Here is a 56,022-nt window from a genome sequence, read left to right as displayed (position 1 = left end):
CGACATCTGGACCTTCTCGCGCGATCTTACGTCGCGCGATCCGGACTGGGTTGTCGACGAGACCGACGAGGGTTGAACTCCCGTGGCGGTATGGTGGGCAGGACGGGCCGGCAAGCTGGCCTGGCTTGCCATACTGGCACCCGCTTTTCTTTCCGGCTGCATTCCGCTGATCCCGCAAGGCGCGCCGGTACCCCCGGTGCCGCCGATGGCCCCCAACGCCGCGCTGGTCGGCACGCACCGCGGGCCGGTGACGGCGGGGCTCGGCTTCAGCGATAGCAATGCGCGTGCGGCGCTGGCTGCCTTTGTCACGAGCTGCCCGCGCCTGACGCGGCGCACCGACACCAGCGGCCTGACCCGTCCCGAAGACTGGGCTCCCGCTTGCGCCGCAGCAGCCGGTTGGCCGCTGGAGGACGCCCGGGGCTTCTTCACCCGCTACTTCGAAACCGCGACCGTCGCGCGCGGCGAGGCGCTGGTCACGGGCTACTACGAACCGGAGATTGCCGGGGTGCGCATGCGCCAGCCGGGCTTCGACGTGCCGGTCTATGGCCTGCCGCCCGATCTCGTTCGTGCGCGGCCGGGCGACGCGGCGCCGCTGCCCGATGGAACCCAGCCGCTGGGGCGCTACGACGAGACCGGGCGCTTTGTGCCCTACTACGACCGGACCGCGATCGAGAACGGCGCGCTGGCGGGGCGGGGGCTGGAAATAGGCTGGGTGGCGGACCGGGCGGAGCTGTTCTTCCTGCAGGTGCAGGGATCAGGCCGCCTTCGCGCGCCCGATGGCACGGTGATACGGATCGGCTTCGCGGGGCAGAATGGCTATCCCTATACCGGCATCGGCGGCGTGATGCGCACGCAAGGGCTGATCGGCAGCGGACCGGGTCAGTATCCCGGCTCGATGCAGGGCATCCTGCGCTATATCCGCGAGCATCCGGCCGAGGGCGCCGCGCTGATGCGTCAGAACCAGAGCTATGTGTTCTTCCGCGAGCGGACCGGGCCGGACACCGTCGGTGCGCTCGGTGTGCCGATTGCCCCGCGCACGACTGTGGCGGCAGACCCGGCCTTCGTGCCGCTTGGCGCGCCGGTCTGGCTGCAGGGCGACAGCGGCAGCGGTGGTCAGAATATTGGGGGCCTCTGGGTGGCGCAGGATACCGGCGGTGCGATCAAGGGGCCCAATCGCTTCGACAGCTTCTGGGGTGCCGGCGCCGAGGCGCGCACCATCGCGGGCGGGATGCGCGCGCAGGGGCAAGCGCTGATCCTCCTGCCAAAGGGCACGCTGGCCCGGCTGAACGGGCAATGAGAGCGCCTCCGCGCGGGCTGAGCCCGGATGAAGCCGCGCTGTGGCGGCGCGTTGCCGCGACGGTGACGCCGCTGCATCCCAAGCGCCCCGTCCCTGCGCCCGTGGCAACCGTGCCGAGCGAGGCCCCGTCTCCGGTACCGAAGCGGGTGAAAGGCCGCGTCCCGCCACCCAAGCCGGAGCCGGTTCCGGCAGCAACGCCCGTGCGCCCGCTCACCAGCGGCGGGCTCGATTCCAGCTGGGACCGCAAGCTGACGCGGGGCCCGCTCCAGCCCGATGTGACGATCGACCTCCACGGCCTGACGCTGGCCTTGGCGCACGAGCGGCTGAACGGCGGCATCGCGCAGGCGCTGGCGATGGGCGCGCGGGTGATCCTGCTGATCGCGGGAAAGCACCGCCCGGTGCCCGAGAATGACCTGAGGGGCGAAAAGCGCGGGGCGATTCGCGCCAAGCTGCTCGACTGGCTGGCGGCGAGCCCGCATGCCGGGCGGATCGCCTCGGTCCGCCCCGCCCAGCCGCGCCATGGCGGCGACGGCGCGGTCTACATCGTGCTCAGGAAAGCGCGCTGAGCGATCAGAAATAGGCGTGGGGGTTCAGCGGCTTGTCGGCGATAGGCTGCAGGATGTCCCAGTGCTCGACGATCTTCCCGCGCCTCAGGCGATAGATATCGGCCACGGTGCCGCCCTTGCCCTGCGCGCCGGCGCGGCCATGAAGGTGGATCACGGCCATATCGCCATCGACCACGATCCGCTTGATCTCGAAGCGCGAGCCTTCCTGCCGAAACATCGGTTCGAGCGCGGCAATCGCGGCCTCGCGCCCGTCGAGGATATTGGCGTTGTGCTGGATGTAATCGGGCGAGACATAGCGCTCGAACGCGCCGCGCACATCGCGCTGGCCGTAGAACAGCGCCGCAAAGGCGGTGATCACGGCGCGGTTGCGCTCCGTTTGCGAACGCGCGGGCTTCGCAGTGGCGGCGAGCGGCGCGGCCAGCATGCAGGCGATGGCGAGGAGCGCCGCGGCCGTGCGGTATGTCTTCATGCCAGCGCCGCCTCCGCAATGCGCCGGTAGATGCGGACGAGGACCTCGAGGTCCTCCACAGCGACGGCTTCATCGGTCTTGTGCATCGTCGCGTTGGTGAGGCCGAATTCGATCACCGGGCAGAGCGCGCGCAGGAAGCGGGCGTCTGATGTGCCGCCGGTCGTGGAAAGCTCGGGATCGATGCCGGTCTCCGCCTTGACCGCCGCCGCAACCAGCGCTGACTGCACGCCGGGGAGCGTGATGAACGCTTCGCCATGCAGGGAGGCGCGCACTTCGGTGCCGTGCCTTGCGGCGATCTCGGTGACACGGTCAACCAGCGCCTGACCGGTGTGGTGATCGTTGTAGCGGATCGAAAGCCGCGCGCGGGCTTCGGCCGGAATCACGTTGGTGGCGCGGTTGCCGACCTCGAGATCGGTGATTTCGAGGTTCGAGGGCTGGAACCATTCGCTGCCTTCATCGAGCACGATCGCATCAAGTTCCGCCAGCAGCGCGACCAGTCGGGGAATCGGATTGTCGGCGAGGTGCGGATAGGCGACGTGGCCTTGCGCGCCCTTGGCGGTGAGCCAGATATTGACCGAGCCGCGCCGGCCGATCTTGACCATGTCACCCAGCCGGTGAACCGAAGTGGGCTCCCCAACAAGGCAGAAATCAGGGATCGCGCCCACTTCGCGCATGTGGGCGATGAGCGGGACGGTGCCGTACTTGGCGGGGCCTTCCTCGTCGCCGGTGATGATGAAACTGATCGTGCCGACCTCGGCGGGGATCTGTTCCACCGCGCAGACCATCGCGGCAATCGCGCCCTTCATGTCGACAGCGCCGCGCCCATAGAGCACTTTGCCGCCGGGCACATCGCGCAAGTCCGCCGTGAACGGGGCGCTCGACCAGCCCTCGCCCGGGGGCACCACATCGAGGTGGCCGGCAAAGGCGAAGTGGCGCGAACCGGCCCGGCCCTGCCGGATCGCGAAGAGATTTTCGACCGGGCCTTCGGGCGGCTCACCTGCAAGGAAGCGGTGCACCGCAAAGCCCATCGGCGTGAGCATCGCTTCGAGCACATCGAAGACCGCGCCGGTGGCGGGAGTAATGCTGGGCGCCTCGATCAGCGCGGCGGTGCGCGATACGACATCGATAGGAACGGACATGATCCGGCGTTAGACCAGAGCCAGCCGCGAAGAAAGGACCCGTCATGCCCAAACTCGACCTCGACGCGATTCCCCAGACCAACCGGACCGGCTATCCCGCACCGTTCAACGAGCCGGTTCAGGGCCGCTGGTATCGCCGGCTCGGCCCACCGGGCGGGCTGACGCACCTCAGGGTGAGCCATGTCGTGCTGAAACCCGGCGCATGGTCATCGCAGCGCCATTGGCACGATGCAGAGGACGAATTTGTCGTGATCCTCTCGGGCGAGGCGGAGCTCGTCGATGACAGCGGCGTCCGACTGATGCGTGCGGGCGATTGCGCCAGCTTTCCAGCGGGCGAGCAGAACGGGCACTGTCTGCGCAATGTTTCAGCAGCGGACTGCGTGCTGATCGCGGTGGCGGCCGGGGATCACGACGGCAGCGGCGGTTATTCCGATATCGACATGATGTTCAGCGGCGACGGCTACTTCCACAAGGACGGCACGCCTTATGCCAGCGACCGCATCCGCTGAACGCGGCGATGGCCGTCAGACAATTGCCGCCGCATCGAACCGGGGGATGGCCCAGGTCTCCTCCGCCGCAGTGGTGCGCCAGGCTTCAAGCCATTCGTGGTCCCAAACCGCGTCCATGTAGGCTGCGGCAAAGCCTGGCACCGGCACGCCATACTGGCGGAAGCGCACAACCACCGGCGCGAAGAAAATGTCTGCCGCGCCGAAAGTGCCGAAGAGGAACGGGCCGCCCTGCCCGAAACGCGCGCGCGCCTGCGCCCAGAGCGTGAGGATGCGGTCGACATCGGCGCGCACGGCATCGCCCAGCGGTTTGGCAATCGGCGCGATGCGCAAGTTGAACGGCAGCTCGCTGCGCAAGGCGGTAAAGCCCGCATGCATTTCGGCGACCAGCGCGCGGGCCATTGCACGGGCGTCGTCCGCCTTGGGCCAGAACCGATCGCGCCCTACCTTGTCGGCCAGATAGTCGAGGATCGCGAGGCTGTCCCACACCACCACATCGCCGTCCCACAGCACCGGCACCTTGCCTTGTGAGGGCGCCAGTTCGGGAAAGGTGCGCTTCGCCTCGTCCCAGCCTTCGCCATAGAGCGGGACCACCTCTGTCTCGAACGCAAGACCGGACTGGCGGGCCGCAAGCCACCCGCGCAGGGACCAGCTCGAATAGGAACGGTTGCCGATGATCAGCTTCATGGGGTGACGCCTAAGGTCTCGCTGCGGCGCTGTCGAGGCTCGCGAGAAGGTTAGTTTTTTGGCGCGCATGGCGGCGGGGTCGCGCGGATGGCCAGCGCAACCCCGCGACAACGGCTCTCACGCGAAGATGTGCCATGACTTCGATGGCTGACACGGCTGCTCCGCCCGCGCTGGCGGCAGACGAATCCCGGCACGCGGGGTCCGTGCGGCGCCCCCTGCCCGTCGAGCAGTTTCTGCGCCTGCGCAAGCAGCTGCCGCCCATGTACCTGATCCTGACGATGAACGCGGCGGCGCTGGCCTATACGCACCATGCCGTCGCACCGCGCTGGCTTTCGCTGTGGCTGCCCCTTGTTCTGATCATCGCCTCGCTGGTGAGACTGATGCAATGGCTGCGGCCGATCGACGAGAGCGCCGTCACGCTGGAGTTTGCCAAGCGCACGCTGCGGCGAACCGAGATCATGGGCACGCTGCTCTCGGTGCTGTTCGTTTCGTGGGCGCTGGCGCTCGACCAGTACGGCGATGGCGACCAGCACGGCCATGTTACCGTGTTTGTCGCGATCACGGTGATGGGCTGCATCTTCTGCCTCACCTATCTGCCGCGCGCGGCGCACCTGGTGTGTTACATCGTGCTGGGCGTGTTCCTGACCTACTGCCTGGCGCGCGGGACGGTGACGATGGCCTCGATGGCCCTCAACATCCTGATGGTGGGCGTGGTTGTCCTGAAGGTGCTGCGCGATTCGTTCGGATCCTTCACCGCGCTGGAGGATTCGCAGGCGGCGCTGCAGCATCAGCAGACGCAGGCGCAGCGCCTGGCCGAGGAGAACGCGCGGCTCGCGCATTCCGATCCACTGACCGGCCTGCCCAATCGGCGCTATTTCTTCGCGCGGCTCGATGCCCTGCTCGCACGCGGTGACCGGAGGGCACCCTTCACCATCGGCGTGATCGATCTCGACCGCTTCAAGCCGATCAACGACGTCCACGGCCATGCCCAGGGCGACCGCCTGCTGCAGGTGATCGGCGCGCGGCTGCGCGATGCAAGTGGCCCCGATACCGTGATCGCGCGGCTCGGCGGCGACGAGTTCGGGCTCATCATCGAAGGATCGATCGAGGCGGCCGAGGCGACCGGCGTGTGGCTGTGTCAGCGCGTGCAGGAACCAGTACCGCTGGGCGATATCGTCGTCTCGGTCGGCTGCTCGGGCGGCCTGGCCGCCTGGCCCGAGGCGGGTGCCAGCGCGCACGACCTGTTCGACCGGGCGGACTTTGCGCTCTACCACGCCAAGAAGGCGCGGCGCGGCGGCATTGTGCGCTTCTCCTGCGAGCTCGAACGGATCATCCGCTCCGAACAGGCGCTCGAGGCCGCGCTCCAGAGCGCAGACCTCAAGCGCGAACTGGCAATGGTCTACCAGCCGATCGTGCGCACGCGCGCCATGGCGATGGTTGGCGTGGAAGCGCTGGCGCGCTGGGAATCGCCGACGATCGGCGCGGTGCCGGCCGAACTGCTGTTTGCCGCAGCAGAAAGGCTCGGCATGGCGCGCACGGTGACGCTCGCGGCTTTCGAGCGGGTGCTGGACGATTTCGCACGGCTGCCTGCCGAACAGCGCCTGTCTTTCAATCTCGCCCCCACCGACATTGCCGATCCGGGCACGGTTGCCGCGCTGATCGAGCGGATCGCGCACAGCGGGATCGATGCGCAGCGGCTGGTGTTCGAGATCACCGAAACCTCGCTGATCGGCGACTTCGCGGCGGCGCGCGCCGCGCTTGAGCAGCTGCGGGCGTGCGGGGCGAAGATCGCGCTCGATGATTTCGGGACGGGCTATTCGAGCCTGAGCACGCTGCACATGCTGCCGATCGACATCATCAAGATCGACCGCAGCTTTGCCGCAAGGCTCGACGATGGCGAGGGCCGGCGGCTGGTCCGCGCGATCTTCAACCTCACCCGCTCGCTGCGGCTGGAATGCGTGTTCGAAGGGATCGAGACCGAACTGCAGCTGATGGAAGCGACGCTTGCGGGCTTCCACTATGCGCAGGGCTATTTCATCGAGCGACCGGTGGCACTGGATACGCTGCTGGAGCGCCGGGCCGCGCGAGCAGCCTGACCGCGCTCAGATCGCGGCATCCTCGAGGATCGCTGCGCGCAGCTCGGGAATGCCCATCTTGAGCTCGGACGAGGTGACGTGGATCTGCGGGAAAGCAGCGGTGCGCTTGCGCGCAGCGGTCTCGGTCGCGGCGACCGTCGCGGCAAGCTCGCTCGCCTTGATCTTGTCAGCCTTGGTAAGGACGACCCGGTAGCCGACGGCGGCCTCGTCGAGCATCCGCATCATGTCCTCGTCCACCGGCTTGATGCCGTGGCGCGCATCGATGAGGAGCAGGGTGCGCTTGAGCACGACACGGCCGCGCAGGAAATCGCGCACGAGGCGCTTCCACTGCTCGGTGACGCTGGGCGGCGCCTTGGCAAAGCCATAGCCCGGCATGTCGACCAGCCGCATCAGGATCGGCTCACCCACATCGAAGAAGTTGAGCTCCTGCGTGCGGCCCGGAGTGACCGAGGTGCGCGCCAGCGAGTTGCGCCCGGTGAGGGCATTGAGCAGCGAGGACTTGCCGACGTTCGAGCGGCCCGAAAAGGCGATCTCGGGCACCGTGGGATCGGGCAGGAACTTCAATGCAGGCGCGGACTTGAGGAACGTGATGGGCCCGGCAAACAGCCGCCGCGCGCGCTCTTCGAGTTCCGCGCGCGCCGCGGCTTCGGCTTCGCTCAATTCGGTCATCGCGTCTTCGGCTTGCGCGGCGGGGTCTTGGGGGCAGCAGCCTTCTGTTCACGCGCTACCACGCGGTCGATATCGAGCTGGTCCTTGCTGGCCTGCGCCTTGAGCTGCGGATGCTTGCTGTAGAGGTACTTCTGCTGCGCGATGGTGAGCAGGTTCGAGGTGATCCAGTAGATCAGCAGGCCCGCGGCAAAGGGGGCCATCACGAACATCATCATCCACGGCATCAGCGCCATGACCTGCTGCTGCGCCGGATCCATCGCGGCGGGCTGCAGCTTGAACTGTGCCCACATCGTGATGCCGAGCAGGATCGCCAGCACGCCGATCGCGAGGAAGGCGGGCGGGGTGAACGGCAGCAGGCCGAACAGGTTGAGCACGTGCAGCGGATCAGGCGCCGAGAGGTCCTTGATCCAGCCGTAGAAGGGCTGGTGACGCATCTCGATGGTGAGCACGAGCACCTTGTAAAGCGCGAAGAACACCGGGATCTGCAGGAAGATCGGCAGGCAGCCGGCGAGGGGGTTCACCCCTTCCGCCTTGTAGAGCGCCATGATTTCCTGCTGCTGCTTCTGCTTGTCGTCCTTGAAGCGTTCCTGGATGACCTTGAGCTTGGGCTGGATCGCGCGCATCGCCGCCATCGAGGAGAACTGGCGCTGCGCCACCGGGAACATGATGCCGCGCACGATCACCGTGAGCAGGATAATCGCGAGGCCGAAGTTGTGCACCGCGCGGAACAGCGAATCGAGCAGCCAGAAGATCGGCTTCTCGAACCAGCGGAACCAGCCCCAGTCGATCGAGAGCGAGAGGTTGGTCGCGCCCTGCTTCTCGTAGGCTTCGAGGACGTTGTTTTCCTTGGCCCCGGCGAAGAGGCGCACCGTCTGCGTTGCGGTCTGCCCCGGCGCAACGGTCGCAACCGGGTAGATGAGATCGGCACGGAAGATATCGGGCGCCACGCTGCGGAAATCGCCCTTGGGCTGGACCGCGCCGCTCGCCGTGTCGGGGATCAGAGCCGAGAGCCAGTAGATATCGGTGAAGCCGATCCAGTTGGCGCTGCCCGCCGGGCTGACCGCGCCGGTGGTCTTCACGTCGGCATAGTTGGTATCGAAGGTGACAGCACCGTCGAACGCGGCGATCGGGCCCGAATGGACGTTCCACGTATCGAGGCTCGCGGTGCGGTCGGTGCGGTTGACCAGCGCAAAGGGCTTGAGCGCGACGGGCGCGGCGCCGACGTTGGTGACGGCCTGAGTGACCGTGATCATATAGTTTTCATCGATCGCATAGCGGATCGCGAACGTCTGGCCGGTGGGATTGGTCCACTTGAGCGTGACGGGTGTTGCGGGCGTCAGCTTCGCGCCTTCGGCCTGCCACATGGTGTCTGGTCCCGGCGCAGCCACACCATTCTGGCCCAGCCAGCCGACCTGCGCGAAGTGCTGCGCGGGCGTGCCGGCGGGCGAGAACAGACGCACCGGCTGGCTGTTCTTGTCCAGCGTTTCACGGTGGCGTGCGAGCGTGAGATCATCGACGAGGCCGCCGAGGAGGTTGATCGAGCCCTTGAGGCCGGGCGCATCGACCGGGATGCGGTGCCCGGCGGCAAGGACCTGCGCGAGGTCCTTCTTTTCGAGCGCGACATCGGCCGGAGCCTGCAGGCCGCCTTCGCGGGTAGGCTTGAGCGTGGACGCGGGCGCGGGCGCGCCGGGCGCACTGCCGGAGGCGGCAGGTGCACCGGCGGCAGGCTTGGCAGGCGCGGGGTAATAGTACCGCATGCCAAGGTCCCAGCCGACCAGCATGAGGGCCATGAGCACCATCGCCAGGATCACGTTGCGCTGATTTTCCACTCTGCCTCGCGTCGTAAAGTCATGTCTGCCGGAGCGCCCTGCATGGAGCCTTGGCTCTCACGGCACCGGCCCTAGGGAACAGGATCGTAGCCGTGGCCACCCCAGGGATGGCAGCGCAATAGCCGCTTCACCGTCAGCCAGCCACCCTTAATCGCGCCGTGCTTGGCGAGCGCCTCGATCGCATATTGCGAGCACGAGGGGCTGTAGCGGCACGAGGGCGGCAGGATGACCGAAGGGCCGAGCTGCCACAGCCGCACCAGCGCGATGAGCAGGCGGCGGATCATTTGCCGCGTCCTTTCGGTTTGCCCTTGGGACCATGCCGACGGGGCGGATCGCCCTTGCCGGCCGCAGCGCGGGCCAGTGCCGCCTCGAGTTCCTGGCGGAGCAGCGCGAAATCGCGCTCGATCCCGTTTTCGCGGCCGATCAGGACATGGTCGGCACCGGCTATGCCCTGCGAAGGCAGGATTTCCCGGGCCAGTGCGCGCAGGCGGCGCTTCATGCGATTGCGCGCCACCGCGTTGCCGATGCGCTTGGTGACGGTGACGCCGAACCGCTGCAAGCCGTCAGGGCGCGCCAGCGGGTTCACCAAAAGCACGAATCCGGGCCTTGCGACCCGGATTCCGTTGTTCGCGGCGAGGAAATCGGCGCGCTTTGCAATGGTTTCCAGCCGAAGCCCTGCCGCAGGCGCGACCGGGCCGGATGGCGCTTCGGCGATCAGGCCGAAAGCTTCTTGCGGCCGCGGGCGCGGCGGGCGCGGAGCACCTTGCGGCCACCGACAGTGGCCATGCGGGCGCGGAAGCCGTGGCGGCGGGCACGCACGAGATTGCTGGGCTGGAAAGTGCGCTTCATCGGTTTGCTCTTTTCAAATGGCGAATCGGTTGCCCGGCCATCCTTGCGAGGCAAGGGGCGGAATCAGGAGCGCGCCGATACGCCGGGACGCCCCTGCAGTCAAGCATTGCAGCGCCATCGGGCCGGATGGCGCGTGCATCGGCGCCTGATAGCCCAGACGATAGAGGCCCGGCTGTTGCCAGCCAGCCTGATACCCCTGACGAAAAAAGGCCCGGCTGTTGCCAGCCGGGCCGTGAAAGTTTGGGAGAGGATGCCTGAAAGGCCACTTTCATATGCAACTATCACCCCTTCTTCGCAAGTGCGAAATGGGCCGCAATGGTTGCATTTTTTGCAATGGTGATGTCACAATCCCCGCAGTTGCGCCAATTTCCATCGGCATTACAGCACTATGACTCGATGTGATGGGCCGAATGCAAAAAGCAGATAAGCCCCGCCATTGCGCCGCAACATGCCCCAAGGGGAACATCCCGCATCAGTGCGCCAGCAGCAGGGGCACCATCGACGTATCCAGAAGTTCGCGCGAGACGCCGCCAAGCAGCAGCTCGCGCAGCCGGCTCTTGCCGAACACGCCCATCACGATCAGCCCCGCACCGAGCGCATGGGCCTTTTCGGCGATGGTCGCGGCAATCGCGCCGTGCCGGGCCACCTCGTGCACCTCGGCATGGATATCGTGGCGCGAGAGATAGCAGGCGGCATCGCGCGCCGGGAAGCTGTCTTCCTTTTCGCGCACCATCAGGATGTGGACCGCACTCGCGAGGCGCAGCAGCGGCAGAGCGGCGCGCATGGCAGCGGCGGCTTCGTGCCCGCCATCCCACGCCAGCAGCACCGGCTTATCGAACACCACCAGCGGCACGCCGCGCGGCAGGGCCAGCACCGGACAGCGCGAGCCCAAGGCCACTTCCTCCAGCGCGGGATCATCGAGGCTGGCGACGATGCAATCGGTAAAGCGCGCGGCCGCCGCCACGCCTTCGACCCGGCCCTGGTCGGTCAGCACAACATCGAAGGGCACGTCCTCCCTGGCCATCCGGGCATCGAGGTCCTTTGCAAGCTTCTCGTCTGCCGCGCGCACCTCGTTGATGACCTCGGCCGACATCGCCGAGCCGCCGAACGGTTCCCACAGCGCCATCTGGGCAAACGGCGTCGCGATCTGGAACGAGACGTGGCCGCGCATCGCCCGTGCTAGTGCGAGCGCGGTTTCGACCCGTTCGCCGAGCGTATCGGAATTGTCTGCGGGGCAGAGAATCGAGCGCATGGGATTTCTCCTTGGATCTGGCTGACGGACCAGCGATAGACCCGATCCGGACACAAGCCCAATGATCCATGTCAAATCGGCGCGCTTGCGTGGCGCGCGCCGACCGCTATGCCGCCAAGGCACAGGACCAGGGAGCGGACAGGATGACGGAGCGGGCGTTTACGGCAGTGATCTTCGATTTCGGCGGCGTGATCACGTCCTCCCCGTTCGAGTCCTTCAACCGGCTGGAAGCGGCGCGCGGCCTGCCGCAGGACTTTGTCCGCCGGGTCAACGCGCTGAACCCCGACGACAACGCCTGGGCCAGATTCGAACGGGCGGAAATCGGCGCGGCGGAGTTCGATGCGCTGTTTGCCGCCGAAGCCCGCGCGCAAGGACACGACCTTGCCGGCGCCGATGTGCTGGCGGTGCTGGCCGGCACGGTCCGCCCCGCGATGGTGCGCGCGCTGGATCAGCTGAAGGCCGCCGGATACCGCCTCGCCTGTATCACCAACAACGTGCCCACGGGCCACGGTGCGGGTCTCGCGCGGAGCGAGGACCGCAGCGACGCGCTGGAGCAGATCTTCGCGCGGTTCGAGCATGTGATCGAGAGCAGCAAGGCCGGCGTGCGGAAACCCGATCCGCGCATCTATCTCATGATGTGCGAGAAACTGGGGCTGGAACCCGCCGCCTGCATCTACCTCGACGACCTTGGCGTGAACTGCAAACCGGCGGCAAAGCTGGGGATGCATGCCATCAAGGTGACCAGCGGCGAACAGGCGCTCAGCGATCTTTCGGCGGTGCTCGGCCTCTCTCTGGGGTGACAAGCTGTCTCTTCGCGCTAAAGGGACGGGACCAGATACAGGAGCCGGATTCGCGTGGCCAGAAAGCTCTATCCCGATGCCGCCAGCGCCCTTGACGGGCTGCTCAAGGATGGTCTGCTGATCGCCTGCGGGGGCTTCGGCCTTTGCGGTATTCCAGAGCGGTTGATCGATGCCGTGCGCGAGAGCGGGGTAAAGGACCTCACTTTCGCCAGCAACAATGCCGGCATCGACAATGAAGGCATCGGCAAGCTGCTGCGCACACGGCAGGTGAAGAAGATGATCGCGAGCTACGTGGGCGAGAACAAGGAGTTCGAGCGCCAGTACCTTGCCGGCGAGCTCGAGGTGGAATTCTGCCCCCAAGGCACGCTGGCCGAGCGGATGCGCGCGGGCGGCGCAGGCATTCCCGGTTTCTACACCAAGACCGGCGTCGGCACGCTGGTGGCCGAGGGCAAGGAAGTGAAGTCCTTCCGCGGGCAGGACTACATCCTCGAAGAAGGCATCTTCGCCGATCTGGCGCTGGTCAAGGCGTGGAAGGCCGACGAGACGGGCAACGTCGTGTTCCGCAAGACGGCGCGCAATTTCAACGTGCCAGCGGCCACTTGCGGCAAGGTCTGCGTGGTCGAGGTGGAAGAGATCGTCCCCACCGGCAGCCTTGATCCCGATGCGATCCACCTGCCGGGCGTCTACGTCCAGCGGATCATCGTCGGTTCGCCCTACGACAAGAAGATCGAGTTCCGCACGGTTCGCAACACGGATGTCGGCTGATGACCAAGCATGATGGACTGACGGCGGGCTGGACCCGCGACCAGATGGCCGCCCGCGCCGCGCGCGAGCTTCAGGACGGCTTCTATGTGAACCTTGGCATCGGCATCCCGACGCTGGTGGCGAACCACATTCCGGAAGGCATGACCGTGACGCTGCAGAGCGAGAACGGCATGCTCGGCATCGGGCCCTTCCCGCTCGCGGGCGAGGAAGACGCCGACCTCATCAATGCCGGCAAGCAGACGATCAGCGAACTGCCGCAGTCCGCCTATTTCGACAGCGCGCAGAGCTTTGCCATGATCCGCGGCGGGCACATCGATCTCACCGTGCTCGGCGCGATGGAAGTGGCCGAGAACGGCGACATTGCCAACTGGATGGTGCCCGGCAAGATGATCAAGGGCATGGGCGGCGCGATGGACCTCGTCGCCGGCGTCAAGAAGATCATCGTGGTGATGGAGCACTGCGCCAAGGACGGCAGCCCCAAGTTCATCCCCGCCTGCACCTTGCCGCTCACCGGCCGTAACGTGGTCGACATGGTGATTACCGATCTCGCCGTGTTCGCACGGCCGGACCATGCCTCGCCGTTCAGGCTGATCGAGCTCGCCCCAGGCGTGAGCGCCGAAGACCTCCGCGCCAAGACCACGGCCCACTACGTCGAGTAAGGCCGTGGCCTATACGCTCATTACCGCGAACCGGAACTATTCGAGCTGGTCGCTGCGCCCGTGGGTGTTGATGAAGGCGCTTGGCATTCCCTTCATCGACCGGTTTGAGCCCTTCACCAAGCCTTCGAACTACGACGAGTTCCGCAGCTTCTCGCCCACGGGCCAGGTGCCGGTGCTGATCGACGGGGAAACCACCGTGTGGGATTCGCTCGGGATCGTGCTCTATCTCTCCGACCGGCACGAAGGCGTGTGGCCAGAGGGTCCCGCCGCGCGCGCCTTTGCGCAATGCGCTGTCACCGAGATGCACGGCGGCTTTTCGGCGCTGCGGGGTGATTGCACGATGAATGTCGGCGTGCGGGTCCAGCCGCGGCCGATGCGCGAGGCGCTGGTCCGCGATGTGGCGCGCATTCGCGAGATCTTCGAGGAGGGGCTCGCGCGGTTCGGCGGGCCGTGGCTGGCGGGCGATGCCTTCACCGTGCTCGACGCCTTCTACGCACCGGTTGCGTACCGTGTGCGGACGTATGGGCTCGACGTCGGCAAAGGACAGGCCTGGGTGGACCAGGCGATCGCGCATCCCGCGATGCAGGAATGGGAAACGGCAGCGCTGGCGGAAACCTGGCGCGAGGTGAGCCACGAGGAAGAACTGCTCTCCTGCGGCTCCATCATCGCGGACTACCGCAAGGCTTAGGGCTTCTCGTCCGCCTGCTCGCGTGCGTTGAGTTCGGCCCACAGGCCCTCGGTTCCCGCCTCCACCGCCTTGTTCACGTATTGCGAGGCGGCGAGCCAGCCCTTGAAGGGGCGCAGCGTGGCAACGCAGCCGAGCACGAGGATCGGCATCGACGTAAACACGTGGACCCACCACGGCGGATCGAACCTGACCTGCACATAGACCACCAGGAAGACGAGCGGGAACGCGGTGATGCACAGCGCGAAGAAGGCCGGGCCATCATCGGTCTGCGCATAGCTGAAATCGAGGCCGCAATGATCGCAGGTCTTGGCAAGCTTGAGCCAGCCGGCGAACATGTGCCCCTCGCCGCAGCGCGGGCACTTGCCTTGCCAGCCGCAGCGCAGGATCCATGCGAGCTTCGGATTGGAAATCAGCGCCATGGGTAGAGCGTCCTCGCTTGACAGGCACGGCGGTTAGACCTCGGGACCGGGACCGGCAACCTCCCGAATAATGGGGCAGGCCCAAGATTTTCTTCAGTGATCCGCCGCCGCAGCCTGCATCGGCGGGCCGCCCATGGCCGGCTTCCCTGCCTTCACAAAGAACAGCACCGGGATCGAAGCCCAGCACAGCAGGCCCATCATGTAGAAATCGTTGAGGTAGCCGATCATCGCCGCCTGCTTGTTGACCATGCCATCGACCACTCGCATCCCGGCTTCGGAGACGCCGCCATAAGCCGTAATGCGGTCGAGATCGAACGGCACGCTCATCCGCGTAATCTGCGCGCCCATTTCGGCATGGTTCACCTGGATGTTGCGCGCGAGCATGAAGGTGCAGACCGCGATGCCGATCGAAGCGCCGATCGAGCGCATCAGGTTGTTGAGCCCCGCCGCATCGGTGCGCAATTCGGGCGGCAGCGTGGCGAAGGCGATCAGGTTGATCGGCATGATCGTGAAACTGATGCCCACGCCCTGAATGAGGCCGGTGACGAAAATCGGGGTCATCGGCATATCGGGCGACCATCCCGCCATCAGCCACAGCGACCAGCCCGAAAGCCCCATGCCGATGGTGAGCGCGATGCGCGGGTCCATCTTCGTGATCCAGCGACCGAGCAGGGTGATCGTCGCCAGAAGGCCCAGCCCGCGCGGGGCAAGCAGCCAGCCGGCATCCACCGCCGGGTAGCCGTAGATGCCCTGGAGCAACCCCGGCAGAAGCGCGAGCACCGCCATCATCACGCAGCCGATCAGGAACATGAAGATGAGGCTGGCGACGAAATTGGCATCGGCGAACATGCGGCCCGGGAACAGCGGCTTATCGGCAGTGACGAGGTGAACCACCGCCATCCATGCGCTGCAGGCCCAGATCACGGCATAGGTCACCACTTCGGCGCTGCTGAACCAATCCTGCGAAGGACCGCGATCGAGCATGAGCTGGAACGAGGCGAGCGCGAGGGCGACCAGCAGCCAGCCGGTCAGGTCGATCGGGCGGCGGAGCGCGTTCTGGCGCGGCAGCAGCCACCACAGCACGAGGCCCGCGGCGATGCCGATCGGCACGTTGATGAAGAACACCCAGCGCCACGAATAGCTTTCGGTGATGTAGCCGCCAAGCAGCGGCCCGGCGATGGGGCCGAGCATCACGCCTTGCGTGAACAGCGCCATCATCTTGGGGCGCTCCTCCGTGGTGCTCGAATTGAGCATCACGGTCTGCGCAAAGGGAGAGAGGAATGCGCCGCCGATCCCTTGAATCACGCGGAACGCCACCATCTGCCCGAGGTTCTGGGCAAGACCGCAGAGGATGGAGGCGGCGGTGAAAGCCACCACCGAAAGCGTGAACACCACGCGGATGCCGAACCGGTCGACCAGCCAGCCGCCCAGTGGCAACGCCACCGCGGAGGCAAGCACATAGCTTGTCAGCACCCAGCTGATCGTTTCCTGCGTGGCCGAAAGCGAGGCTTCCATGTGCGGCAGCGCGACGTTGGCAATCGTGGTATCGAGGACCTGCATCACCATCGCCGCCATCACTGCGGTGAACAGCAACGGGCGGTGTTTCACCAGCCAGGCAGGCTGCTGCGGATTACTTGCTGCCGACATGGACCGTCACGTTCGCGCTGAGGCCAGCGATCAGCGGGCGGTCTCCGCTGGACGAGTCGATGGCGATGCGCACCGGTACGCGCTGGGTCACCTTCACCCAGTTGCCGGTCGCGTTCTGCGCGGGCAGCACCGAGAATTCGGAGCCGGTACCCGCACCGATGCTATCGACATGGCCCTTGAGCTTGAGACCGGGGTAGGCATCGAGCCGCACCTCTGCGGGCTGGCCGGCGCGCATGCGGGCCAGATCGGTTTCCTTGAAGTTGGCCTCGACCCGCGCCCCGCCTTCGCGCACGATCGAAAGCATCGGCACGCCGGTGAACACCATCTGGCCGATCTGCAGACGGTTCACTTGCGTGACGCGCCCCGAAACCGGCGCGCGGACCACGGTGCGCGCAAGATCGAGCGCAGCCTTCGCGCGGGTGGCCTCGGCTGAGGCGACGCGCGGATTGAGACCAGGCACCTGCGCGCCATTGGCCAGCTGCGCGCGGGCCTTTTCGACTTCGGCGGCAACCGAGGCCAGCCGGTCCCGCGCGGCGGCGACAGCATGCTGCGCCTCGTCCATCCGGGCGCGAGTGTTGAAGCCGCGATCGAGCAGCGCCTTCTCGCGCGCATACTGCGCCTCCGCGAGCGCGAGATCATCGCGCGCACCAGCAATATTGGCAGCATTGGCCCCGACATCCGCAGAAAGCGCGGTGATGTTCGCCTGCGCGCTGGCAATCTGCGCATCGGCCTGGCGGATCGCGACTTCGTAGCTGGTGGGATCGATCCGGAACAGCACGTCACCCGCCTTGACCTGCTGGTTCTCGCGCACGTTCACGGCAACGACGAGGCCGTTCACTTCGCCCGCGATCGAGACAATGTCCTGCTTCACATAGGCGTTGTCGGTCGACACGTCGCCCGGATTGCCGAACCACCAGACGAGCGCCCCTCCGACGACCAGCGCGGGGACCAGCAGCATGGCGACAAGGCGCATCCGCTTGGCCCGCGTGGCCTTGCGGCGCTCGCCATCGGCGCTGTCCGCTGCGCTTGGCTTGAAAGGATCGGCTTCAGCCATGAGCCAGCGCTCCTTCCGCAAGGGCCTTGTCGGCGGGCGGCTCCTCAAGAAGGTTGGCGCGCACGCGTTCGAGCAGCACCAGCAGCAGATCGCGCTCGGCGGGCGTGAAGCCTTGCTGCGCTTCCTCGAACACATCGGTGGCGCAGATGAACAGTTCATCGAGCAGCGGCGTGGCGGCATCGGTGAGGAACAGGCGCCAGGCGCGGCGGTCATTGGGATCGGCGCGGCGCTCGACCATGCCGGACTTCTCCAGCCGGTCGATCATGCGGCCGGCAGTGATCGCTTCGACTTCGAGCCACTGCGCCAATGCGCCCTGATTGATGCCAGGGGTGCGGCGCAGCGCTGCGAGCATGCGCCACTGCGGGCCGGTGACGCCAAAGCGGCGGCTGACCACATCGAAGCGCTTGCGCAGCAGGCGGCTCACATCCGAGGTCAGGAAAGCGATATTGTTCTGCATAGGCACGCACATAATAGCCATGCTTATTATCGTCAAGGCAGGCTAAAAGGGTAGTCCCGTCGACGCTGGTTCCCCTTCGACAAGCTCGCTCCGCCTCGCTAGAAATGACCGCGGGGGAGAGTGGCGGATGGACGCAGGAACGTTTGCGCGGGAGCTTGAGGACAGGCGGGCAAGTCTGTCCTCGCGCGTGGTGAAGCGCGCGCTGCTCGGCTTTTACCGGATGCAGGGCTGGAAGGCCGTGGGCACACCGCCGCCGGGCGAGCGCTATGTGATCATCGCCGCACCGCACACCTCGAACTGGGATTTCGTCTACTTCCTCGGCCTTGTGAACGAGCTGGGGCTCGATGCGCGTTTCATGGCCAAGGACAGCCTGTTCCGCTGGCCGCTGGGCGGCTTCATGCGCGACATGGGCGGCATCTCGATCGACCGTTCGGCGCGGCACAACGTCGTCGATGCGATGATCGCCGAGTTCGGGCGGCGTGACCGCTTTGCGCTGACGATCGCGCCCGAGGGCACGAGAAGCGCGGTGCAGCAATGGCGCACGGGCTTCTATCATATCGCGCTGGGCGCGGGCGTGCCGATGGTCGTCGGGCTGATGGACTATGGCCGCAAGGTCGGCGGGCTTGGCCCCGCGATCATGCCGACCGGCGACTACAAGGCGGACATGCAGCAGGTGGCGGAGATTTACAGGAGCGTGACGCCGAAGCATCCGGAGCGCGGAATCAAGGACTTTGCAGGGATGTTCAATGCTTGAAGGACTTATCGTCAATGCCATCGCGCTCGCCGTGCTGATGGCTCTGCTGGCGCGCACCGCAGCGAAGATCGGCGATGTCAGCTTTATTGACGCGGTGTGGGGCGCGGCGATGGCGGTGCTGGCGGTTTCGGCCTGGGCGCAGGCGCCGGAAAAGGGTCCGCGCGCGAGCCTGATCGCAGCAATGGCGCTGATCTGGGGTGCGCGACTGGGCTGGCACCTCTACACCCGATGGCGCGCGCATGGCGAGGACGTGCGCTATGCCCGGATGCTGGGCAAGGCGCGCAAAGCCGGGACATATGGCCGGGCGGCAGCGCAAGTCTTCGCCGTGCAGGCCGTGCTGCTCTACGTGACGTGCTTGCCCGCGCAGCTCGGCGTACTGGCGGCCGGCAGCGAAGGCATCGGCCCGCTGGCCATGGCGGGCGGCGCATTGTGGCTGATCGGGTTCGGCTTTGAAACGATCGGCGATGCGCAGCTCACGCGCTTCCGCGCCGATCCTGCGAGCAAGGGCAAAGTGCTCGATACCGGGCTGTGGCGCTACACCCGCCATCCCAACTACTTCGGCGATGCCTGCGTGTGGTGGGGGATCTGGCTGGCGGCCAGCGAGGCCGGCTTGCCGGTTGCGCTCGCTTCGCTGGCGGGGCCGGTGTTCCTCACGTTCACACTCACCCGCTGGTCGGGCAAGCCGCTGCTCGAAAAGGGTCTTGTCCTGCGTCGCCCCGAATATGCCGACTATGTGCGGCGCACGTCCGGGTTCATTCCATGGCCGCCGAAACGCTGAAGCACGCGCAGCCGATTACCCCCGACCGGCTGGAGCGCGCGCTGGGCTGGGCCGCGCTGGCCCTGCTCGCTGCCGCGCTGGTTGCCATCGTGCGTGGCCGATCCGGTTGGAGCACAGTGCCGCCGGCGGTCTGGCTGCATCTGCTGACGGTGATCTTCGCGCTGACGCTGACCCCGGTGATCCTGTGGCAGAAGCGGGGTACGCGGCTGCACCGGCGGTTGGGCACGATCTGGGCAGGTGCGATGTTCGTGTCGGCGCTCGACAGCTTCTGGATCCTCGAGACCAATCATGGACATTTCAGCGTGATCCACCTGCTCTCCGCCTTCGTGGCGGTGCAGACCCCGCGCCTTGTACTCACCGCCCGCGCGCATGATCACGCCGCCCATCGCCGCACGGTGCGCGGGCTGGTCATCGGCGGGCTGCTGACGGCAGGCGCGCTGACCTTTCCGTTTCACCGCCTGTTGGGGCGCTGGCTGTTCGGCTGAGCCTCAGCCGGCAGTGACGCGTTCCTCCACCGGTACATCGAGCCGGGGGGCGCTGCGGAAGAGTGCTTCCAGCGCCTCGATATCGGTCGGCCCGGTCACCGCATCGCGGCCCGCCTTGAACACGGTGAAGCCGTCGCCGCCGAGCGCGAGGAAGCCGTTCATGGTCACCCGGTACTGCGCGGCGGGATCGAGTGGCTTGCCGCCCAGCGTGATTGCGGTGATCCGGCTGCCAAGCGGTGCGCGGCGGTCGATGCGGTAGGCAAAGCCCTTCGAGGGGGCGAGCGCCTGATCTGGCCCGATGTCATCGAAGCCCTGTTCGAGCACGGCCTTGATCTGAGCACCCGTGAGCGATTCGGTGATGAGGGCGCTGCCGAAGGGCTGGGCCAGGTAGATATCGCCGAAGGTGACCGTGCCATCGGCGGCAGGGACGATGGCCGCGCGGATACCAAAGGGGTTCATCAGCGCGATCTGCGCGCCTGCGGAGCGGGTGGCGGCGAGCTGCGCATCGGCGATGAGGTTGCCGAGTGGGCCGCCAGCGGCGCCCTCGGCCTTCCCCGCAGAACCCGACAGCTTGCCCACCGGCCGGGTCGCGAAGGCCTTCGAGGCATCGACGTAGCGCTGGATATAGGCGGCGATATCGGCGCGCGGCGCATAGGCGGGGACCAGCGGCGAAAGCGCGACCGGGCCCTTGGCCGAAGTGAACGGCTGCGATTGCACAATAAGGTTGCGCGCGCTGCGGGCGGTGACGCGGTGCTGCCCGGGATCGATAGTGAGCGTGATCTCGGTCAGTTCCTTGCCATAGAGACCCGCGCTGGTGAGCAGAACCCGCCGTGCCGGATCGCTGGTCGGCAGATCGCAGATGTAATCGGCATGCGTGTGGCCCGAGACGACGACATCGACGGCGCCCGAAAGGCGCTGCAGGATCGGCAGGATCTCGCCATCAAAGCCCGCGCAGCCATTGGGATCAGGCGTGCCCGATGCCTTCCCGCCCTGGTGGATCAGCACGACCACGGCATCGGCGCCCTCAGCCTTGAGCTTCGGAACCTCGGCGTTGATGGTGTCCGCCTCGTCGGCGAAGGTGAGATCGGCAATGCCCGAGGGATTGACGAGGGATGGCGTGCCCCTCAGCGTGAGGCCGATCACGCCGACTTTCACCTGCCCCGCGCCGCTGCCGAAGGTGCGGATCGCACTCGCCGGAAAGAGCGGCGTGCCACCCGCGGCGAGCGTGCTGGCAGCAAGATAGCGGAACCGCGCGCCGGCAAAGCGTTCGAGCTGGCACGGTTCGCGCGCGGTGAGCTTTTCGCAGCCGCCCGCCTGCATGCGCAGCAGTTCCTTCGTGCCGCGATCGAACTCGTGGTTGCCTACTGCCGCGTAATCGAGACCGAGGCGGCTCAGCACTTCGACCGAGGGTTCATCGAGAAACAGCGATGAGGCGAGCGGCGAAGCGCTGATCAGATCGCCCGCCGCGACGGTCATCGAGTTGGGATGGCGCGCGCGTAGCGCATCGAGGGCGCTTGCCAGCCACGCCGCGCCGCCGGCGGGGACCTGCGCAGTGCCGCCCTGTCCATCGGGCGTGACGACGCTCTGGCGCGGGGGTTCAAGGTTCCCGTGAAAATCGTTGAAGGCGAGAATGGCGACTTCGACCGGCGCCGCTGGCGGCGGGGCCGAAGCCACACCTGCCGCCCCGCGCGGTGCAGCGCAGGCAGACAGCAGCGTCGCCAGCGCTAGCACTGCAGCAATCGCACTGTGACGGCCGGCGTTGCCCATCATGGTCATATCCTGGTCTTCCTTGCTCGAACCTGCGCCGATCCGTGCTCGATCAATTACCTGAAGCGGAATTGAAACCGGAGCCGGCAATGCCTAAAAAGACCTATAGGCCTCCCCGGCGACAGGATCATAACATGCCACGCGCGCAGTCCGATATCGAAGCCGGTCAGGAGCGCCTCGTCGCATTGGCGTGTGAACTGATCGAAGAACGCGGCGGACAGGCGCTGACGATGCAGGAAGTGGCGGCGCGTGCGGGGATCTCTCCGGCGCAGGTGCTGCGCTATTTCGAGAGCCGGGAGGCGCTGCTCGAAGCGGTGGCCGAGTACTGGTTCCGCCCCAAGGTTGCGATCATGGAGGAAGTGGTCGCCAGCGAGCTGCCGCCCCGCCGCAAGATGTACGAGTTCTTCGCGCGCCGCTTCGTGATGATGCGCGATGCCTACCGTGCCGATCCCGTGGCGCACGAGATGTATGTCGAACTCGGCAACGAATACTTCGAGCAGGTGCGCAGCTACGTCGACCTTGCCGATCACTACCTCAGCATGATCATTGCCGAGGCGATGGGCGAAGGCTTCTTCCCCGGGCTCGAGATCGACATGACGCTGAGCCTGATCAACCAGATGGTCTCGCCCTATTGCAACATCGGCGTGATGGGCATGCTGATGGACAGGCTGAGCGAAGAGAAGCTGGCGCGGATCATCGATGCGATGTTCGACGGGCTCTCGGCGCAGGACCGCGGCGCCATGGGTGTAAGCGGCCTTCGGGCAGCGTAGACCCGATCAACCGGCGCACCAGTCACCGCGCCGGCCTTGCCAGTGTTCGGCAAGGCCTTCGCGTTCGAGCACTTCGCCAAGGCTGCGCCCGCCGCGCAGGACCACGCGCAGCGCGCGGCCATAGCGGTCAGTCTCGCGCCCTTCGACAGCCAATGTGAAGGGACCGGCATTGAGCAGATCGGTCAGCCGCCGGGTCGCGCTTTCGGCCAGCCGCGCCTCGTAGGCGCAGGAGGGATGGCCGAGTTCGGGCGCGTTGATATCGGCGATGCGGATCTTGAGGCCTCGATACCAGAACGTATCGCCATCAACGATGCAGGTGACGCGCTCCCGCCCCTCGCACCGGGTGAATGCGGCGGCTTCCCGATCGCCGGAAGCTGCACCTGCCGCGTTCGACTGCGGGGTTACGAGGGAAAACCCTGCCATCGCGCCGAGCGAGACGAGGAAGCGGACGGAGAGATGCTTGATCATCGCGCCGGGATGGCGGATTTTCATGCTTTGTTCTAATCCACAAAATACTTACAGCACAATAACTTAGGATGATTTCTTAGACGACTTTAATCCGATTTGGTCCGCTTTGCCGTTTCTTAACCACGCCGACCGCACACTGCCGAAAGCGCAATCGATCGGACTCCGACCGTGTACGAACTGCTCTTCCGCAGCCGCTGGTATGCCTTCGCGTGGGCGCTGTTAATGGCCGTGAGCGCGATCGCTTTCACCACCACCGGCGCGGGCGCCTGGTGGAGCCAGACCGGGCCGAATGCGCACGCGAGCGAGGAAGCCCGCGAGACCGAATTCCAGTCTTGGGCTGAAGACGACAAACGCCGGATCGACGAGGGTGGAGGCTTCGATCCATCCAGCCCGGAGCAGGTGCACGATGGCCCATCCCCGCACCGCAACGCCGCAGTGAGCAACACGGCGCCCAACGCGCCCGAGGACGAGGTCGAAGACGAGGCGGACGCTCGGGACGGCCAATAGCCTATCGCGTCGGGACGGGAACCTCGCCGCTGTAGTCGTAGAAGCCGCGGCCCGATTTGCGGCCGAGCCAGCCCGCCTCGACATACTTCTGCAGCAGCGGCGCGGGGCGGTACTTCGGGTCGCCCGTGGAGGCGAGGTAGATCTTCATGATCTCGAGCAGGGTATCGAGCCCGATGAAATCCGCGAGTTCAAGCGGGCCCATCGGATGGTTGAGCCCGAGCTTCACGCCCTTGTCGATATCCTGGATCGAGCCGGTGCCCGAGCCGAGCACGAAGGCCGCTTCGTTGATGAAGGGCACGAAGATGCGGTTGACGATGAAGCCTGGCTCATCCTGCGAAAGCACGATTTCCTTGCCGATGTCGGCGACGAAGCCGCGCACTGCCTCGATCGTGGCGACCGAGGTAGCAAGGCCGGGAATCACCTCGACCAGCTTCATCAGCGGCACCGGATTGAAGAAGTGGATGCCGATGAAGCGCTGCGCATCAGGCGAGGAAACCGCCATGCGGGTGATCGGGATCGACGAGGTGTTCGTCGCCATGATCGCGGTGGGCGCGAGGTGCTTGCCGGCGGCCTCGAAGATCTTGTGCTTGATATCCTCGCGCTCGGTGGCGGCCTCGATCACGAGGTCAGCCTCGCCAAGGCGGGCATAATCACCAACGGGGGTGATGCGGGAGACGGTAGCGACGGCGTCCTCGGCGGGAATCTTGCCGCGTTCGGCCAGCTTCATCAGCCCCTTTTCGATCTTCGCGCGCGCGGCTTCGGCCACGGCCAGCGAGATATCCGAAAGCAGCACCGACTTGCCCGATGCGGCCGCGACCTGCGCGATGCCCGAACCCATCTGTCCGGCCCCGATGACTGCGATTGTCTGCATGACTTGAACCCCGCGTGATTGCACGTTTGCGCGCTGCCTAGTGAGGTTTGGCGCGCGTGGGAAGCCGCAGATTTGGGAGTGGGGTCAGCGCGAGCCGCCGGGAACCCAGAGCGGATCCTTGCCGGCATTTATGGCGCGGGCGAGGACGAAGAAGTAGTCCGACAGTCGGTTGAGATAGGCGAGCGCTGCAGGGTTGACCGGTTCGCTCGCCGCAAGCGCGGTGGCCGCGCGTTCGGCGCGGCGGGTGATGGCGCGGGCGAGGTGGACACGCGCAGCGCCTTCGCTCCCGCCGGGAAGGATGAAGCTGGTCAGCGGCGGGAGCGCGGCGTTGAGCGCATCGATCTCCGCCTCGAGCCGAGCGGGCTGCGCGGGCACGACCCGCAGGACCATTTCGGACGGCGTGAAATCGGCCCCGCCCACATCACCCAGCGGCGTCGCGAGATCGGCGCCGAGATCGAACAAGTCGTTCTGGATCCGGTGCAGCGGGGCGGCGCGATCGGCTTCGAGCGCGAGCGCGGCAAAACCGACCACGCTGTTTAGCTCGTCGACCTCGCCGATCGCTTCCATCCTGAGATCATGCTTGGCGCGGCGCGAGCCATCGACAAGGCCGGTCGTGCCCTGATCGCCGGTGCGCGTGTAGATCTTGTTGAGCTTGACCACGTCTTAAGGTTCAGCGGCCGCCGTGGGTCAGCAGCAGCAGCACCGCGACCACGGCCACGGCGAGGCCCTGATACTTGATGCGGTTGAACATCATCTTGTTCTGCAGCAGCTGCATTTCGGTTGCGCGCGTGCCGTCGCCTTCCAGATCAGCCTTGGTGCTGCTGAGAAAGGCGCCAATGCCGCGGATGAGCGACCAGACCGTCAGTGCCATCAGCACGAGGATCACGGGAACAAGAAGCATCGTCATGGTGTTAGGTCTAGGCCGTCATGGAATGAAATACCACTGTCAAAGCGGCCAGTGTCACTCTGGGCAGAACGCAGCGCCTCGGCCAGTGCGCGGCCGTCCTCGCCGGCGCGGCGGCGATCGGCGAGCGAAGGTGCATTGCGGCGCTTGGCGAGCTTGCGGCCATCCGGACCCACGAGCAGGGGGTGATGATGCCAGCGCGGCTCGGGCAGGCCGAGCAGGACCTGCAACAGGCGGTGGATATGCGTGGCGGCAAACAGATCAGCGCCGCGCGTGACGACAGTGACGCCGTCCTCGGCATCATCGAGCGTGGCGGCGAGATGATAGCTTGCGGGTGCATCGCGGCGCCAGATCACGACATCGCCGAGCATCGCCGGCCGGGCGCTCTGCGGACCGCGGCGTTCATCGAACCAGGTGAGCGGGCCGGCCAGTTCCGAGGCCTGCTCGACATCGAGGCGCCAGACCGGATCGGGGGCGGATAGCGGCGGATTGCGCAGGCAGGTGCCGGGATAGATCGGCCCGTCAGGCCCTTGCAGCGTGGCTGCGGCGGCGACTTCGGCGCGGGTGCAGCGGCAGGGATAGAGCAGCCCCATCGCGCGCAGGTTGTTGGCAGCCTCGCGGTAGCGCTCGATGCGGGTGGATTGTGCCGGCACTTCCTCGAACGCAAGGCCCAGCCATGCGAGGTCGGCGCGGAATTCGTCCGCCAGCTCGGGCTGGCTGCGCGCGCCGTCGATATCCTCGATGCGCAGGAGGAAGCGGCCGCCATCCTGAAGGGCGCGATCATGCGCGACGATTGCGGCGTAAGCGTGCCCCAGATGCAGCGGGCCGTTGGGGCTCGGGGCAAAGCGGGTGACGATTGGGCGGGTGACGATTGGGGGGGTGACGGGCGGCAACTCCATGGACACCGTCCATAGCCATTTGGCCGGAAAACAAAAACGGCTGCCTTAAAGGGTAAGGCAGCCGCTTCGTTTGGGAAGCCCGCGCTGCGGGTTGCCGTTCACCGGGACAGGCTCAGACGAGCGTGGCGCCGAAGAACATGCTGCTGATGCCAGCAGCCAGAACCAGCGAAAGGATCGCCGAAGTGTAGTTACGCATAGTGTCCTCCTGTTTTGGGCTCATTCAGGGGACCTCTCCCGTTCACGTCGCGCCGGCAGGGTGGTGGATTGCGCAGGAGCGTTCGGAACGAGGGCGCAAATAGGCCTTCCCTGCCCTGCTGCAAGTGCGAACAAGGCAACCACGGTTGCATTCCTTGCAATCAGTACTTTATCAAGACTTGTTTGCTGAAAAATCAGGATTTTTTGGCGGTATGCCCTTTGGTGAAGCACGAATGTTTCAAAGAAAAAACATTTTATAAACCAGATGCATGTTGCGCAATCGCCACATTACGCTTTTTTCGCGGCTCGCTGGACAGCGGATACCGAGATCATTATCCGCCTGCCATGAGCATTCAGCCTTCAGAATCGATCCTCATCGTCGACTTCGGCAGTCAGGTCACCCAGTTGATCGCCCGCCGCGTGCGCGAAGCGGGGGTCTACTCCGAAATCGCCCCCTTCACCCAGGCCGAGGCCGCCTTCCACCGGATGAAGCCCAAGGGCATCATCCTGTCGGGTTCCCCGGCAAGCGTGCCCGCCGAAGGCAGCCCCCGCGCGCCGCAGGTGCTGTTCGAGAGCGGCCTGCCGATCCTGGGCATCTGCTATGGCCAGCAGGTGATGAGCCAGCAGCTTGGCGGCGAGGTTCTGCCCGGTGATTCCGGCGAGTTCGGCCGCGCCTTCCTTACCGTGACAGAGCCTTGCGCCCTGTTCGACGGCCTCTGGGCACCGGGCGAGCGGCATCAGGTGTGGATGAGCCATGGCGACAAGGTGACCCAGTTCGCACCGGGCTTCCGCATCGTCGCGGTCTCCGATGGCGCGCCTTTCGCCGTCATCGCGAACGAGGAGAAGAAGTACTACGGGACCCAGTTCCATCCCGAGGTGGTCCACACCCCCGATGGCGGCAAGCTCATCGCCAATTTCGTGCGCCATGTCTGCGGCTGCACCGGCGACTGGACAATGGCGGAGTTCCGCAAGACCAAGATCGCCGAAATCCGTGAACAGGTGGGCGACAGCCGGGTGATCTGCGGGCTTTCGGGCGGTGTCGATTCGGCGGTGGCCGCGGTGCTGATCCACGAGGCGATCGGCGATCAGCTCACCTGCGTCTTCGTCGATCACGGCCTGATGCGCATGGGCGAGGCCGAGCAGGTCGTCAGCCTGTTCCGCGGGCACTACAACATCCCGCTTGTGCACAAGGACGTTTCGGCGCTGTTCCTGGGCGGTCTGGCCGGGGTGACCGACCCGGAGGCCAAGCGCAAGTTCATCGGCAAGACCTTCATCGACGTGTTCGAGGCCGAGGCCAAGCAAGTCGGCGGTGCAGATTTCCTCGCGCAGGGCACGCTTTACCCTGACGTGATCGAAAGCGTCTCGTTCACCGGCGGTCCTTCGGTGACGATCAAGAGCCATCACAACGTCGGCGGCCTGCCCGAGCGGATGAACATGAAGCTCGTCGAGCCGCTGCGGGAGCTGTTCAAGGACGAAGTCCGCGCATTGGGCCGCGAACTGGGGCTGCCCGACGTCTTCGTCGGCCGCCACCCCTTCCCCGGCCCTGGCCTTGCCATCCGCATCCCCGGCGAAGTGACGCGCGAGAAGTGCGACATCCTGCGCAAGGCCGATGCGATCTACCTCGAGGAGATCCGCAATGCCGGGCTCTATGATGCGATCTGGCAGGCCTTCGCGGTGCTGCTGCCGGTGCGCACCGTGGGCGTGATGGGCGATTTCCGCACCTACGACGCCGTCTGCGCGCTGCGTGCCGTCACCTCGACCGACGGCATGACCGCCGATATCTATCCTTTCGACGCCCATTTCCTCAGCCGCGTGGCGACACGCATCGTCAACGAGGTCAAAGGCATCAACCGCGTGGTCTACGACTACACCTCGAAGCCGCCCGGCACGATCGAGTGGGAATAGCCGAAGGTCAGGACCTACTGTTCACACCTGATCGACGCGGTCACGCATCGACCGATCAATCAGATCGCGGACAACCGGATTGGGAAACCGGCGCTGGGTGGTGACCGCAAGGAACGTCTCGACAATCCCGGGCAATGCCTCAGCCTCTGCCAGCGTGCCGTCGGCGAGTTCATCGCGCACCGCAATCGCAGGGAGCACGCCTAGCGCGTGGCCTTCACGCACGATCAGGCGCATCATTGCCATATCGTCCACTTCGGCCGCGATCTGGGGCCGAAGACCCATCCGATCCACCAGTCCATCGAAACCAATGCGCATGCCGCTGCCTGATGCCGGGAGCACAACGGGGTGCGAGCGGAGCAGTTCGCCAACTGCGCGCGTCTCACCCAGCAGGGCCGGGGCTCCGATCAGGCTGACCGGCTGTTCGGACAGGCGGTGCACGATAAACGGGGTGAGCGCATCGCTGGCGGGCGCCTGATCCGTCAGCACGACATCGAGCGCAAGCGACTGCAGGGCGGTGAGAAGTTCCGCCTGGCTGCCCGAACGCAGCACGACTTCGATGTCGGTGCGCGGCAGCAGCGGCTCGACAAAACTGATCTGGAAATTGCGCGACAAAGTGGCAAGCGCGCCGATCCGCACCGCCTGCCGGGCCGCGCCGGTTTCCCTCAGCGTGCCGAGCAGTTCCTCGCCTGTGGCGAAGATCGCCTCCGCATGATCGAGCGTGATGCGGCCGGCCTCGGTCAGGTGCAGCGCGCGGCCGCGCCGCTCGAACAACGCGTGGCCGAGGCGGTCCTCCAGCTTGCGGATCTGCACTGAGAGTGCCGACTGCGAGACGTTGAGCCGCTCGGCGGTGCGCGAGAGGTTGCCGTCCTGCGCGACGGCCCAGAAATAGCGGAGGTGGTTGTAGTTGAGCTCGGCCATATCGTTCACATAAAGCGAACGATAACGGCTAAACAATGAATTTTTTGCTGACCCGCGGTTCCGCTAGAGACACCCAACTTTCCGAGCCCCTCCAGCGGAGCCCCGATCATGCCCCTTTCGCTTCTGGTCCTTGCCCCTCCCGCGCTGCTGCTGATCGCTGCCGCGCTTGGTTTTGCCCAGCCCGGCCGGATCGGCCGCAGCCCGCTGGCGCTGATCGAGAGCCTCGCGCTGCTGGCGGTCGTCCTGGCCGGCGGCGCGATGGCCGCGCTCGCGATGGGCGGGGCAACCACGCTGACGCTCGCCGCCGCAGGCCCGGCGCTGCCGCTGCTGGCGGCCCGGCTCGATCTCATCAGCGCGACGATGCTGCTCCTCGTCAGCTTCGTCGGCTGGATCGTGGTGCGCTATGCCCGCGTCTACCTCGATGGCGAGACGCGCCACGGCGTGTTCATGGCCTGGCTGGCGACGACACTCGCCATGGTCATGCTGCTGGTGACGGCAGGTTCGCTCGTCCAGCTGCTCGGTGCCTGGATCGCCACCAGCCTCGCCCTCCACAAGCTCCTGCTGTTCTATCCCGAGCGGGTCGCTGCGCAGCGCGCCGCGCGCAAGAAGTTCGTGACCGCCCGCGCCGGTGACGCCGCCCTGCTCGGCGCCGTGCTGCTGATGGCCAAGGCCTATGGGACCACCGACCTGCCGGCGATCCTTGCCGCTGCCCATGCCGGCATGGGCGGTTATGCCGCGATGGCCGCCGCCGGTCTGCTCGCGATGGCCGCGCTGCTCAAGTCCGCGCAGTTCCCGCTCCACGGCTGGCTGACCGAAGTGATGGAAGCGCCGACCCCGGTCTCCGCGCTGCTCCATGCCGGCGTGATCAACGCGGGCGGCTTCCTGCTCATCCGCTTTGCCGATGTCATGCTGCTCGCTCCCGGCGTGCTGGCGGTCCTCGTCATGGTCGGCGGCTTCACCGCGCTGTTCGGCGGGCTTGTCATGCTCACCCAGCCGGCGATCAAGACCTCTCTGGCCTGGTCGACCGTCGGTCAGATGGGCTTCATGATCATGCAGTGCGGCCTTGCGCTGTTCCCGCTCGCGCTGCTCCACATCGTGCTGCACTCGGTCTACAAGGCGCATGCCTTCCTCGCCTCGGGCGGTGCGGTCGAGCAGATCGCGGCGGCGCGCCGGCCGGGTCCGGTGGCAATCCCGCGCCCTGCGGCAGTCGGCCGGGCGTTTGTCGCAGCGCTGGCGATCTACACGCTGATGACCTTCGCCTTCGATGCCATCCCGGGCTTCCACCACCGGTCGCCGCAGGCGGTCGCACTCGGTGCCATCCTGATCTTCGGTGTCGCCTACCTCTTCGCCCAGGGCCTGGCGGACAGCGCGCCGCGCGCCCTCACCCGCAAGATGGCAGTCTACGCCGTCGCCGCCTCGATCGGTTACTTCGCGCTGCACGGCCTCGCGCTCTGGCTCACGGCGGGCACGCTGCCCGCCACCCCGGCGCCGGGTCCGCTCGAATGGACGCTGATGGTGCTGGCGGTGCTGAGCTTCGGCCTGGTCGCGGTAGCGCAGTCGATGTTCCCGCTCTGGGCCTACCACCCGGCGGCGGCGGGCCTGCGCGTCCACCTCTCCAACGGCCTCTACGCCAATGCCCTGTTCGACCGGATGCTCGGCGGCTGGGCGCTCAAGAAGCCCGCCTGACACCACGCCCCCTCTTCCCGAAGGATCACTCCCATGCTCATGATCCCCACCGACAACAGCCAGACCCTCGCCCAGCTCAAGGTTGCCGCCGATGGCGCGGCGCGGGCCCTCCCGCCGGTCTGGCCGCTGGCCTCGAGCGTCGCGGTCAACCCCTACCTCGGCCAAACCGGCCTCACGCTTGCCGAGACCGCCGCGCTCATGGCGCGCGTTTCGGGCACGCCCGTCACCATGCCGCGCCAGTTCTACCGCGAAAAGCTGGCGAGCCGGGCGATCACCGAAGCCGACCTTGCCGCCGCGCTCGGCGCTTCGCCCCACCCCCGCAAGCCTGCGACGCTCGCCGCGCTGCAGGCCGCGATTGCCCATGATCCGGCGCCGATGAAGGCGATCCCGACAGTCGCGGACCTTGCCGCCAAGGCATCGGGCATCGACTGGCCCGGCGTGATCGCCGAACGTTTCGGCGCCTGGGCAGGCGGCTACTTCGATCAGGGCCAGGCGCTCTGGGCCGCGCCGCGCGGCAAGGGCGCCTACGCGGTGTGGCAGGCCGTTGCCTCGCACGATCTGACGCCCGAGATCGCCGGCCTCACCGGTTTCGGCAGCTTTGTTGCCGATGCGCCGGAACGCGCGGCCGAGGCGCTGGCCAGCGCAGTCGCCGCCATGCAGCTGCCGTCCGCTGCGCTCGAGACCTACTTCCACAGCCTGCTCGTCACGCTCGGCGGCTGGGCCCATGTTGCGCGGTATGAACTGTGGCAGGCCGAGCTGGCCGGGCGCAGCGACGAGACGATCACCGATTTCCTCACCATCCGCCTGCTGTGGGAGCAGGCCCTGCTCACCCGCTATGGCAGCGAGATCGGGCAGGCGTGGCTTGCGACCATCGCCGCGCACGAGGAGCCGGTCGAGCCCACTGCCGACCAGATCATCGACGCAATCCTGCAGGAAGCCGCCGAGCGCGCCGGGCAGTCCGCGCTGGCCGAAACCCTGAGCGCGCCGCTCAGCGGTTTCGAACGCCAGACCCCGGTTCTGCAAGCTGCCTTCTGCATCGACGTGCGCTCCGAAGTGTTTCGCCGCGCGCTTGAATCGCTTGATCGGCGGATCCAGACGCTGGGCTTTGCGGGCTTCTTCGGCCTCACCGCCTCGCACCAGCGCTATGCCTCGGATGTTCATGAGCACCGCCTGCCGGTCCTGCTCAACGCCGGGCTCACCAGCCGCACCGGCGGTGAAGGCGCGACCGATGCCCGTCACACCGCGCGCGCGGCGCGCGCCTGGGGCCGCTTCAAGCTCGCTGCGGTTTCCTCGTTCGCCTTCGTCGAGGCGGCAGGCCCGATCTATATCGGCAAGCTGGTCAAGGACGCGCTGGGCCTCAAGGCCAACAAGCCCCCGCGCGATCCCAAGCCCTTTGCCGATCCCGCGCCCGATACGGCGACGCGTGTCGGCATGGCGGCCTCGATCCTCGGTGCCATGTCGCTCACCACGAATTTTGCACCGCTGGTGCTGCTCGCTGGCCACGGCGCCAATGTCGTCAACAACCCGCATGCCAGCGGCCTCCACTGCGGCGCCTGCGGCGGCTATTCGGGCGAGGTCAACGCGCGGCTGCTGGCCGGGTTGCTCAATGATCCCGAAGTGCGCACCGGGCTGATCGACAAGGGTATCGTCATTCCGCAGGGAACGCTGTTCATCGCAGCGCTGCATGACACGACGACCGATGCGGTGACGCTCTACACCGAAGACCAGCCCATCGATGCCCACCGTGATGCCATCGCCCAGGCCGAGCAATGGCTGGCCGCCGCCGCCGTGCTCACCCGCAGCGAGCGCGCGCTGCGCCTGCCGCGCGCCGGGGACGACGCCAGCGTGATCAAGCGCAGCCGTGACTGGTCGGAGACGCGGGCGGAATGGGCGCTGGCGGGCTGCAAGGCGTTCATCGCTGCACCGCGCCAGCGCACCGCGGGCCGCAGCCTCGAAGGCCGCGCCTTCCTCCACGACTATATCTGGCGGCGGGACGAGGGCTTTGGCGTGCTCGAGCTGATCATGACCGCGCCGGTCGTCGTCGCGAGCTGGATCAGCCTGCAATACTACGGCTCGAGCGTGGCGCCGCAGCTGTTCGGCGGCGGCAACAAGCTGCTCCATAACGTGGTCGGCGGAATCGGCGTGATCGAGGGCAACGGCGGGCCGCTGCGCGCAGGGCTGCCGTGGCAATCGGTCCATGACGGGCACCAGCTGATGCACGAGCCGCTACGCCTTTCGGTCTGCATCGAGGCCCCGCGCGAGGCGATGACGACGGTGCTCGAAAAGCATGCCGGGGTGCGCGCGCTGTTCGACAACAAGTGGCTGCACCTCTTCGCGATCGACGACGAGGGCAAGCTCGCCTGGCGCTATGCCGGCGATCTGAAGTGGGAGCCCACGCTGGAAGCATTCCCGACTGCGACACAGGCGGAAATGGCGATCTGAGCGATGGCGGGCTTACTCCCGCCATGGAATGGCGCGCTGGCCGTCCTGGCAACGATGCACGGCAAGGAGCGGGCAATTGCCCCCCTAGCCGTGCGTTTCCTGGGCCTCGATCTGCGCGTCGCCGAGGGGCTCGATACCGACCTGTTCGGCACCTTCAGCCGCGAGATCGAGCGGACTGGAGCCCCGCGCGATGCAGCGCGGGCGAAGATCGCTGCTGCCTTCAGACTCATGCCGGACGCGCGCGTGGCAATCGCGAGCGAGGGCAGCTTCGGTCCGCACCCGCTGCTGCCGTTCGCAGCGCTTGGCCGGGAGCTGGTGCTGCTGATCGACCGCGAGGCCGGGCTGGAGCTGCTTGGCCAGTACGCCGGGATGGACACGAACTTCGCGCATGCCGTGGTGACGGATCCCGCTGCGGGCCTCGCCTTTGCGGCGAAAGCAGGCTTTCCGGCGCACGGCGTGATCGTGATGGGCGTGCTCGATGGCCGGCCTGCACCGCAGCTGGCCCTGTTCAAGACCGCCCAAACCGAGGCCGAACTTGCGGCAGTGATCGCGCGGACCATTGCGCTGACCGGCGCGGCGCATGTGGAGACCGACATGCGCGCGCACCGCAATCCGAAGCGGATGCGCGCGATCCGGCGCGCCATGATCGATCTGGTGCGCCGTTCGCGCAGCCGCTGCCCGGCCTGCACACGGCCTGGCTTTGCGATCACGAGCCGTGTCGCCGGCCTGCCCTGTGCGTGGTGCAAGAGCCCGACACAGCTGACCCGGGCGAACGTGTGGTCCTGCGAGGGCTGCGGCAACAGCGAAGAGCGCCCCGTATCGGCGATCAGCGCCGATCCGATGCACTGCGAGGCGTGCAATCCCTAGCGCGCGGCCTCAGGCGGCGAGCTTGTCAAAGCCGCTCGGCGTCACGTCCTCGCCGAAGCGATAGGAAGAGGCAGTGATGCCGCCGCGCAAGTCGCTCTCGGAATAGACGCACACGGCGGGGTCATTCCCCGCCGCGCCCACCGCGACCATCAGCGGGATCAGGTGATCCTCGCGCGGGTGAGTTACGCGCGCATAGGGCGCCTGCTCCCAGCGCAGCATGGCGGAGACGCGGGCCTCCGGCTCCAGATCGATCAGGCTGTGCCGCAGCCAGCCGTCGAACTGGCGCGAAGGCTCTGCGGCGCGCGCGTCGAACATCCTGAGGTTGTGGTAGGAAAGACCCGAGCCCATGATCACTACGCCCTCTTCGCGCAGCGGCGCCAGCGCGCGGCCCAGTGCCAGATGCGCGGCAGGATCATAGCCGATTTTCATCGAGAGGCTGACCACCGGCAGGTCCGCCTCGGGGCGGATCGGCTGCATCATCGAGAACGTGCCGTGATCGAACCCGCGCGCAGTATCGTCGCCGACGATAATCCCGGCCGCCGCCGCCAGCTCGCACACGCGCGCCGCCAGCGCCGGATCACCCGGTGCGGGATAAGAGATGTGGTAAGTGTGCTCTGGAAAACCGTAATAGTCATAGACCATGCCGGGCTGTGCAGCGCTCGATACGGTGAACTCCGGCTCCTCCCAGTGACCCGACACGGCAAGCACCGCGCGCGGGCGCTCTGGCAGCTGCGCGGGTAGCGCCTTGAGCGAGGCTTCGAGCCAGGCAAAGCCTTCGCGGAACGGACCATCGAGCCAGGGCCAGGGGCCGCCGCCATGGGAGAGAAAGAAGACAGGCTGTTTCATTCTGCCAATCTAGGGCGCCGCGCTCCTTCGCAACAGCCGGAAGATATGCGGGGCTGCGTTCGATTTGCTCGAACGGTCAGAGCTTCTCCAGCACCGCCGCCGCACTCTGAGCAATCCGCGTCTTCTCCGCATCGGCAAACTTGTCATAGGTCCGCACCATCTGCGCCATGCGCGGGTTGCCGCCAATCTTGCTGCGGTGGCGCGCGATGAAATCCCAGTAGAGCGGGTTGAACGGGCAGGCATCCGCACCCGTCCGCTGCTTCACGTCATACCGGCAGGTGCCGCAGTAGTTCGACATGCGGTTGATATAGGCCCCGCTCGCGGCATAAGGCTTGGAGGCAAGCAGGCCGCCATCGGCGAACTGGCTCATGCCCACGGTGTTTGGCAGCTCGACCCATTCATAGGCATCGGCGTAGACGCTGAGATACCACTCGTGGAGTTCGTGCGGATCGATCCCGGCGATCAGCGCGAAGGTGCCCGTCACCATCAAGCGCTGGATATGGTGGGCATAGGCGTGCTCGCGCGTCTGGGTGACGGCTGCGCGCAGGCAGGCCATGTCGGTTTCGGCAGTCCAGTAGAAATCAGGCAGCGGGCGGGTGTGTTCGAGGAAGTTGCGCTTTTCGTAGCCCGGCATCGTCAGCCAGTAGATCCCGCGCACATATTCGCGCCAGCCGATGATCTGGCGGATAAAGCCTTCGGCGGCATTCAGGGGCACGCGGCCGGCCTGCCATTCGGCTTCCACCGCGCGGCAGACCTCCAGCGGATCGAGCAGGCCGCAGTTGAGATACTGCGCGATGACGGCGTGGTAGAGATACGGCTCGCCGGCCAGCATCGCGTCCTGATAATCGCCGAACCGGGGCAGCGCGCGCTTCACGAAGGCAGCGAAGGCGGCCTCGGCATCAGCACGGGTGACGGCAAACGCAAAAGGTTCGAGATCGCCGAAGTGATTGCCGAAGCGCGCCTCGACGAGCGCCATGACCTCCTGCGTGATGGCATCCGGCGCGAACATCGGCGGGCGCGGCATGAACAGATCGGGCGCAGCGGCCTTGCGGTTTTCCGCATCGTAGTTCCATTCGCCGCCGGCGGGCTTGTCGCCCTCCATGAGGAGGCCGGTTCGCCGCCGCATATCGCGGTAGAAGTATTCCATCCTGAGCGCATTGCGCCCCACCGCCCATTCGCGGAACACCGGCAGCGGGCAGACAAAGCGCGCATCGGGAAGGACTTCGACGGGAAGGCCCAGCGCGGCTTCCCAGCCCGCGATCATCTGCGAGACGCGCCATTCGCCCGCTTCGGTCACCACGATGCGTTCGGGGCGATGCGCCTCCACCGCGCGGGCGACCTCGCCGGAAAAGCTGCCAGTGTTGCCAGCGGCGTCGAGCGTCACATAGTCGACCGTCCAGCCGTGCCTACGCAGTTCCTTGGCGAAGTGGCGCATGGCGCTGAAGAGGAAGGCGATCTTCTTCTTGTGGTGGCGCACATACGTGGCCTCCTCGTGAACTTCGACCATCAGCACGCGGTCATGCGCCTTGTCCGCCGCCTGCAGCGAGGAAAGCGAGAGGCTGAGCTGATCGCCCAGCACGAGGACCAGACGGCTCACAGATCGAGCGCCAGCTGGGTATTCGTCGCGCGGCGGCGGGACTTCTGACCCGTCATCGGCATGCCCGCCTTGCGGCTGCCGTGTTTCTCGGCGATCCGGCTGGCGGTCGTGCGGTGCCCCGCGCCCTTGCGTACCGCGTGCAAGGCATCGCGCGCCGCGGCGGCCGCCTTGGCGTGATCGACGATCGGCGGCGGATAGGCGAGGCCCGCGGCGCCGTCCCACGTCCACGGCTCGTGGATCAGCGGGGTGGGTACATCGGCGAGTTCGGGCACCCATTGCCGCACAAATCGCCCTTCCGGGTCCTGATCATGGCCCTGCTTGACCGGGTTGTAGACGCGCATCGTGTTGATCCCCGTTGTGCCCGATTGCATCTGCACCTGGCTCCAGTGGATGCCCGGTTCGTAATCGACGAACTGCCGCGCGAGGTGCAGCCCCGTGGCACGCCAGGGCAGCCAGAGCTGGTAGCTGGCGAAGGATACCAGCATCGCGCGCATGCGGAAATTGAGCCAGCCGTGGGCATCCAGCGCGCGCAGGCAGGCATCGACAAACGGAAAGCCGGTGCGTCCCGCTACCCAAGCCGCCAGCCGCTCGGCATCGGGCACATCGGGGCGCAGGCCGTTGTAGGCGGGGTGGAGGTTTGTGAACTCGATGCGCGGTTCATCCTCCAGCTTCTGCATGAAATGGCAGTGCCAGTGCTGGCGCCCGGTGAACGAGATCATCGAGGCGCGCCAGCTGCGTGCGCCTGCGCTTTCGTCGCCGCGCAGGCGCTTGAGGCGATCCGCGCTCGCCTGCGACACCTCGCGCATGGAAAGCGTGCCCCATGTGAGGTGCGGCGAGAGGCGCGAGCTGGCATCGAACGCCGTCACCGGGCTCGACATCTGCCAGCGATACTCGCGCCCGCGCCGCTCGAGGAAGCTGGCAAGCGTGGCGAGGCCGGCGCCGCGTCCGCCGGTCTGGCGATGCGGACAAGGATCGGGCGCGAGGCCGAGATCGGCGGCGACCGGGATGCGGGTGGGCCAGTCGGCGCCCAGCGGCTGGAGCGCCGCGGGCGGCGCGGCCAGCGGTTCAGCCATGCGGCGATCCCACGCGCGCGCCCAGCCGTGGCGGGTCTTGAGGCGGCGGATCACGCCGGTTTGCGGCAGCTCGTGCCACGGCACGCCCGCCTCCCGCGCCCACGCAGAAACCGCCTTGTCGCGGGCGTAGGTCCACCCGTTGCCGGTTTCCTCGTGGCTCCACAGCGCGGCGATCCCATGCCGCGCGTGGATCTTGCGCAGCACCGCCACCGCCTCGCCGCGCACCACGCACAGCGGCTGGCCGAGGTGCCCCAGCGCCGCCTGCACTTCGGCGAGGCTCTCGGCCGCAAAGGCCCATTGCCGGGCCGAGGCGTCGTCCTGCGCCCAAAGCCCGGGCTCGGCGATATAGAGCGGCAGGAGTGGCCCTTGCGCAGCCGCAAGCGCCAGCGGCCGATGGTCTGCCACGCGCAAGTCGCGCTTGAACCACACGACCTGCAGCGGCTGGTTCATGCCAGTCCCTCGGCGCGCAAGTGCCCCTCGATCTCGGCGTCGAAGGCGAAGAAGCCGCGCCGCGCATGGGGCCAGAGGCCCGCATCCCAGCGGCGGCGGACCGGACGCAGCGCGATGCCTTCGGTGGCGAGCGCGGGCTCCAGTGCGGAAAGCCTGTCGGCGACCGGGCCGACCGGGGCAAAGGGTGTCAGCACCTGCCGCGCGCCCGCTGCCCGTGCGGCTGACAGCAACGCATCGGCATCGAGTGCATCCGCCAGCGTTGAGCCACAGCCAAAATGGGCCGACGCGCGTTTGGCGGCATCGGCGGTCGCATCCCCTGCATAGCGCCGCGCCGCATCGCCCCAGAGCAGCGCGGGGTCGGACACCGCGAGCACGTGCTCCACCGGTGCATTGGCGGCAAACAGCGATTCGGGATTGAGGTCCTCGTGATGCACCAGCAGCAGGCTCGGCGCAGCAAGATCGGGCGTGGTAAGCGGCGCCAGAGTGCCCGCAGGCCCGACCGGCGCTTCGGTTAGCGCAATGGCTTCCTGCGCGAGTCCTCGCGGCGCGAAGCGGCCGTCGGTGTAGCGCGCGATGTTGTCGGCGCGCGCGAGATAGGTCTTGCCCGCCGTTTGCAACCCCGCGACCCAGCGCCACGACAGCGTGTTGCTGGCCGCATCGGCATCGATCAGGTGGCGCAGGAAGAAATCCGCACCGAGCGTCCACGGCAGGCGCAGAGTGAAGATCCAGATCGAGGCGAACCACATCCGGGCATGGTTGTGCAGGTAGCCGGTCTCGGCCAGTTCGCGCGCCCAGGCATCGAAGCAGTCGATGCCGGTGGCGCCTGCTTCCGCCGCCGCCAGATCGGCACTGCCAGAAGTGGCACTCCGCGCCGCCTCAAGCTCCGCGAGGTAGCGGCGCCACACCGCCGGGCGCAGTTCCAGCCAGCCCTTCCAGTAGGTCCGCCAGCAGACTTCCTGGATAAACTTGCCGGCCGCATTGAAGCTGTGCCGCCCCAGCACTTCGGCCACCACATCCTGTTCGGTCACCAGCCGGTAGCGCACCGCGGGCGAAAGCCGCGACACCGCAGCCGGCCGCCCGGGCCCCGGATCGGTGTTGCGGTTCGAGGTATAGGACGCGCCGGCGCACGGCACGAACTGGCGCAGGCGATCGAGGGCAGCACGGCGGTTGGGGGCAGGCAACATGGCCAAGGCCTTGGCCGCGCTCGCCTTCGCGGCCCAGATGGTCATGCGGGCAAGGCCAGCTGCGGAACCGATCGGCAAAATGGCCAAAGCGTAATGTTCTGCTCACACCGGCGACGGGCGCCGATCCCTAGAAAGGGCCTCGACGATGGGCGCCTGTCACGGGAATCGTGACGTGACGGTCCCCTGTTCCGATTGCCGGTCCGGCGCCCATCGTCACCCATCCGGCTACCGCAAATCAAGTCCGTGCGGGGCGAATGCCTCGTGCGCGGGTTTGCCGACTCCGGCGCAATTCTTGGGGAACTGCCACGTGTCTCGTCCGATCTTCTTCGATCCCACCGGCCGCCGCCGCCGCCTGACGCGCCGCGGCGCGTTCATCGGGCTCGTCGTCCTGCTCGTGGCCGCGGTGATCTTTGCGACCACCGTCGTGGCCGTCCCCCCTGCCGCACCGCTTCCGCTCGGTTTCGAGCGGCAGGCGCCCTTCCCGCTCAAGACGCAGGTCAGCCGCATCTCCAACCGGCTTCATCAGCTGTTCGGCCGCTCCGGCGCACCGGTCGCCCATGGCGGCGGGCAGGCGCTCAGTGTCGGCTTCTACACCTCGTGGACCGACGGCAGCGCGCAGACGCTGCAGCGCCATATCGGCCAGCTCGACTGGGTGGCGCCTACGCTGTTTTCGCTGGGTGCGGACGGCAATCTGGTGGTCACAGACGATGCCCCGTTGCGCCGCGTGCTGACCTCGGCGCTGCACCGTCCGCTGGTGGTGCCGGTGCTGCAGAACGCCGCGAACGCGAAGTGGGACGGCGCAGGCGCGACGGCCCTGATGGAAAGCCCCGCCCGCCGCGCGGCGCTGGTGAACCAGATCGACGCGGCGCTCGACCGGTCGGGCGACGGCGGCGTGATGATCGACTTCGAGAACCTGCCGAAGCCCGGCATCGCCGCGCTGCGCAGCTTCGTTGCCGACCTCCACGCCCGGCTTGCGCAGAAGCACCGCGTCGTTGCGGTGACCATGCCGATCGACGATGCGGACTGGTCGGCCAAGCAGCTGGCAGCGGTCGCCGACAAGGTCGTGCTGATGGCCTATGACGAGCACTGGCAGGGCGGCGAGCCAGGCCCGATCGCATCGAACGGCTGGTTTGCCGGCCATCTGGCCGATCAGCTCAAGGGGCTCGCGGCGGACAAGGTCATCGTCGCACTCGGCAACTACGGCTACGACTGGCACGGTGGTCATGCCGACGTCCAGACCGTCGAGGAAGCTTGGCTTTCCGCGCATGACAGCGGCACCACGCCGACCTGGGACAAGGCCAGCGGCAATACCGGCTTCGGCTATCTCGACGACGAGGATGCCAATGCGGCGACCCCGCCGGAGCGCCATCAGGTGTGGATGCTCGATGCCGCCGCCAGCTGGAACCAGATGCAGATGCTCTCACGCCTTGGCGTCGGATCGGTGGCGCTGTGGCGGCTGGGTTCGGAAGATCCGGGCTTCTGGGACGTGCTCAAGGCCTGGCGCGCACCGCACGGGCTTGCGCCCGATCTCGGCCGGATCAAGGAAACCAATAACGTCGATGTCGAAGGCAATGGCGAGATCCTGCGCATCGACGCGACGCCCGAGGAAGGCTCGCGCCAGCTCCACTACACCGCCGCCCAGCCGGGCCGTCCCGCACTGATCGACGACGAGCGCTATGCCGCTCTGCCGACGCCCTATGTCGTGCGTCGCACCGGTGATCGGCCCAAGCTCGTCGCGCTGACGTTCGACGACGGCCCCGATCCCAAATACACGCCCGAAGTGCTCTCGGTGCTCGAGCGCTATCATGTGCCGGCAACGTTCTTCATCATCGGCGAGAACGGCGTGGCCGGGCGCAGCCTGCTGCAGCGCATGGTCGCCGACGGGGACGAGATCGGCAACCACAGCTACACCCATCCCAACATGGCCGAGGACTCGGCGACCGGCATCCGGCTCGAGCTCAACGCCACGCAGCGCCTGATCGAGGCCTATACCGGGCGCTCCACCCGCTTGTTCCGCGCGCCCTATTTCGGCGACGCCGAGCCGACGACCTCGGACGAACTCGGGCCGGCGCTGATCGCGCAGAGCGAGGGCTATACCGTTGTCGGGCTCCACGCCGATCCGGGCGACTGGATGAAGCGCAGCGCCGACGAGATCGTGAGCCGCACGGTGGACGCGGTCGAGCACGCCGCGCCCGATCGCAGCGCCAACGTGATCCTGCTGCACGACGGCGGCGGCAATCGCGAGCAGACCGTGGCGGCCCTGCCCCGAATCATCGAGCGGCTCGAGGCCGATGGCTACCGCCTCGTGCCCGCCTCCACGCTCGCCGGCCTCAAGCGTGACGACGTCATGCCGCCGGTCAAAGGCTGGGACCTTGCCGCAGTGCGTGTCGATGTGGCGATCTTCTCGGTCCTGGCCCTGCTGCTGGCGGCGCTCAACTGGAGCTTCTTCTTCGCCATTGCGCTCGGTGTGATCCGCGCGCTCGGGCTCACCGGCCTCGCGCTCGTGCCCGACAAGCGCAAGGTTCCAGCGCTCGATAACGGCTACCAGCCTTTGGTCAGCGTGATCATCCCCGCCTACAACGAGGAGCGCGTGATCGAGAGCTCGATCCACCGCATCCTCGCGAGCGACTATCCGCACATGGAAGTGATCGTGGCGGACGACGGCTCGAAGGACCGCACCAGCGCGATCGTTGCGGCTGCCTTCGGGGACCATCCGCAAGTGCGGCTGATGACGATGGCCAATGGCGGCAAGGCCTCCGCGCTCAACCGGGCGTTGGCAGTGGCGAGCGGCGAGATCGTCGTCGCCCTCGATGCCGATACCCAGTTCGAGCCGCAGACCATCGCGCGGCTGGTGCGCTGGTTCGTGAATGCCCGCGTCGGCGCGGTGGCGGGCAATGCCAAGGTGGGCAACCGGGTCAATCTGGTCACCCGCTGGCAGGCGGTCGAATACGTGACGGCGCAGAACATCGAGCGCCGCGCCCTCACCCGCTTTGGCGCGATCATGGTCGTGCCCGGCGCGGTCGGGGCCTGGCGGCGCAGCGCACTGCGCGACGTCGGCGGCTATCCGGAAGACACGCTGGCCGAGGATCAGGACCTCACAATCGCCATCCAGCGCAAGGGCTGGAAGGTGTGCTACGACGAGGACGCGGTCGCCTGGACCGAAGCCCCAGAAACGCTCGGAGCCCTTTCCAAGCAGCGTTTCCGCTGGGCGTTCGGCACGCTGCAGTGCTTGTGGAAGCACCGGTCGGTGCTGTGGCAGCGCCAGCCAGCAGGGCTCGCCTTCGTCGGGATGCCGCAAGCCTGGCTGTTCCAGATCCTCTTCGCGCTGATCTCGCCGCTGATCGACCTTGCGCTCGGCGTCTCGATCATCGGCACGGTGCTCAGGATCATGCAGCACGGCTGGGCGCAGACACAGACCGATGTGCTGCGCATGGGCCTCTACTGGGCCGCGTTCACCGCGATCGATCTCGTCTGCGGGTGGGTCGCCTACCGGCTCGACGTGCGCGAGCGGCGCTTCCCGCCGGTGCTGCTGCTGAGCCAGCGCTTCGTCTATCGCCAGCTGATGTACGGCGTGGTGATCCGCGCGGTCGGTGCGGCACTGCAGGGCCTCGGCATCGGCTGGGGCAAGCTGGAGCGGACGGGCCGCGTTTCGGCCGACCAGGTCTCAGGTGGGCCGGTCTCAGGCGGGAAGACGCAAGGTAGCGACAAGGCCCTTGCCGCCTGAGGCGGGATCGGACAGCGTGAAGCTGCCGCCATGGAGCCGCGCGACCGCCGCCACCATGGCGAGTCCCAGCCCTCCGCCCGGCTGCGTCCGCGCATCGTCGAGCCGGACAAACCGCTCGACGACGCGGGTCCGGTCTGCCGGCGCAATGCCGGGGCCATCATCCTCGACCGCGATCTCGGCCCAAAGCTTACCGTCCGCGTCGATGGTCCGGTGCGTGCTCACCACGACCGCCTTCCCGCCATACTTGAGCGCGTTGTCGATCAGATTGGCGAGCGCGCGCGAGAGCAATTCGCGGTCAGCCGGCGCGGTCACCGGCTCGAGCCGCGCTTCGAACCGCACGTCCTGCTGCTCGGCAAGCGGATCGTAGAGTTCGACCAGATCCTCGGCCACGGCTGACAGTTCGAGCGGGCGCCGGCGATCTTCCACCGCACCGCCCTCGATCAGGCTGATCTCCAGCGCCGTCTCCAGCATGGCGCGCAGCGCATCCGCATCGGCCCGCGCCGCCTGCAGCGCCTCGAGCGCCCGCGGCTCCTCCACCCTTGCCAGAGCGACATCGATGGCGGCCGAGAGCCGGGTGACGGGTGAGCGCAGATCATGTGCCAGCGCACCCGAGACCGCACTCAGCTGGCTGACCAGCTCGCCGATCCGTTCTGCCATCAGGTTCAGCTGCAGGCGCAGGTGATCGAAACCGTCCCCCGTGCCTTCAATCGGCACGCGCGCGCCGAAGTTGCCCGAAGCAAGCTCGGCTGCGGTTTCGGCGATGAGATGGGTTCGGCGGCTGATGACGAAGCCGACGACAACCGCACTCAGCAGGCCCATCAGCACGGCGACCGCGATGGTCAGTTCGACCGTCGCGGCAAAGGCGGCATCGATGCGCCGCTCGGTAAGGCTGACGACGCCGACAATCAGCCGCTCGCCATCGGAGAGCTGGCCGACAAGCGCCAGCCCCTCGCTTGGCGCCTGATCCGGCCCGCGCCGGACGACGACGGGCTGGGGCCGCGCCGCTGCGGGGATATCCGGCACGCGCACGAGATTGCTGAGCACCGGCTGACCCTTGCCCGTCAGCGCAATGAAAACGGCAGGATCGGCCGCGCTGCCGCGGCGGGCGGTGATGAATTCGGCCAGTTCCTCGCGCCCGCCGTCGTAATAGGCAGCGAGGAGGTCGTCGCGCACGTCGATAACCTGCCGCTCGCGGTCAAGCCGCACCACGTCGAGCATCTGCCCGCGCAGAAACAGGATCACCAACGCGCTGGAGACGAGCTGCAGCACAAAAATGGCCGAGACAAGCCGCACCATTGTCGGCGAAAGGCCGCGGCGCCAGGTGCGGCGATGCTGGCGCGGCGCCACCGACGCGCTCAATCGGCCGCGAGCCGGTAACCCGCCCCGCGCACAGTGTGGAACAGCGCCTGTTCCTCGCCGTCATCGATCTTGCGGCGCAGGCGGCTGATGTGGACATCAATCACGTTCGTGCCGGGGTCGAAGTGGTAGTCCCACACGGCCTCGAGCAGCATCGTACGCGTCACCACCTCGCCCGCGTGCATCAGCATGTATTCGAGCAGGCGGAATTCGCGCGGCTGCAGCGCGATCTTGCGGGTGCCGCGGCGGACCTGGCGGGTGAGCCGGTCAAGCTCGAGATCGGCGCAGCGCAACGTGGTTTCCTGCGCTTGCCTGACACCGCCCGCCGCGCGGCGCAGCAGCGCCTGGATGCGCGCAAGCAATTCGCCGAAGGAAAACGGCTTGCCGAGGTAGTCGTCCGCCCCGGCGGTCAGCCCGGCAATGCGATCATCCGTGCTGGCAAGGGCCGAGAGCATGATCACCGGTGTCGTCATCTCGGCCGCACGCATCGCCTTGAGCAGCGCGAGACCATCCATCCCCGGCAGCATCCGATCCAGCACGACGAGATCGAACTGGCTATCCGTCGCCAGAAACAACCCGTCGCGGCCATTGTCGGCACGGTCAACGGTAAAACCTTCCTCGGTCAGCCCGGAGAGGATGTAGTCCGCAATCTGGGGATCATCCTCGACGAGCAGAATGCGTCCTGCCACTGCGCAAATTCCATATTGCAACAAAAACGAAGCCTTGCGCGAACACCATGAAGACCGCAGCAACGCCTCGCAAGGGGTTTCCCCGCACCTGCCGGAGCAGGCTTTGCGCCTTTCGAGCGCGCTGACCTGAACCCAGAGTTTACGGCGACGGATTGTTGCTGAAATTTTCCGCTAAGGCATGGCGCCGAATCGCGTTAAGACGCGCGCAAATCGCTCCGGACAAGCAGCCCGGTAGGGCAGGATGCGGGCGATTTTGCACTATTGAATGCCGGCAGGCGATGACGCGGCTCGCCGGACGAAGTACCACACGCGCTGAGGTTGCCGCGCAGGCAGCCATGCCACATGCCGGATGACGAGATACCGATGAACAGCAACGCCCCGATCGCCCGCACCGTGAAGAATGCGGCCCGCCTACTTGCCACGGCCGCTCCGGCTGCCCTGATGGCCGGCGCCAGCCCCGCGCTTGCCGACACCACGGTCAGCACCGCGACGACAACGCCGCTGGTGACGTCGGCCGCCGGCGCGGTGACCATTGCCAAGGACGGCACGATCAAGCTCGACAGCGGCACCGCCGTGACGGTCGATGCATCGAAGGACGTGACGGTACAGAGCGGCGGCACGCTCGACATGGGGGCCGGCAACGGCGCGTCCGGCATCGTGGCGCAGAGCGGCACCACCTCGAACATCTCGAACGCCGGCACGATCCAGGTGATCGAGAGCTTCACTCCGCCCGATACTGACAAGAACGGTATCCCCGAAGGCCCGATTGCGCAGGCATCGGATCGCTACGGCATCCGCGTCGCGCCGGGCGGCACATTCACCGGCACGATCTCCAACACCGGGACGATCACGATCGACGGCCTCAATTCCGCCGGTATCGCCGTGGATTCGGCGCTGACCGGTTCGGTCACCAACACCGGCACCATCAAGGTGAAGGGTGACAACGCGGTCGGCATCCGCACCGGTGCGGTTTCGGGCAACGTGTCGGCGGGCGGCACTGTGGGCGTGGTCGGCAGCGGCGCGCAGGCGCTTGTCGTGAACGGCGATGTCGGCGGGCTCGTCAAGATCAACGGCTCGCTCTCGCAATCGGCCGCCTACACCGCGGACGACGGCAGCACGCAGACCCTGCCGCGCAGCGCGCTCTCCACCGGCAAGGCCGCGGTCGAAATCAACGGCAACGTCGCGGGCGGCGTGATCGTCACGACGGCCTCGGGCAGCGGCACCACGGCGGAAACCACCGGCTCGGTGCAGTCCGTTGGCAATGGCCCGGCGATCCAGATCGGCGGCACCCGCGATATCACGATCGGCGGCGGCACCACCACCAACGGCACCTATTCGCTCGGCGTCGATGGCAGCGTCAGCGCGAACGCCACGTTCAGTTCGACCAATGCTTCGGCCGTGGTGATCGGCGGCAAGGGCGGCAACGTCACGCTCACCAAGGGCATCGCGGTGAACGGCAGCGTGACTGCGACAACGGTTGACGCCGGTGCGGTCGGCATCCTGATCAACGCGGGTTCGACGGTCGGCACGCTCTACAACAACGGCACGATCAGCGCGGTGATCAGCCAGCCGGGCATCGGCTCGTCCTCGGCGATTAAGGACCTTTCGGGCACGCTGACCACGATCAACAACAACGGTGACATTTCGGTCACCGGTTCGAGCGAGGACCAGCTTGCCGCCATCGACGTATCGTCCAACACCTCGGGCGTGACGATCAAGCAGTACCTCAACAGCGCCGATGCGGCCTCGCAGAAGACCGACAAGGAAGCGACCGGCTACGATCCCGATACGGCCAAGGTCTACACCTCGATCAAGGGCAACATCTACACCGGCAGCGGGAACGACACCCTCGACGTGGCATCGGGCACGATCACCGGCAACACCTTCCTCGGCGCGGGTGACGACACGGTGAAGCTCGCCGACGATGCCAAGTATACCGGCAACGTCGATTTCGGCACCGGTACGGGCTCGCTGGCCATGTCCGGCAATTCGCGCTTCACCGGCACGCTGCTCCTGAATGACCAGATCGGCACGCTCACCATTGCCGACAAGGCCATCTACCGCGGCACGGTAACGGGCGGCTCGCAGCTGGCGGTCACCGTCACCGGCGGCACCTTTGCGGCCAATTCGGCGACGACGACCACGATCAAGTCGCTCGACGTGGGTGCGAACGGCACGCTCGGCGTCTATGTCGACGGCGCGACGGGCACGGCGTCCAAGCTGGTCGTCGGCACCGCCAACTTCGCCAGCGGCGCCAAGATTTCGGCCAAGGTCACCTCGCTCGCCAAGGCGGAAGGCACCTACACCGTGCTCAGCGCCGGCACGCTGACCGGCGGCGCGAATGTCGCGAGCTCGGCGCTCAATCTGCCGGTGCTGTTCAAGGGCACCGTTGCCGCAGCCGGCAATGACGTGACGCTGACGATCGCGCGCAAGACGGCCAGCGAGATCGGGCTCAATGTCCCGCAGTCTGAGGCCTACAACGCGATCCTCGCCAACGCTGGCAAGGATACGCTGCTGCAATCGAGCCTGCTGCAGGCCGCGGACACTGCGACACTGCAGACCCAGTTCAACCAGATGCTGCCGGACTATGCGGGCGGCTCGCTCGATTTCCTTGCTCGCGGCACACGCCTTGCCGCGCGCCGGATCGACGACGATTCGAGCTGGTTCACCATCAGCAGCGCCGGCGCCTGGCTCGAGCCGATCTACTTCAAGGGCAAGAAGACCGCCGGGACGACCGCGGGCTACAACAACAGCGGCGGCGGTCTCTCGCTCGGCTTCGAGAAGGCGCTGGGCTTCGGCCACGTCGGCGCCTCGTTCACCTACTTCTCGGGCAATTCGACCACCGATGCCACGCAGAAGGTCAAGGTCAGCGACATCGAGCTCGCGGGCTTCTGGCGCCTCGCCTCGGGTCCGTTCTACGCCTATGCACGCGTCGGCTACGGCCGGCCGACCTTCACCTCGACCCGCACTTTCACCGGCACGATCGACAGCCAGTCGTTCAGCTATGGCGCGGGCGGGCGCTGGAAGGGCACGTTGATCTCTGGCGCGGGCGGCATCTCGTACGCCGTGCCGATCGGCGATCACTTCAAGATCAAGCCGCGCGCGACGATCGAGTACTTCCGCCTCAAGGAAAACGGCTACACCGAAACCGGCAACGCGCCGCTCGCGCTGACGCTGGCGAGCCGCACGAGCCAGGTGGTCAATGGATCGGCAACGCTGGTGGCGAGCTGGAGCGCCGCGCCGGGCGACTACGAAAACCGCCCCTTCACCATCGAGGTCGAGGGCGGGCGTCGCAGCCGCATCTCGGGCGAAGTGGGCAACACCGTCGCAACGTTCAACCGCGGCGCGACGAGCGGCGGCGATACCTTCACGCTCACCGGCCAGCAGCTGCCTTCGGCCTGGACCGGCGAAATCAGCCTCCTGCAGGGCGGTCTCGACTACACCTGGAAGATCAGCGGCGGCTATGAAAAGCTTGAGGGCGGCGGCACCGGCTATTCGGCGCGCGCATCGCTCGCCATCGCGCTTTGATGGGCTGATTGCAGAACAGGGGGCGGTCTTCGGGCCGCCCCCTTTTTCGTGGCTTGATCAGGCCTGTATCAGCGCGCTTTGCGCCTGAAACCACGGCACCATCCGCGCGATGGCTTCTTCCACCAGCGGCGTGGAAACCGCAAAGCTGAAGCGCACGAAGCGGTGCCCGTCGACCGGATCGAAATCGATCCCCGGTGCGGTGGCAACGCCGGTTTCCTCGAGCAGGCGGATGCAGAACGCCATCGAATCCTGCGTCAGATGGCCGACATCGCCATAGACGTAGAACGCGCCGTCCGGCGGGGCGATGCGGGCAAGGCCCATCGCGGGCAGCGCTGCCAGCAACAGGTCGCGGTTGCGCGCATACGTGCGGACATGGCCATCGAGTTCCTCGCCGCAATCGAGGGCGACGAGGCCCGCATGCTGGCTGAGCGACGGCGGGGTGAGGAACAGATTGCCCATCCGTGCCCGCGCCTGACCGACCAGATCAGGCGGAACCACCAGCCAGCCGAGCCGCCAGCCGGGCATGCTGAAATACTTGGAAAAGCTGTTCACCACGATCGCCTCGCGGTCGAACGGCAGCATCGAGCTGGCCGGCGCGCCATAAGTGATGCCCTGGTAGATCTCGTCCGAGACGATGCGGATCCCGCGCGCCGCGCAGACCTTGGCAATCGCCGCCATTTCCTCGGCCGCGATGACAGTGCCGGTCGGGTTGGCGGGGCTGGCGATGATTACGCCATCGGGCGCGGGATCGAGCGCCTCCAGTGCGGCGGCGGTGATCTGGTAACCCACTTCAGGGCCGCAGGGCAGCTCGACCGGCTCGATATGCAGCGCGCGCAGCGTGTTGCGATAGGCCACATAGCCGGGCCGCGCGATGGCGACGCGCGCGCCGGGCGCAAACCGCAGCGAAAGTGCGATAACGAGAGCGGGCGAGGCGCCGCAGGTCAGCACGATCTGGTCGGGCAAGACCGCGACACCGGTCGTTTCCTCGACATAGCGGGCCAGCCGCGCAAGAAGCTGGGTACTTTCCCAGTAGCCCTTGTCTTCCTCGTCCAGCACCGCGCGCGCACGGGCGAGCGCCGCCGCCGGTGCGCCGGTCGAAGGCTGGCCATATTCCATGCGGATGACCGAGCGCCCCTCAGCCATGAGACGCTGGGCGATGGCGGAAATCGTGATGGCGTGAAACGGTTCAAGCAGTGAGGTCATGGACGGTCACCTAGCACCGGGCACATAGCCGCGCAAAGGCAGCGCAGTTGACAAGGGCGGGTGTGCGGGCGAGCCTCTCGTGCAGATCCGGGCGGAACGCCGTACCGGGCACCTTGGGAGAGCGATATCATGTCCACACCAGCCGGCGCAGCTGCGCCGCACCAGATGCCCCTGGGGCAGGCCGCCATCATCACACTGGGCGTCATCGTCATCATTGCGGGGTTCGTCGCGATCGGCGCGTGGTTGCACGTCACGCCGCTCTATGCAGGGTTCCTGCTGCTCTGGGCCTGGTCGGCGCTCCACGAACTGTCGCTCAAAGCGCTGCCCGGGGCGCTGATCGGCGCGCTGACGGGGGCAAGCCTCAGCTTCATGCTGCAGACGGGGGCCATGATGCACAGCCCGCAGCTGATCGTGCTGGCGCTGCTGCTGATGATCGTTGCGGTGTTTCTCGTCGTGGCCGGCCGTGCGGCGCTCTTCTGCAATCAGAGCACGATGCTGTTCATCACCGTGCTCAATGCGCCGGTGATCCAGGCCGGAGAGGACTTTCGCCAGGTGATCGTGGCCATCGCCATGGGCGCGGTCTGGTTCGGCGCAATCGCCTGGGTGATCAGCCGGTTCGTCCCCGCTCCTGCAGCAGCGACGGCAGCGACCTGACCTAGCAGCTGGCTACAGGCTGCGTCGGCGACGGATTGTAGATCTGCGTCAGATCGCGATCGTCGCGCACATAGAGCGCAGCTTCCTTGCGGATCAGCTTGGATGGTATGACGCTGCCCAGGAAGAAGGGTTTGTAGTCGTAGGCAATCTCGACGAACATGATCGCAGTTCCGGAATCGGCGGTCATCTTGGTCGAGGTATAGCCCATGCCCTTGAACGCGGTGCCGGTCGCGCCGGTGCCCTGCGGGCCATAGCGCGAAGGCCAGGTGTTCTTGCCCCAGCAGCGCTGCCAGGCGATCCACTGGCCGCCTGAAGCGTTCATTTGCAGGCTGGAAAGAATGACCCTGCCGCGCGTGGGGATCTGAAGATCCTCACCTTGCAGCGCAGCAGCGCGGAACACCTGATTGACATCGTATTCGCGGAATGTCGGCGCGCCGTTCACCTGCGTCTGCTTGGCGCGGCTTGCATTGTCCGCCACCGTGATCGCCAGCTGGTTGAGGCGCACGTGGATCAGCGCGAGATTGACGACTTCGACGCCGGTGAGACACATCATCATCAGGAAGGGCATCGACAGACCCAGCTCGACCGCGCTTACGGCGCTGGTGCTGTGCGCAAGGCGCGCCAGGAAGCGCCGTGCACGCCCCGGCGCGTTCCGGTCTCGGTGGAGGATCGGCAAAGTCAGGGGCATATCGAGTTGCCTGTGCGGGTCGCCTGGGTTGCGAAAGGCTGGTTCTTTAGGATCGTCGTCTGCGGGACGGTCTGGAATTCGGGCAGGCCGAACATCTTGGCGAAGCCGAACCATTGCCGGTAGGTGACGGTCACCGTGTAGACCACGATGTCGTTCGCGCCGCCCAGACCGGTCTTGCCCATGTCGGCATCCCACACGCCATTGCCGTTGATGTCGACAAAGCACTCGGTCGGGTCGTACTTGAGGTTCTTGTTGGTGTCGGTGAAATCCTCCGGCATGCCAACGTTGCTGAATTCGGCATAGTTGCGGCGCGTGAAAGTGATCGACGCAGTGGGCATCACATTCTTGATCTGCTTCGCCACCAACTGATCGAGCGTGGTCGACTCGGTCTGGCCGCTCTGTAGTGTGGACTTGCGCGCGGCAGCATTGACGGCGCCGGTCAGCACCGTGCGGACATAATAGCCCTGCGAGACCTGCAGCGATCCGAAGACCACGAGGAACAGGATTGGCGCGGTCATCCCGAACTCGATCGCGCTAACCCCACGCTGATCGCGCAGCAGGCGGCGGCGCAGGGCGCTTAGCGGGCGATGCAAGGCGCAATGAGCCATCATTTGTTGATCCGCAGATCGGCCACCTGGCCGGCGATGAACTTGAAGGTGTTGTTGAGCGCCGTCGTGTTGCTCGCGAAGTAGGCGCGGCCCGCCGTGGCGCAGGTTGTCATCTGCGTGGTGAGTGCGGTGCCGAAGCCGATTACCCACACCGTGTAGCCAAGGTTCTTGGCTCTGGTGCAAGCCGCGAGGAAGCGGTTGTTGTGGTAGCTGGTCAGCGTGCTGTTGCCACTGCCGGAGGGAGCCACACGGTTGTCGTAGAGTTCAAGGCCATAGGCGCTGTATGCCGTTGTCGTCGGCGCCATTTCACCGTCGGTCATGAAGATGATGTGGCGGCTGACCGAGGGATACTTGGTCGATTCCGCGGTGACGTTGCTGGCGAAGATGCCGCTCGGACTGGCAAGCCGCGCGCCCCAGATCATCCCGATGTCGTGATAGGTGCTGCCGGCTGCAACCAGCGTGTTGACGTAGTTATCCAGCCAGGTCGGCACAACGGTCGGAGCGGTCGTATCAACGTCGGTGAACAGCATGGCGCGCGGCGGGCACTGCGAACCGATGCGGTAGGTGTCACTGCGCAGCGTAGTCTCCGTTCGCGAGGAAACGTTGGTGCTACCGCGATACCACTCGAGATCTTCCTCGTTGAGCTTCCATTGGGTTGTCGGATCGGAGGTGCTGGGGGCCGAATCGATATCGAGGTCCTTCGCGCCGCTGGGCACCGGATTCATCCCGAGATTCTGGACGGTCTGGCGCTCCTCGATGCAGCCATTCCAGCGGGAATTGGTGATCGTGAGCCCGGTCACGCCGGGTGTGCCGTCAAGCGCCGCCAGCGACGGCATATCATAGGTGCCGGCGGTGGGCACGGTGGCGTTCGCGGCGATGTTCGTCACGACGGGCACAGTGCCCATGCCCTTGAACGCACTCACGTTCACGGTCGCAGCCTGGAATACCCAGTTGGTGAACTGGTAGCGTGTCACGTAGGTCGTCGTTGTCACCGTGCGGTTGCGCACGCAGGTGCCGAGCGCGCTTGAGCCCGAGCCCGAGACGAGGGTCCACGAACGCCAGGAGTAGGTGGTGCTGGTCGTGTTGGCCGGAGCAGGGCCACCACCGCTGACCGGCGAGCCGATGTTTGTCGGCCAAGTGTTCTTGCCCCAATTGGTGCAGTTTGCCGAGGTGATGTTGGAGCCGTACGTCTCGGTGTCGGCAACCGGCGAACCTGCAGTGGGGACATAGACCGCCGTATTGAAGTTCGCGAGCGCGGTCTGGAACGGCTGATTGTCAGCGAAATAGCTTGTCGGCATCTGCCCTGCCGCGACAAGGCCGCCCATGTTGACCGTGGCGGTATAAGGCACGAAGCCGAAGCGGATGCGGGTGTTGGTCTTGTCGACCACCGCGTTGGCGACCGTCTTGTAGAAATCGCGGATCGCCTGGCGCAGCCCCGCAATCTTCGACGTCGAATCGCTGTCGCAGTCGGTACCGTTGGGATCGCAGGCCATCGAACCGGTGGTATCAAGCACGAACATCACGTCGGCACTCGCCATCTGGAGTTCGGCGCTGCAGGCCACGGTGAGGGTGATCGTCTTGAAGCCGAAGATGCCCATCACCACGGTGGGCATGACCGTGCTGGCCGTGCCGGTCACCGCGCCGGTACCGGTCGAGGACGTGCTGAAGGTGATCGAATTGGCGTTGGTGGCATTCGGATTGAAGTTGAAGTTGAACATCTTGTTCGCCTTCGCCGTCTCCGAGGTGCCATAAGTGCCCGAAGTCGCCATGGCCTTTCGGCCCGCCAGCACGCCCGCGTCGCAGGCGTTCTGCAGGCTGGTCTTGGTCATGTAGGCGCGCGCCATGTCGGTCCCGCTGCCGGCAAGGCTGACCAGCAGGATCATCGTGGCCAGCACGATGCCTAGCGTGTTGCCCGCCGTATCGCGCAGCAGGCTGCCGATCAGCGATCGCATCGAAGCGCGGAACTGGTCTCCCTTTGCTTTCGACGGACGCAGCATGTGGCGAGATTCCTCCAACAGACAGACCGGGACAGTTCCGGGAGGCCTTCGCGATGCCCCGCAACCCCCGCCGCAACGGATGGATTGCGGGCACGAGAGTGACCCAAGCTCCGTCCATGCGGGCAAACGGCCTTCCAAATCGTAAATTTGCGGAAAAATTTGTCTCGGGAGCATTACGCAGCGAGCGCTAGGGCCGCATCCTCGATGGTAAATGCGGTGGTAGCTCTCGCCCGAGGCGCACGCAGGCCGCGCCGGCGAAACATCGAACGTTCAGCCGCGAATGGCGCCGCACGCGCGCGCACGCGCCATGCAGGAGACTGCGCTGCGGGACGCTATCGGACGTCTTCAAACGGGGAAATGGAGGCCCGAGCCGTCTCCGCATTAGGCTCCGAACGTGACAGATTTGCTAGGTTCTAAGTCTAGACGCGGAAGGACTGGCCCCCAATATGGCCCCCGCCCCAAGCGGCTGGGGGGGGGCAGATGTCCACAGAGAAATTTGACCATCCGGCCTGACCCTAGGTGCCTGTCAATTGGCGGCAGGCGTGCGCACCCAAAGCAGTGGTGAAGGACGTCGAGCCGACGCTGGCGGTGGGAGGGATTGTTGTCTACATCAAAGTGCCAAACCAACGGGGCTCAGGAATCATGAACATCACTCCAAAGGAAGTGCGGATTCGGACGCTGTTTCAATCGAGCTTTTACAAAATTCCCCGCTTCCAGCGTCCATATTCATGGGACAAGGGCAATATCGAAGACTTTTGGGTCGATGCTGTAGCTGGAGGTAAAGATGGATATTTCATCGGCTCGATGGTTATGTTCGGCGACAAGGGAGGCCAAGAACTCTTTGTTGTCGACGGCCAGCAGCGCCTGACCACAATCACAATCTTCTTGGCAGCTCTTCGCGACACGCTGGTGAGTGTAGGCGAGAAAAATCTCGCAGAGGGCATTCAGAACGTCATCCAGAGGACCGACATCGCAAACAAGTCTAGGTATGTCCTGCTGACCGAGACGTCCTATCCCTACATGCAGGAATATGTCCAGAAACTCGGCGCCCCGGACGTCAAGCTCACGCCTTCTGAAGAAGAAAAGGGCATCCAAAGCGCGTACAACTTCGCGCTCGACAAATTCAAGGTCATGCAGGAAGCAGCTGGCGGCAAGCTCGAAGGCGCAAAACGGAAGACTGCGATCCGCAGAGAACTCGAAGCCGCTCGCGACAAGCTGCTAGGCCTCGACGTTATCATCGTCCAGCTCGACAACGAGGACGATGCCTACATCGTGTTCGAGACGCTGAACACGCGCGGAAAGGACCTCGAGCCGAAGGACCTCATCAAGAATTTGTTCGCTAAGCTCATGAAGCCAAAGAATGCCGATGTCGATCCGGCAAAGCTCAAGTGGAAGAATATGATGGACCAAATCGCTGCCTCGGCGGCGTCGATCGACGCCTCGACCTACCTCCACCACTTCTGGCTGTCTCGCTACGACTACACGCCCGAGCGCGCGCTGTTCGAGAAAGTCAAGAAGCGGGTGACCAAGGCAACCGCGCCAGCAATGCTCGAGGCGATGCTGCAGGATGTCGAGCAGTACCGTCGAATCTTTGAGCCCGATAGTTTCACATGGGACAAGGAGGCCGTGCCCCTCAAGCGGTCGCTTCAGGCCCTTGCAGTCTTCAAGGTCCGCCAGCCGACGCCGATGGTCCTCTCGGTGCTTCGCGCCTATCGCGACAAGCGCATCTCGCTCAAACAGGCCAAGGATACAATCGAGGCAATCGAGCGCTTTCACTTCATGCACACCGCAGTGGCGGGACTGTCGTCGTCGGGTGGCGTGTCAATGATGTATGCAGCCGCAGCACGCGAGCTCTGGGGCGAGGCCGACCCGCAGAAGCGCGCGAAGGGTCTTCAGGAATTCCAAGCCAAGCTTAAGACGCGCCGGCCGGAGAAACAGGCATTCGAGACGGGGTTTGCGGAGCTGCGCTACAGCAGCGCGGAGACCCGTAACAAGGCGCTGGTTCGCTATGTCCTTGAGCGCTTCGACATGCAACTCCGCCAGGACGCATCGGTCGATTATTCAAAGATGACGATCGAGCATATCGGACCGCAAAACCCAAAGGGGGCGCCAGCGTTATCGCGCTACGCCGAGGTCGGGAACCTCGTGCTGGTCTCGGAGAAGCTCAACGGCGATCTCAAAAACAAGGAATTCTCCGAGAAGAAGAAGATTATGAAGCAAGCCAATCTTCCGATGGATCCTGTTCTAGGCTCAGGACCTATTAAAATGCTTGCGTAGCGTGCGATCAGTTGATTCAATGACGGCGCTGAGGAGGCGTTGTCATGAGCGATTTGATCTGGTTGTCAGAGGCGCAGATGCGCC

The 56,022-nt window shown here is 66.3% G+C and carries 52 protein-coding genes (1 of these 52 only partly in view); 22 read left to right on the top strand and 30 right to left on the bottom strand.

The window, feature by feature from the left end; genetic code table 11:
- The 3 genes in view from Q0082_RS04630 to Q0082_RS04620 are tightly spaced (at most 6 nt apart) and all read left to right on the top strand, a layout consistent with a single transcriptional unit that may run on beyond the window.
- A protein-coding gene (locus tag Q0082_RS04630; protein WP_298190451.1) for a Tim44/TimA family putative adaptor protein crosses the window boundary here: on the top strand, window positions 1-76 show its final stretch. The gene continues 599 nt to the left of window position 1, outside the view; 76 of the gene's 675 nt are visible here — the last part of the coding sequence; the start codon falls outside the window, past its left edge; it ends in the stop codon at window positions 74-76.
- 6 nt (window positions 77-82) lie between these two features.
- A complete protein-coding gene (locus Q0082_RS04625) occupies window positions 83-1,297 on the top strand; it encodes an MltA domain-containing protein (protein ID WP_298190449.1) in 1,215 nt (404 codons plus the stop codon).
- Window positions 1,294-1,863 carry a Smr/MutS family protein gene (locus Q0082_RS04620; protein WP_298190448.1) on the top strand — a complete coding sequence of 190 codons (570 nt, stop codon included), beginning with the start codon at window positions 1,294-1,296 and terminating at the stop codon, window positions 1,861-1,863. Before Q0082_RS04625 ends, Q0082_RS04620 begins: the two co-directional genes overlap by 4 nt.
- Before the next feature lie 4 nt (window positions 1,864-1,867).
- Here the strand turns inward: Q0082_RS04620 and Q0082_RS04615 are convergent, their stop codons facing one another.
- Together Q0082_RS04615 and dapE are read right to left on the bottom strand one after the other, a co-directional pair.
- Complete coding sequence (locus Q0082_RS04615) at window positions 1,868-2,332, bottom strand: nuclear transport factor 2 family protein (protein WP_298190446.1); 465 nt, start codon at window positions 2,330-2,332, stop codon at window positions 1,868-1,870.
- A complete protein-coding gene (gene dapE, locus Q0082_RS04610) occupies window positions 2,329-3,471 on the bottom strand; it encodes a succinyl-diaminopimelate desuccinylase (protein WP_298190444.1) in 1,143 nt (380 codons plus the stop codon). Before dapE ends, Q0082_RS04615 begins: the two co-directional genes overlap by 4 nt.
- A 44-nt stretch (window positions 3,472-3,515) precedes the next feature.
- On the opposite strand from dapE, the gene Q0082_RS04605 reads away from it, so the two are divergent.
- Window positions 3,516-3,980, top strand: coding sequence for a cupin domain-containing protein (locus tag Q0082_RS04605; RefSeq protein ID WP_298190442.1), 465 nt, complete (start codon window positions 3,516-3,518; stop codon window positions 3,978-3,980).
- 15 nt (window positions 3,981-3,995) lie between these two features.
- Here Q0082_RS04605 and Q0082_RS04600 read toward each other — a convergent pair whose 3' ends face one another.
- Complete coding sequence (locus Q0082_RS04600; RefSeq protein ID WP_298190440.1) at window positions 3,996-4,664, bottom strand: glutathione S-transferase family protein; 669 nt, start codon at window positions 4,662-4,664, stop codon at window positions 3,996-3,998.
- Window positions 4,665-4,798: 134 nt separating this feature from the next.
- Here Q0082_RS04600 and Q0082_RS04595 point away from each other — a divergent pair, with 134 nt between their 5' ends.
- Window positions 4,799-6,760 (top strand): EAL domain-containing protein, encoded by a 1,962-nt coding sequence (locus tag Q0082_RS04595; RefSeq protein WP_298190438.1) that lies wholly within the window; start codon window positions 4,799-4,801, stop codon window positions 6,758-6,760.
- A gap of 6 nt (window positions 6,761-6,766) precedes the next feature.
- Here the strand turns inward: Q0082_RS04595 and yihA are convergent, their stop codons facing one another.
- The 6 genes from yihA to Q0082_RS04565 all read right to left on the bottom strand — a co-directional run bounded on the left by yihA (window position 6,767) and on the right by Q0082_RS04565 (window position 11,359).
- Complete coding sequence (gene yihA, locus Q0082_RS04590; protein ID WP_298190436.1) at window positions 6,767-7,429, bottom strand: ribosome biogenesis GTP-binding protein YihA/YsxC; 663 nt, start codon at window positions 7,427-7,429, stop codon at window positions 6,767-6,769.
- Complete coding sequence (gene yidC / locus Q0082_RS04585; RefSeq protein ID WP_298190434.1) at window positions 7,426-9,258, bottom strand: membrane protein insertase YidC; 1,833 nt, start codon at window positions 9,256-9,258, stop codon at window positions 7,426-7,428. The genes yihA and yidC overlap by 4 nt, the downstream gene beginning before the upstream one ends.
- Window positions 9,259-9,329: 71 nt before the next feature.
- Window positions 9,330-9,542: a membrane protein insertion efficiency factor YidD gene (gene yidD / locus Q0082_RS04580; RefSeq protein WP_298190432.1), complete on the bottom strand. Its 213-nt coding sequence runs from the start codon at window positions 9,540-9,542 to the stop codon at window positions 9,330-9,332.
- Window positions 9,539-9,916, bottom strand: a complete 378-nt coding sequence (gene rnpA / locus Q0082_RS04575; protein WP_298190514.1) for a ribonuclease P protein component — start codon at window positions 9,914-9,916, stop codon at window positions 9,539-9,541. The genes yidD and rnpA overlap by 4 nt, the downstream gene beginning before the upstream one ends.
- 56 nt (window positions 9,917-9,972) lie before the next feature.
- Window positions 9,973-10,107 (bottom strand): 50S ribosomal protein L34, encoded by a 135-nt coding sequence (gene rpmH, locus Q0082_RS04570; RefSeq protein ID WP_054123767.1) that lies wholly within the window; start codon window positions 10,105-10,107, stop codon window positions 9,973-9,975.
- Window positions 10,108-10,579: 472 nt separating this feature from the next.
- Window positions 10,580-11,359 (bottom strand): universal stress protein, encoded by a 780-nt coding sequence (locus Q0082_RS04565; protein WP_298190429.1) that lies wholly within the window; start codon window positions 11,357-11,359, stop codon window positions 10,580-10,582.
- Between the two features lie 143 nt (window positions 11,360-11,502).
- Between Q0082_RS04565 and Q0082_RS04560 the strand changes: the two genes are divergently transcribed.
- From Q0082_RS04560 to Q0082_RS04545, 4 genes are read left to right on the top strand one after another with little or no spacing between them, the layout of a single operon-like run.
- Window positions 11,503-12,159 (top strand): HAD-IA family hydrolase, encoded by a 657-nt coding sequence (locus tag Q0082_RS04560; protein WP_298190512.1) that lies wholly within the window; start codon window positions 11,503-11,505, stop codon window positions 12,157-12,159.
- A 54-nt stretch (window positions 12,160-12,213) separates the two neighbouring features.
- Window positions 12,214-12,924: a CoA transferase subunit A gene (locus Q0082_RS04555; RefSeq protein WP_298190427.1), complete on the top strand. Its 711-nt coding sequence runs from the start codon at window positions 12,214-12,216 to the stop codon at window positions 12,922-12,924.
- On the top strand, window positions 12,924-13,583 hold the full coding sequence (locus Q0082_RS04550) for a CoA transferase subunit B (protein ID WP_298190425.1): 660 nt from the start codon (window positions 12,924-12,926) through the stop codon (window positions 13,581-13,583). Before Q0082_RS04555 ends, Q0082_RS04550 begins: the two co-directional genes overlap by 1 nt.
- A 4-nt stretch (window positions 13,584-13,587) precedes the next feature.
- On the top strand, window positions 13,588-14,271 hold the full coding sequence (locus Q0082_RS04545) for a glutathione S-transferase family protein (protein WP_298190423.1): 684 nt from the start codon (window positions 13,588-13,590) through the stop codon (window positions 14,269-14,271).
- Here the strand turns inward: Q0082_RS04545 and Q0082_RS04540 are convergent.
- The 4 genes from Q0082_RS04540 to Q0082_RS04525 form a co-directional block, all read right to left on the bottom strand.
- Window positions 14,268-14,690, bottom strand: coding sequence for a DUF983 domain-containing protein (locus Q0082_RS04540; RefSeq protein ID WP_298190421.1), 423 nt, complete (start codon window positions 14,688-14,690; stop codon window positions 14,268-14,270). The two genes, Q0082_RS04545 and Q0082_RS04540, sit on opposite strands and share 4 nt — an antisense overlap.
- 93 nt (window positions 14,691-14,783) lie before the next feature.
- Window positions 14,784-16,337: a DHA2 family efflux MFS transporter permease subunit gene (locus Q0082_RS04535; protein ID WP_298190419.1), complete on the bottom strand. Its 1,554-nt coding sequence runs from the start codon at window positions 16,335-16,337 to the stop codon at window positions 14,784-14,786.
- Window positions 16,321-17,391: an HlyD family secretion protein gene (locus Q0082_RS04530; protein WP_298190418.1), complete on the bottom strand. Its 1,071-nt coding sequence runs from the start codon at window positions 17,389-17,391 to the stop codon at window positions 16,321-16,323. Before Q0082_RS04530 ends, Q0082_RS04535 begins: the two co-directional genes overlap by 17 nt.
- The gene (locus Q0082_RS04525; RefSeq protein ID WP_298190415.1) at window positions 17,384-17,848 is read right to left on the bottom strand and encodes a MarR family transcriptional regulator; all 465 of its coding nucleotides are present in this window, start codon (window positions 17,846-17,848) and stop codon (window positions 17,384-17,386) included. Before Q0082_RS04525 ends, Q0082_RS04530 begins: the two co-directional genes overlap by 8 nt.
- A 127-nt stretch (window positions 17,849-17,975) precedes the next feature.
- Here Q0082_RS04525 and Q0082_RS04520 point away from each other — a divergent pair, with 127 nt between their 5' ends.
- Genes Q0082_RS04520 through Q0082_RS04510 form a run of 3 tightly spaced genes read left to right on the top strand, consistent with a single transcriptional unit; the run spans window position 17,976 to window position 19,865 of the window.
- On the top strand, window positions 17,976-18,602 hold the full coding sequence (locus tag Q0082_RS04520; RefSeq protein WP_298190413.1) for a lysophospholipid acyltransferase family protein: 627 nt from the start codon (window positions 17,976-17,978) through the stop codon (window positions 18,600-18,602).
- The gene (locus Q0082_RS04515) at window positions 18,595-19,380 is read left to right on the top strand and encodes a DUF1295 domain-containing protein (protein WP_298190410.1); all 786 of its coding nucleotides are present in this window, start codon (window positions 18,595-18,597) and stop codon (window positions 19,378-19,380) included. The genes Q0082_RS04520 and Q0082_RS04515 overlap by 8 nt, the downstream gene beginning before the upstream one ends.
- Window positions 19,362-19,865: a hypothetical protein gene (locus tag Q0082_RS04510; protein ID WP_298190409.1), complete on the top strand. Its 504-nt coding sequence runs from the start codon at window positions 19,362-19,364 to the stop codon at window positions 19,863-19,865. Before Q0082_RS04515 ends, Q0082_RS04510 begins: the two co-directional genes overlap by 19 nt.
- Before the next feature lie 3 nt (window positions 19,866-19,868).
- Here Q0082_RS04510 and Q0082_RS04505 read toward each other — a convergent pair whose 3' ends face one another.
- Window positions 19,869-21,635, bottom strand: a complete 1,767-nt coding sequence (locus Q0082_RS04505) for a bifunctional metallophosphatase/5'-nucleotidase (protein WP_298190406.1) — start codon at window positions 21,633-21,635, stop codon at window positions 19,869-19,871.
- Window positions 21,636-21,766: 131 nt separating this feature from the next.
- Here Q0082_RS04505 and Q0082_RS04500 point away from each other — a divergent pair, with 131 nt between their 5' ends.
- Complete coding sequence (locus tag Q0082_RS04500) at window positions 21,767-22,402, top strand: TetR family transcriptional regulator (RefSeq protein ID WP_298190403.1); 636 nt, start codon at window positions 21,767-21,769, stop codon at window positions 22,400-22,402.
- A gap of 6 nt (window positions 22,403-22,408) precedes the next feature.
- Here Q0082_RS04500 and Q0082_RS04495 read toward each other — a convergent pair whose 3' ends face one another.
- Window positions 22,409-22,894 carry a thermonuclease family protein gene (locus tag Q0082_RS04495; protein WP_298190400.1) on the bottom strand — a complete coding sequence of 162 codons (486 nt, stop codon included), beginning with the start codon at window positions 22,892-22,894 and terminating at the stop codon, window positions 22,409-22,411.
- 144 nt (window positions 22,895-23,038) lie between these two features.
- Between Q0082_RS04495 and Q0082_RS04490 the strand changes: the two genes are divergently transcribed.
- Complete coding sequence (locus Q0082_RS04490; protein ID WP_298190397.1) at window positions 23,039-23,377, top strand: hypothetical protein; 339 nt, start codon at window positions 23,039-23,041, stop codon at window positions 23,375-23,377.
- A 1-nt stretch (window position 23,378) separates the two neighbouring features.
- Here the strand turns inward: Q0082_RS04490 and Q0082_RS04485 are convergent, their stop codons facing one another.
- From Q0082_RS04485 to gluQRS, 4 genes are all read right to left on the bottom strand, one after another.
- A complete protein-coding gene (locus Q0082_RS04485) occupies window positions 23,379-24,248 on the bottom strand; it encodes a 3-hydroxyacyl-CoA dehydrogenase NAD-binding domain-containing protein (protein ID WP_298190395.1) in 870 nt (289 codons plus the stop codon).
- Between the two features lie 84 nt (window positions 24,249-24,332).
- Window positions 24,333-24,908 carry a cob(I)yrinic acid a,c-diamide adenosyltransferase gene (locus Q0082_RS04480; protein ID WP_298190392.1) on the bottom strand — a complete coding sequence of 192 codons (576 nt, stop codon included), beginning with the start codon at window positions 24,906-24,908 and terminating at the stop codon, window positions 24,333-24,335.
- A gap of 10 nt (window positions 24,909-24,918) precedes the next feature.
- Entirely contained in the window at window positions 24,919-25,155 is a 237-nt protein-coding gene (locus tag Q0082_RS04475) for an HIG1 domain-containing protein (protein ID WP_298190390.1), read from the bottom strand.
- Entirely contained in the window at window positions 25,152-26,051 is a 900-nt protein-coding gene (gene gluQRS, locus Q0082_RS04470; protein ID WP_298190388.1) for a tRNA glutamyl-Q(34) synthetase GluQRS, read from the bottom strand. Before gluQRS ends, Q0082_RS04475 begins: the two co-directional genes overlap by 4 nt.
- A 540-nt stretch (window positions 26,052-26,591) precedes the next feature.
- Here gluQRS and guaA point away from each other — a divergent pair.
- Window positions 26,592-28,151 carry a glutamine-hydrolyzing GMP synthase gene (gene guaA / locus Q0082_RS04465; RefSeq protein ID WP_298190385.1) on the top strand — a complete coding sequence of 520 codons (1,560 nt, stop codon included), beginning with the start codon at window positions 26,592-26,594 and terminating at the stop codon, window positions 28,149-28,151.
- Between the two features lie 21 nt (window positions 28,152-28,172).
- Here guaA and Q0082_RS04460 read toward each other — a convergent pair whose 3' ends face one another.
- Entirely contained in the window at window positions 28,173-29,069 is an 897-nt protein-coding gene (locus Q0082_RS04460) for a LysR family transcriptional regulator (RefSeq protein WP_298190510.1), read from the bottom strand.
- 108 nt (window positions 29,070-29,177) lie between these two features.
- Between Q0082_RS04460 and Q0082_RS04455 the strand changes: the two genes are divergently transcribed.
- The 3 genes from Q0082_RS04455 to Q0082_RS04445 are packed head-to-tail and all read left to right on the top strand — an operon-like array spanning window position 29,178 to window position 34,064.
- Window positions 29,178-30,755: a proton-conducting transporter membrane subunit gene (locus Q0082_RS04455; protein WP_298190382.1), complete on the top strand. Its 1,578-nt coding sequence runs from the start codon at window positions 29,178-29,180 to the stop codon at window positions 30,753-30,755.
- A 33-nt stretch (window positions 30,756-30,788) separates the two neighbouring features.
- Entirely contained in the window at window positions 30,789-33,197 is a 2,409-nt protein-coding gene (locus Q0082_RS04450) for a DUF2309 domain-containing protein (protein ID WP_298190379.1), read from the top strand.
- Window positions 33,198-33,200: 3 nt separating this feature from the next.
- Entirely contained in the window at window positions 33,201-34,064 is an 864-nt protein-coding gene (locus Q0082_RS04445; RefSeq protein WP_298190376.1) for a DUF6671 family protein, read from the top strand.
- A gap of 9 nt (window positions 34,065-34,073) precedes the next feature.
- On the opposite strand, the gene Q0082_RS04440 is transcribed toward Q0082_RS04445, so the two are convergent.
- The 4 genes from Q0082_RS04440 to Q0082_RS04425 form a co-directional block, all read right to left on the bottom strand.
- On the bottom strand, window positions 34,074-34,910 hold the full coding sequence (locus Q0082_RS04440) for a class III extradiol ring-cleavage dioxygenase (RefSeq protein ID WP_298190374.1): 837 nt from the start codon (window positions 34,908-34,910) through the stop codon (window positions 34,074-34,076).
- A gap of 76 nt (window positions 34,911-34,986) precedes the next feature.
- Entirely contained in the window at window positions 34,987-36,507 is a 1,521-nt protein-coding gene (locus Q0082_RS04435) for a cryptochrome/photolyase family protein (RefSeq protein ID WP_298190371.1), read from the bottom strand.
- Window positions 36,504-38,030 (bottom strand): FAD-binding domain-containing protein, encoded by a 1,527-nt coding sequence (locus Q0082_RS04430; RefSeq protein WP_298190369.1) that lies wholly within the window; start codon window positions 38,028-38,030, stop codon window positions 36,504-36,506. Before Q0082_RS04430 ends, Q0082_RS04435 begins: the two co-directional genes overlap by 4 nt.
- Complete coding sequence (locus tag Q0082_RS04425; RefSeq protein WP_298190367.1) at window positions 38,027-39,259, bottom strand: FAD-binding domain-containing protein; 1,233 nt, start codon at window positions 39,257-39,259, stop codon at window positions 38,027-38,029. The genes Q0082_RS04430 and Q0082_RS04425 overlap by 4 nt, the downstream gene beginning before the upstream one ends.
- 262 nt (window positions 39,260-39,521) lie before the next feature.
- Here Q0082_RS04425 and Q0082_RS04420 point away from each other — a divergent pair, with 262 nt between their 5' ends.
- Window positions 39,522-42,938 (top strand): glycosyltransferase, encoded by a 3,417-nt coding sequence (locus Q0082_RS04420; RefSeq protein WP_298190363.1) that lies wholly within the window; start codon window positions 39,522-39,524, stop codon window positions 42,936-42,938.
- On the opposite strand, the gene Q0082_RS04415 is transcribed toward Q0082_RS04420, so the two are convergent.
- Together Q0082_RS04415 and Q0082_RS04410 are read right to left on the bottom strand one after the other, a co-directional pair.
- Complete coding sequence (locus tag Q0082_RS04415) at window positions 42,894-44,285, bottom strand: HAMP domain-containing sensor histidine kinase (protein WP_298190361.1); 1,392 nt, start codon at window positions 44,283-44,285, stop codon at window positions 42,894-42,896. The two genes, Q0082_RS04420 and Q0082_RS04415, sit on opposite strands and share 45 nt — an antisense overlap.
- A gap of 8 nt (window positions 44,286-44,293) precedes the next feature.
- Window positions 44,294-44,983 carry a response regulator transcription factor gene (locus Q0082_RS04410; RefSeq protein ID WP_298190357.1) on the bottom strand — a complete coding sequence of 230 codons (690 nt, stop codon included), beginning with the start codon at window positions 44,981-44,983 and terminating at the stop codon, window positions 44,294-44,296.
- Window positions 44,984-45,346: 363 nt separating this feature from the next.
- Between Q0082_RS04410 and Q0082_RS04405 the strand changes: the two genes are divergently transcribed.
- Window positions 45,347-48,511: an autotransporter outer membrane beta-barrel domain-containing protein gene (locus tag Q0082_RS04405; RefSeq protein WP_298190355.1), complete on the top strand. Its 3,165-nt coding sequence runs from the start codon at window positions 45,347-45,349 to the stop codon at window positions 48,509-48,511.
- A 57-nt stretch (window positions 48,512-48,568) separates the two neighbouring features.
- On the opposite strand, the gene Q0082_RS04400 is transcribed toward Q0082_RS04405, so the two are convergent.
- Entirely contained in the window at window positions 48,569-49,714 is a 1,146-nt protein-coding gene (locus tag Q0082_RS04400; protein ID WP_298190354.1) for an aminotransferase class I/II-fold pyridoxal phosphate-dependent enzyme, read from the bottom strand.
- Between the two features lie 129 nt (window positions 49,715-49,843).
- On the opposite strand from Q0082_RS04400, the gene Q0082_RS04395 reads away from it, so the two are divergent.
- A complete protein-coding gene (locus Q0082_RS04395) occupies window positions 49,844-50,368 on the top strand; it encodes a hypothetical protein (RefSeq protein ID WP_298190353.1) in 525 nt (174 codons plus the stop codon).
- A gap of 1 nt (window position 50,369) precedes the next feature.
- Here Q0082_RS04395 and Q0082_RS04390 read toward each other — a convergent pair whose 3' ends face one another.
- Genes Q0082_RS04390 through Q0082_RS04380 form a run of 3 tightly spaced genes read right to left on the bottom strand, consistent with a single transcriptional unit; the run spans window position 50,370 to window position 53,661 of the window.
- On the bottom strand, window positions 50,370-51,056 hold the full coding sequence (locus tag Q0082_RS04390) for a hypothetical protein (RefSeq protein WP_298190352.1): 687 nt from the start codon (window positions 51,054-51,056) through the stop codon (window positions 50,370-50,372).
- Window positions 51,047-51,649 carry a TadE family protein gene (locus Q0082_RS04385; RefSeq protein ID WP_298190350.1) on the bottom strand — a complete coding sequence of 201 codons (603 nt, stop codon included), beginning with the start codon at window positions 51,647-51,649 and terminating at the stop codon, window positions 51,047-51,049. Before Q0082_RS04385 ends, Q0082_RS04390 begins: the two co-directional genes overlap by 10 nt.
- Before the next feature lie 14 nt (window positions 51,650-51,663).
- Window positions 51,664-53,661 (bottom strand): Tad domain-containing protein, encoded by a 1,998-nt coding sequence (locus Q0082_RS04380; RefSeq protein WP_298190348.1) that lies wholly within the window; start codon window positions 53,659-53,661, stop codon window positions 51,664-51,666.
- 561 nt (window positions 53,662-54,222) lie between these two features.
- On the opposite strand from Q0082_RS04380, the gene Q0082_RS04375 reads away from it, so the two are divergent.
- A complete protein-coding gene (locus Q0082_RS04375) occupies window positions 54,223-55,938 on the top strand; it encodes a DUF262 domain-containing HNH endonuclease family protein (protein ID WP_298190346.1) in 1,716 nt (571 codons plus the stop codon).
- Window positions 55,939-56,022 lie beyond the last annotated feature (84 nt).

The organism is Novosphingobium sp., from assembly GCF_027489515.1.
GTDB lineage: Bacteria > Pseudomonadota > Alphaproteobacteria > Sphingomonadales > Sphingomonadaceae > Novosphingobium.
The sequence above is the reverse complement of the archived record's forward strand: the minus strand, read 5'-3'. Positions and strand labels throughout refer to the sequence as shown.

What these genes read in the sequence shown, in the direction of transcription:
- Q0082_RS04620 (WP_298190448.1), top strand. Translation starts at nt 1,294, where the DNA reads ATGAGAGCGCCTCCGCGCGGGCTGAGCCCGGATGAAGCCGCGCTGTGG.
- Q0082_RS04615 (WP_298190446.1), bottom strand. Translation starts at nt 2,332, where the DNA reads ATGAAGACATACCGCACGGCCGCGGCGCTCCTCGCCATCGCCTGCATG.
- dapE (WP_298190444.1), bottom strand. Translation starts at nt 3,471, where the DNA reads ATGTCCGTTCCTATCGATGTCGTATCGCGCACCGCCGCGCTGATCGAG.
- Q0082_RS04605 (WP_298190442.1), top strand. Translation starts at nt 3,516, where the DNA reads ATGCCCAAACTCGACCTCGACGCGATTCCCCAGACCAACCGGACCGGC.
- Q0082_RS04600 (WP_298190440.1), bottom strand. Translation starts at nt 4,664, where the DNA reads ATGAAGCTGATCATCGGCAACCGTTCCTATTCGAGCTGGTCCCTGCGC.
- Q0082_RS04595 (WP_298190438.1), top strand. Translation starts at nt 4,799, where the DNA reads ATGACTTCGATGGCTGACACGGCTGCTCCGCCCGCGCTGGCGGCAGAC.
- yihA (WP_298190436.1), bottom strand. Translation starts at nt 7,429, where the DNA reads ATGACCGAATTGAGCGAAGCCGAAGCCGCGGCGCGCGCGGAACTCGAA.
- yidD (WP_298190432.1), bottom strand. Translation starts at nt 9,542, where the DNA reads ATGATCCGCCGCCTGCTCATCGCGCTGGTGCGGCTGTGGCAGCTCGGC.
- rpmH (WP_054123767.1), bottom strand. Translation starts at nt 10,107, where the DNA reads ATGAAGCGCACTTTCCAGCCCAGCAATCTCGTGCGTGCCCGCCGCCAC.
- Q0082_RS04565 (WP_298190429.1), bottom strand. Translation starts at nt 11,359, where the DNA reads ATGCGCTCGATTCTCTGCCCCGCAGACAATTCCGATACGCTCGGCGAA.
- Q0082_RS04560 (WP_298190512.1), top strand. Translation starts at nt 11,503, where the DNA reads ATGACGGAGCGGGCGTTTACGGCAGTGATCTTCGATTTCGGCGGCGTG.
- Q0082_RS04550 (WP_298190425.1), top strand. Translation starts at nt 12,924, where the DNA reads ATGACCAAGCATGATGGACTGACGGCGGGCTGGACCCGCGACCAGATG.
- Q0082_RS04540 (WP_298190421.1), bottom strand. Translation starts at nt 14,690, where the DNA reads ATGGCGCTGATTTCCAATCCGAAGCTCGCATGGATCCTGCGCTGCGGC.
- Q0082_RS04535 (WP_298190419.1), bottom strand. Translation starts at nt 16,337, where the DNA reads ATGTCGGCAGCAAGTAATCCGCAGCAGCCTGCCTGGCTGGTGAAACAC.
- Q0082_RS04530 (WP_298190418.1), bottom strand. Translation starts at nt 17,391, where the DNA reads ATGGCTGAAGCCGATCCTTTCAAGCCAAGCGCAGCGGACAGCGCCGAT.
- Q0082_RS04525 (WP_298190415.1), bottom strand. Translation starts at nt 17,848, where the DNA reads ATGCAGAACAATATCGCTTTCCTGACCTCGGATGTGAGCCGCCTGCTG.
- Q0082_RS04520 (WP_298190413.1), top strand. Translation starts at nt 17,976, where the DNA reads ATGGACGCAGGAACGTTTGCGCGGGAGCTTGAGGACAGGCGGGCAAGT.
- Q0082_RS04515 (WP_298190410.1), top strand. Translation starts at nt 18,595, where the DNA reads ATGCTTGAAGGACTTATCGTCAATGCCATCGCGCTCGCCGTGCTGATG.
- Q0082_RS04510 (WP_298190409.1), top strand. Translation starts at nt 19,362, where the DNA reads ATGGCCGCCGAAACGCTGAAGCACGCGCAGCCGATTACCCCCGACCGG.
- Q0082_RS04505 (WP_298190406.1), bottom strand. Translation starts at nt 21,635, where the DNA reads ATGATGGGCAACGCCGGCCGTCACAGTGCGATTGCTGCAGTGCTAGCG.
- Q0082_RS04500 (WP_298190403.1), top strand. Translation starts at nt 21,767, where the DNA reads ATGCCACGCGCGCAGTCCGATATCGAAGCCGGTCAGGAGCGCCTCGTC.
- Q0082_RS04495 (WP_298190400.1), bottom strand. Translation starts at nt 22,894, where the DNA reads ATGAAAATCCGCCATCCCGGCGCGATGATCAAGCATCTCTCCGTCCGC.
- Q0082_RS04485 (WP_298190395.1), bottom strand. Translation starts at nt 24,248, where the DNA reads ATGCAGACAATCGCAGTCATCGGGGCCGGACAGATGGGTTCGGGCATC.
- Q0082_RS04475 (WP_298190390.1), bottom strand. Translation starts at nt 25,155, where the DNA reads ATGACGATGCTTCTTGTTCCCGTGATCCTCGTGCTGATGGCACTGACG.
- gluQRS (WP_298190388.1), bottom strand. Translation starts at nt 26,051, where the DNA reads ATGGAGTTGCCGCCCGTCACCCCCCCAATCGTCACCCGCCCAATCGTC.
- guaA (WP_298190385.1), top strand. Translation starts at nt 26,592, where the DNA reads ATGAGCATTCAGCCTTCAGAATCGATCCTCATCGTCGACTTCGGCAGT.
- Q0082_RS04460 (WP_298190510.1), bottom strand. Translation starts at nt 29,069, where the DNA reads ATGGCCGAGCTCAACTACAACCACCTCCGCTATTTCTGGGCCGTCGCG.
- Q0082_RS04455 (WP_298190382.1), top strand. Translation starts at nt 29,178, where the DNA reads ATGCCCCTTTCGCTTCTGGTCCTTGCCCCTCCCGCGCTGCTGCTGATC.
- Q0082_RS04450 (WP_298190379.1), top strand. Translation starts at nt 30,789, where the DNA reads ATGCTCATGATCCCCACCGACAACAGCCAGACCCTCGCCCAGCTCAAG.
- Q0082_RS04445 (WP_298190376.1), top strand. Translation starts at nt 33,201, where the DNA reads ATGGCGGGCTTACTCCCGCCATGGAATGGCGCGCTGGCCGTCCTGGCA.
- Q0082_RS04440 (WP_298190374.1), bottom strand. Translation starts at nt 34,910, where the DNA reads ATGAAACAGCCTGTCTTCTTTCTCTCCCATGGCGGCGGCCCCTGGCCC.
- Q0082_RS04430 (WP_298190369.1), bottom strand. Translation starts at nt 38,030, where the DNA reads ATGAACCAGCCGCTGCAGGTCGTGTGGTTCAAGCGCGACTTGCGCGTG.
- Q0082_RS04425 (WP_298190367.1), bottom strand. Translation starts at nt 39,259, where the DNA reads ATGACCATCTGGGCCGCGAAGGCGAGCGCGGCCAAGGCCTTGGCCATG.
- Q0082_RS04405 (WP_298190355.1), top strand. Translation starts at nt 45,347, where the DNA reads ATGAACAGCAACGCCCCGATCGCCCGCACCGTGAAGAATGCGGCCCGC.
- Q0082_RS04400 (WP_298190354.1), bottom strand. Translation starts at nt 49,714, where the DNA reads ATGACCTCACTGCTTGAACCGTTTCACGCCATCACGATTTCCGCCATC.
- Q0082_RS04395 (WP_298190353.1), top strand. Translation starts at nt 49,844, where the DNA reads ATGTCCACACCAGCCGGCGCAGCTGCGCCGCACCAGATGCCCCTGGGG.
- Q0082_RS04390 (WP_298190352.1), bottom strand. Translation starts at nt 51,056, where the DNA reads ATGCCCCTGACTTTGCCGATCCTCCACCGAGACCGGAACGCGCCGGGG.
- Q0082_RS04380 (WP_298190348.1), bottom strand. Translation starts at nt 53,661, where the DNA reads ATGCTGCGTCCGTCGAAAGCAAAGGGAGACCAGTTCCGCGCTTCGATG.